54 protein-coding genes (1 of these 54 running past the window's edge) are annotated in these 57,671 nt (G+C 56.6%); 7 read left to right on the top strand and 47 right to left on the bottom strand.

Annotation, left to right across the window (positions count from 1 at the left end; translation table 11 throughout):
- Window positions 1-318 precede the first annotated feature (318 nt).
- From K341_RS0105860 to smc, 8 genes are read right to left on the bottom strand one after another with little or no spacing between them, the layout of a single operon-like run.
- Window positions 319-2,676: an endonuclease MutS2 gene (locus K341_RS0105860; protein ID WP_026762156.1), complete on the bottom strand. Its 2,358-nt coding sequence runs from the start codon at window positions 2,674-2,676 to the stop codon at window positions 319-321.
- Window positions 2,677-2,692: 16 nt separating this feature from the next.
- Window positions 2,693-5,185 carry a U32 family peptidase gene (locus tag K341_RS0105865; protein ID WP_026762157.1) on the bottom strand — a complete coding sequence of 831 codons (2,493 nt, stop codon included), beginning with the start codon at window positions 5,183-5,185 and terminating at the stop codon, window positions 2,693-2,695.
- Window positions 5,186-5,236: 51 nt separating this feature from the next.
- On the bottom strand, window positions 5,237-5,845 hold the full coding sequence (gene scpB / locus K341_RS0105870) for an SMC-Scp complex subunit ScpB (RefSeq protein ID WP_026762158.1): 609 nt from the start codon (window positions 5,843-5,845) through the stop codon (window positions 5,237-5,239).
- Window positions 5,832-6,560: a segregation and condensation protein A gene (locus K341_RS0105875; protein ID WP_026762159.1), complete on the bottom strand. Its 729-nt coding sequence runs from the start codon at window positions 6,558-6,560 to the stop codon at window positions 5,832-5,834. Before K341_RS0105875 ends, scpB begins: the two co-directional genes overlap by 14 nt.
- 8 nt (window positions 6,561-6,568) lie before the next feature.
- A complete protein-coding gene (locus tag K341_RS0105880; RefSeq protein ID WP_026762160.1) occupies window positions 6,569-7,198 on the bottom strand; it encodes a site-2 protease family protein in 630 nt (209 codons plus the stop codon).
- A 12-nt stretch (window positions 7,199-7,210) separates the two neighbouring features.
- Complete coding sequence (locus K341_RS0105885) at window positions 7,211-7,759, bottom strand: NUDIX domain-containing protein (RefSeq protein ID WP_026762161.1); 549 nt, start codon at window positions 7,757-7,759, stop codon at window positions 7,211-7,213.
- A gap of 23 nt (window positions 7,760-7,782) precedes the next feature.
- Complete coding sequence (ftsY, locus tag K341_RS0105890; protein WP_009348839.1) at window positions 7,783-8,721, bottom strand: signal recognition particle-docking protein FtsY; 939 nt, start codon at window positions 8,719-8,721, stop codon at window positions 7,783-7,785.
- Between the two features lie 24 nt (window positions 8,722-8,745).
- Window positions 8,746-12,309 (bottom strand): chromosome segregation protein SMC, encoded by a 3,564-nt coding sequence (gene smc, locus K341_RS0105895; protein WP_026762162.1) that lies wholly within the window; start codon window positions 12,307-12,309, stop codon window positions 8,746-8,748.
- A gap of 140 nt (window positions 12,310-12,449) precedes the next feature.
- On the opposite strand from smc, the gene fba reads away from it, so the two are divergent.
- Window positions 12,450-13,445: a class II fructose-1,6-bisphosphate aldolase gene (gene fba, locus K341_RS0105900; RefSeq protein ID WP_026762163.1), complete on the top strand. Its 996-nt coding sequence runs from the start codon at window positions 12,450-12,452 to the stop codon at window positions 13,443-13,445.
- 144 nt (window positions 13,446-13,589) lie between these two features.
- On the opposite strand, the gene K341_RS0105905 is transcribed toward fba, so the two are convergent.
- The 19 genes from K341_RS0105905 to mnmA all read right to left on the bottom strand — a co-directional run bounded on the left by K341_RS0105905 (window position 13,590) and on the right by mnmA (window position 34,159).
- Window positions 13,590-14,630 (bottom strand): ABC transporter substrate-binding protein, encoded by a 1,041-nt coding sequence (locus tag K341_RS0105905; RefSeq protein WP_026762164.1) that lies wholly within the window; start codon window positions 14,628-14,630, stop codon window positions 13,590-13,592.
- A gap of 64 nt (window positions 14,631-14,694) precedes the next feature.
- On the bottom strand, window positions 14,695-16,350 hold the full coding sequence (locus K341_RS0105910; RefSeq protein WP_009752941.1) for an ABC transporter permease: 1,656 nt from the start codon (window positions 16,348-16,350) through the stop codon (window positions 14,695-14,697).
- Window positions 16,343-17,449 (bottom strand): ABC transporter ATP-binding protein, encoded by a 1,107-nt coding sequence (locus K341_RS0105915; RefSeq protein WP_026762165.1) that lies wholly within the window; start codon window positions 17,447-17,449, stop codon window positions 16,343-16,345. Before K341_RS0105915 ends, K341_RS0105910 begins: the two co-directional genes overlap by 8 nt.
- 326 nt (window positions 17,450-17,775) lie before the next feature.
- Window positions 17,776-18,204 carry an SRA domain-containing endonuclease gene (locus tag K341_RS12290; RefSeq protein ID WP_211221208.1) on the bottom strand — a complete coding sequence of 143 codons (429 nt, stop codon included), beginning with the start codon at window positions 18,202-18,204 and terminating at the stop codon, window positions 17,776-17,778.
- Between the two features lie 175 nt (window positions 18,205-18,379).
- Entirely contained in the window at window positions 18,380-19,753 is a 1,374-nt protein-coding gene (gene rlmD / locus K341_RS0105920) for a 23S rRNA (uracil(1939)-C(5))-methyltransferase RlmD (RefSeq protein ID WP_026762166.1), read from the bottom strand.
- A gap of 16 nt (window positions 19,754-19,769) precedes the next feature.
- A complete protein-coding gene (locus K341_RS0105925) occupies window positions 19,770-20,447 on the bottom strand; it encodes an HAD family hydrolase (RefSeq protein ID WP_026762167.1) in 678 nt (225 codons plus the stop codon).
- A gap of 97 nt (window positions 20,448-20,544) precedes the next feature.
- Entirely contained in the window at window positions 20,545-21,987 is a 1,443-nt protein-coding gene (gatB, locus tag K341_RS0105930) for an Asp-tRNA(Asn)/Glu-tRNA(Gln) amidotransferase subunit GatB (RefSeq protein ID WP_026762168.1), read from the bottom strand.
- Window positions 21,984-23,450: an Asp-tRNA(Asn)/Glu-tRNA(Gln) amidotransferase subunit GatA gene (gatA, locus tag K341_RS0105935; RefSeq protein WP_026762169.1), complete on the bottom strand. Its 1,467-nt coding sequence runs from the start codon at window positions 23,448-23,450 to the stop codon at window positions 21,984-21,986. Before gatA ends, gatB begins: the two co-directional genes overlap by 4 nt.
- Window positions 23,451-23,461: 11 nt before the next feature.
- Window positions 23,462-23,752 (bottom strand): Asp-tRNA(Asn)/Glu-tRNA(Gln) amidotransferase subunit GatC, encoded by a 291-nt coding sequence (gatC, locus tag K341_RS0105940; protein ID WP_026762170.1) that lies wholly within the window; start codon window positions 23,750-23,752, stop codon window positions 23,462-23,464.
- 100 nt (window positions 23,753-23,852) lie between these two features.
- Window positions 23,853-25,400, bottom strand: a complete 1,548-nt coding sequence (locus K341_RS0105945) for an ABC transporter permease/substrate-binding protein (RefSeq protein WP_026762171.1) — start codon at window positions 25,398-25,400, stop codon at window positions 23,853-23,855.
- A gap of 120 nt (window positions 25,401-25,520) precedes the next feature.
- Window positions 25,521-26,474 (bottom strand): alcohol dehydrogenase catalytic domain-containing protein, encoded by a 954-nt coding sequence (locus tag K341_RS0105950; protein ID WP_026762172.1) that lies wholly within the window; start codon window positions 26,472-26,474, stop codon window positions 25,521-25,523.
- Window positions 26,475-26,512: 38 nt separating this feature from the next.
- Window positions 26,513-27,394: an agmatinase gene (speB, locus tag K341_RS0105955; protein WP_026762173.1), complete on the bottom strand. Its 882-nt coding sequence runs from the start codon at window positions 27,392-27,394 to the stop codon at window positions 26,513-26,515.
- The gene (gene speE / locus K341_RS0105960) at window positions 27,381-28,235 is read right to left on the bottom strand and encodes a polyamine aminopropyltransferase (RefSeq protein WP_026762174.1); all 855 of its coding nucleotides are present in this window, start codon (window positions 28,233-28,235) and stop codon (window positions 27,381-27,383) included. Before speE ends, speB begins: the two co-directional genes overlap by 14 nt.
- Window positions 28,236-28,238: 3 nt before the next feature.
- Complete coding sequence (locus tag K341_RS0105965) at window positions 28,239-29,693, bottom strand: aminotransferase class I/II-fold pyridoxal phosphate-dependent enzyme (RefSeq protein WP_026762175.1); 1,455 nt, start codon at window positions 29,691-29,693, stop codon at window positions 28,239-28,241.
- Window positions 29,693-30,634, bottom strand: a complete 942-nt coding sequence (locus K341_RS0105970; RefSeq protein WP_026762176.1) for an ABC transporter substrate-binding protein — start codon at window positions 30,632-30,634, stop codon at window positions 29,693-29,695. Before K341_RS0105970 ends, K341_RS0105965 begins: the two co-directional genes overlap by 1 nt.
- Before the next feature lie 19 nt (window positions 30,635-30,653).
- Window positions 30,654-31,052: a DUF3783 domain-containing protein gene (locus K341_RS0105975; protein ID WP_009658507.1), complete on the bottom strand. Its 399-nt coding sequence runs from the start codon at window positions 31,050-31,052 to the stop codon at window positions 30,654-30,656.
- 12 nt (window positions 31,053-31,064) lie between these two features.
- Window positions 31,065-31,982, bottom strand: a complete 918-nt coding sequence (locus tag K341_RS0105980) for an NYN domain-containing protein (RefSeq protein ID WP_009348861.1) — start codon at window positions 31,980-31,982, stop codon at window positions 31,065-31,067.
- Between the two features lie 9 nt (window positions 31,983-31,991).
- Window positions 31,992-33,041: a hypothetical protein gene (locus K341_RS0105985; RefSeq protein ID WP_026762177.1), complete on the bottom strand. Its 1,050-nt coding sequence runs from the start codon at window positions 33,039-33,041 to the stop codon at window positions 31,992-31,994.
- Window positions 33,042-33,073: 32 nt separating this feature from the next.
- Window positions 33,074-34,159, bottom strand: a complete 1,086-nt coding sequence (mnmA, locus tag K341_RS0105990; RefSeq protein ID WP_009348863.1) for a tRNA 2-thiouridine(34) synthase MnmA — start codon at window positions 34,157-34,159, stop codon at window positions 33,074-33,076.
- A gap of 218 nt (window positions 34,160-34,377) precedes the next feature.
- Between mnmA and speD the strand changes: the two genes are divergently transcribed.
- Complete coding sequence (gene speD, locus K341_RS0105995) at window positions 34,378-34,836, top strand: S-adenosylmethionine decarboxylase (RefSeq protein ID WP_009658518.1); 459 nt, start codon at window positions 34,378-34,380, stop codon at window positions 34,834-34,836.
- A gap of 104 nt (window positions 34,837-34,940) precedes the next feature.
- On the opposite strand, the gene perR is transcribed toward speD, so the two are convergent.
- Window positions 34,941-35,393: a transcriptional regulator PerR gene (gene perR, locus K341_RS0106000; protein WP_009348866.1), complete on the bottom strand. Its 453-nt coding sequence runs from the start codon at window positions 35,391-35,393 to the stop codon at window positions 34,941-34,943.
- 188 nt (window positions 35,394-35,581) lie between these two features.
- Between perR and K341_RS0106005 the strand changes: the two genes are divergently transcribed.
- Together K341_RS0106005 and K341_RS0106010 are read left to right on the top strand one after the other, a co-directional pair.
- On the top strand, window positions 35,582-37,783 hold the full coding sequence (locus K341_RS0106005) for a Tex family protein (RefSeq protein WP_026762179.1): 2,202 nt from the start codon (window positions 35,582-35,584) through the stop codon (window positions 37,781-37,783).
- Window positions 37,780-39,567: a nicotinate-nucleotide--dimethylbenzimidazole phosphoribosyltransferase gene (locus K341_RS0106010; protein ID WP_026762180.1), complete on the top strand. Its 1,788-nt coding sequence runs from the start codon at window positions 37,780-37,782 to the stop codon at window positions 39,565-39,567. Before K341_RS0106005 ends, K341_RS0106010 begins: the two co-directional genes overlap by 4 nt.
- 73 nt (window positions 39,568-39,640) lie before the next feature.
- Here K341_RS0106010 and K341_RS0106015 read toward each other — a convergent pair whose 3' ends face one another.
- Genes K341_RS0106015 through K341_RS0106035 form a run of 5 tightly spaced genes read right to left on the bottom strand, consistent with a single transcriptional unit; the run spans window position 39,641 to window position 43,955 of the window.
- Entirely contained in the window at window positions 39,641-40,549 is a 909-nt protein-coding gene (locus K341_RS0106015) for a hypothetical protein (protein ID WP_026762181.1), read from the bottom strand.
- 19 nt (window positions 40,550-40,568) lie between these two features.
- On the bottom strand, window positions 40,569-41,513 hold the full coding sequence (locus K341_RS0106020; protein WP_009348871.1) for a nitronate monooxygenase: 945 nt from the start codon (window positions 41,511-41,513) through the stop codon (window positions 40,569-40,571).
- Between the two features lie 20 nt (window positions 41,514-41,533).
- The gene (gene ispF, locus K341_RS0106025; RefSeq protein WP_009752950.1) at window positions 41,534-42,010 is read right to left on the bottom strand and encodes a 2-C-methyl-D-erythritol 2,4-cyclodiphosphate synthase; all 477 of its coding nucleotides are present in this window, start codon (window positions 42,008-42,010) and stop codon (window positions 41,534-41,536) included.
- Window positions 42,007-42,777 carry a 2-C-methyl-D-erythritol 4-phosphate cytidylyltransferase gene (gene ispD, locus K341_RS0106030; protein ID WP_009348873.1) on the bottom strand — a complete coding sequence of 257 codons (771 nt, stop codon included), beginning with the start codon at window positions 42,775-42,777 and terminating at the stop codon, window positions 42,007-42,009. Before ispD ends, ispF begins: the two co-directional genes overlap by 4 nt.
- A gap of 23 nt (window positions 42,778-42,800) precedes the next feature.
- Complete coding sequence (locus K341_RS0106035) at window positions 42,801-43,955, bottom strand: PIN/TRAM domain-containing protein (protein ID WP_026762182.1); 1,155 nt, start codon at window positions 43,953-43,955, stop codon at window positions 42,801-42,803.
- Window positions 43,956-44,210: 255 nt separating this feature from the next.
- Between K341_RS0106035 and K341_RS0106040 the strand changes: the two genes are divergently transcribed.
- Genes K341_RS0106040 through K341_RS12295 form a run of 3 tightly spaced genes read left to right on the top strand, consistent with a single transcriptional unit; the run spans window position 44,211 to window position 46,073 of the window.
- The gene (locus K341_RS0106040; RefSeq protein WP_026762183.1) at window positions 44,211-44,831 is read left to right on the top strand and encodes a MotA/TolQ/ExbB proton channel family protein; all 621 of its coding nucleotides are present in this window, start codon (window positions 44,211-44,213) and stop codon (window positions 44,829-44,831) included.
- Window positions 44,831-45,241 carry an ExbD/TolR family protein gene (locus K341_RS0106045; RefSeq protein WP_009348876.1) on the top strand — a complete coding sequence of 137 codons (411 nt, stop codon included), beginning with the start codon at window positions 44,831-44,833 and terminating at the stop codon, window positions 45,239-45,241. Before K341_RS0106040 ends, K341_RS0106045 begins: the two co-directional genes overlap by 1 nt.
- Window positions 45,242-45,245: 4 nt before the next feature.
- Window positions 45,246-46,073: an energy transducer TonB gene (locus tag K341_RS12295; RefSeq protein WP_071604400.1), complete on the top strand. Its 828-nt coding sequence runs from the start codon at window positions 45,246-45,248 to the stop codon at window positions 46,071-46,073.
- 109 nt (window positions 46,074-46,182) lie between these two features.
- On the opposite strand, the gene crcB is transcribed toward K341_RS12295, so the two are convergent.
- The 14 genes in view from crcB to cbiT are tightly spaced (at most 23 nt apart) and all read right to left on the bottom strand, a layout consistent with a single transcriptional unit that may run on beyond the window.
- Entirely contained in the window at window positions 46,183-46,554 is a 372-nt protein-coding gene (gene crcB / locus K341_RS0106055; protein WP_026762185.1) for a fluoride efflux transporter CrcB, read from the bottom strand.
- Window positions 46,555-46,567: 13 nt separating this feature from the next.
- Window positions 46,568-47,179 carry a histidine phosphatase family protein gene (locus K341_RS0106060; RefSeq protein ID WP_026762186.1) on the bottom strand — a complete coding sequence of 204 codons (612 nt, stop codon included), beginning with the start codon at window positions 47,177-47,179 and terminating at the stop codon, window positions 46,568-46,570.
- A 23-nt stretch (window positions 47,180-47,202) separates the two neighbouring features.
- Window positions 47,203-48,081: a GHMP family kinase ATP-binding protein gene (locus K341_RS0106065; RefSeq protein WP_026762187.1), complete on the bottom strand. Its 879-nt coding sequence runs from the start codon at window positions 48,079-48,081 to the stop codon at window positions 47,203-47,205.
- Window positions 48,066-48,872 carry an adenosylcobinamide-GDP ribazoletransferase gene (gene cobS, locus K341_RS0106070; protein ID WP_026762188.1) on the bottom strand — a complete coding sequence of 269 codons (807 nt, stop codon included), beginning with the start codon at window positions 48,870-48,872 and terminating at the stop codon, window positions 48,066-48,068. The genes K341_RS0106065 and cobS overlap by 16 nt, the downstream gene beginning before the upstream one ends.
- 9 nt (window positions 48,873-48,881) lie before the next feature.
- Window positions 48,882-49,838 carry an adenosylcobinamide-phosphate synthase CbiB gene (gene cbiB, locus K341_RS0106075; RefSeq protein ID WP_026762189.1) on the bottom strand — a complete coding sequence of 319 codons (957 nt, stop codon included), beginning with the start codon at window positions 49,836-49,838 and terminating at the stop codon, window positions 48,882-48,884.
- A complete protein-coding gene (locus K341_RS0106080) occupies window positions 49,835-51,376 on the bottom strand; it encodes a cobyric acid synthase (protein WP_026762190.1) in 1,542 nt (513 codons plus the stop codon). Before K341_RS0106080 ends, cbiB begins: the two co-directional genes overlap by 4 nt.
- A gap of 1 nt (window position 51,377) precedes the next feature.
- Window positions 51,378-51,950, bottom strand: coding sequence for a bifunctional adenosylcobinamide kinase/adenosylcobinamide-phosphate guanylyltransferase (gene cobU, locus K341_RS0106085; protein ID WP_026762191.1), 573 nt, complete (start codon window positions 51,948-51,950; stop codon window positions 51,378-51,380).
- A complete protein-coding gene (locus K341_RS0106090) occupies window positions 51,938-53,302 on the bottom strand; it encodes a cobyrinic acid a,c-diamide synthase CobB (protein ID WP_026762192.1) in 1,365 nt (454 codons plus the stop codon). Before K341_RS0106090 ends, cobU begins: the two co-directional genes overlap by 13 nt.
- An 18-nt stretch (window positions 53,303-53,320) precedes the next feature.
- Window positions 53,321-53,956 (bottom strand): precorrin-8X methylmutase, encoded by a 636-nt coding sequence (locus K341_RS0106095; RefSeq protein ID WP_009348887.1) that lies wholly within the window; start codon window positions 53,954-53,956, stop codon window positions 53,321-53,323.
- A gap of 20 nt (window positions 53,957-53,976) precedes the next feature.
- Window positions 53,977-54,759, bottom strand: coding sequence for a precorrin-6A reductase (cobK, locus tag K341_RS0106100; protein ID WP_009439115.1), 783 nt, complete (start codon window positions 54,757-54,759; stop codon window positions 53,977-53,979).
- Complete coding sequence (cobJ, locus tag K341_RS0106105; RefSeq protein ID WP_009348889.1) at window positions 54,756-55,511, bottom strand: precorrin-3B C(17)-methyltransferase; 756 nt, start codon at window positions 55,509-55,511, stop codon at window positions 54,756-54,758. Before cobJ ends, cobK begins: the two co-directional genes overlap by 4 nt.
- Window positions 55,499-56,593 (bottom strand): cobalt-precorrin 5A hydrolase, encoded by a 1,095-nt coding sequence (locus K341_RS0106110; RefSeq protein WP_026762193.1) that lies wholly within the window; start codon window positions 56,591-56,593, stop codon window positions 55,499-55,501. Before K341_RS0106110 ends, cobJ begins: the two co-directional genes overlap by 13 nt.
- Window positions 56,590-57,345, bottom strand: coding sequence for a precorrin-4 C(11)-methyltransferase (gene cobM, locus K341_RS0106115; RefSeq protein WP_026762194.1), 756 nt, complete (start codon window positions 57,343-57,345; stop codon window positions 56,590-56,592). Before cobM ends, K341_RS0106110 begins: the two co-directional genes overlap by 4 nt.
- Window positions 57,346-57,354: 9 nt before the next feature.
- Window positions 57,355-57,671: the 3' portion of a precorrin-6Y C5,15-methyltransferase (decarboxylating) subunit CbiT gene (gene cbiT, locus K341_RS0106120; RefSeq protein WP_026762195.1), read on the bottom strand. Its footprint extends 259 nt past the window's final position; 317 of the gene's 576 nt are visible here — the last part of the coding sequence; its start codon lies beyond the right edge, outside the window; the stop codon is at window positions 57,355-57,357.

Here is a 57,671-nt window from a genome sequence, read left to right on the forward strand (position 1 = left end):
AAACTACGAAAATGTGCATAAAGGGAGTATTTTCATTGGCATAAAGTCAGTGTTTTCAAGGTCTGTGGAACGTTTTTGATGTGCGAAGTTTGAGTACACTAAGTTCAATTACTTTATCCTCACTCAACAAGTCAGAATGAATAATTTTATTGCATATTTCCTGAATTTCCCAGTCATACTCATCCGGAGGCGCTGATGGGAAAAATCTCATTGGATCCCACGAATCAATATTATATTTTACAACTTCATATACTATTTCCATAATAAGAATTCTTTCACTGCACAGATGTCAACAAACCATATACTCAATGCCACTGCTCATTTCAGCTCCGCAACGCTTGCACCACTTCCACCTTCGGAAATATCAGCAAAAGCAACGGATAAAACGGATGGATGACGCTTCAAATAATCCTGTATGCCAAGGCGCAAGGCACCCGTCCCTTTGCCGTGAATGATCAGGATTTTTGAAAGTCCTGCAAAGACCGCATCGTCAATAAATTTGCCAAGGGTGAGTTCCGCTTCGGATACGGTCATGCCGCGCACATCGATCTGCGAGTGTACCCGCGCCGCTTTTTGAGAGATTCCTCCCGTGAAGCCGACTTTTTCGGTGCGGTGTTTTTTCTTTTTTCGTGAAACGAACGTGCATTCATCCGTTTTGACGACGGTACGCAGTGCGCCGATTTGAACGGTGAGCTCCTTCCCCTGGATGGCGAGGACGGTGCCCTCCTGTGCCAGCCGCGTGATATGGACAATATCTCCGGGCTCGATCTCGCCCGCGTGGATCTTTTGCCCGACTTTCGCGGCAGAGGGATGTCGCTGCGGCATATAGGCTTCGGTCAGACGCTCGCGCGCTTCTTGGATCGCCTTGCGGCGCTCTTTCACGCCGTGATCATCAAACTGCTGCTTGAGCTTTTTGATTGTCTCTTCCGCGCTCCGCCTCGCCTCGCGTACAATGCTGTTCGCCTCTTCGCGCGCCTTGTGTAGGAGCTCTCTATGCGCCCGGATAAACTTGTCGCGTTCCGTGCGCAGCTGCTCCTCCATGGCGGATATTTTCTGTGCGCGTGTACGCAGTTCGGTTTGACGGGTCTCGTACACGCGCTTTTCCTGCTCAAGCTCGTTGACGACCGTCTCGAACCGCACGTGATCTTCGTCGATATACCGCTGTGCACGCGCTACGATAGCGTCGGCAAGTCCGAGCCGACGGCTGATCGAAAACGCGTTGCTCGCGCCCGGCGTGCCGATCAAGAGACGATAGGTGGGACGCAGTGTCCCCGTATCAAATTCGACGCTGGCATTCATAACGCCCTGTCTGCCGTAAGCATATGTCTTGAGCGCGGCGTAATGCGTCGTTGCAATCACACTGATGCGGCGCTGTAAAAGATGCTCGATGATACTGCGCGCTAACGCTGCGCCTTCGCCGGGATCCGTCCCCGCGCCCACTTCGTCTAATAGGACGAGATCGGCGCTCTCCGCCTTTTGCAGAATCCGCACGATATTTTTCGTGTGTGCCGAAAACGTAGAGAGACTTTGCTCTATGCTCTGCTCGTCTCCGATATCCGCATAGATGCTTCCGTACACGGGGAGTTCCGCCCCCGACGCGGTTGGGAGAAAGCAGCCGGACTGCGCCATGAGCGCCAAAATACCGAGCGTTTTCATGCTGACGGTTTTCCCGCCGGTATTGGGTCCCGTAATCAACAGCACGGAAAAATCTCGTCCCAGTTCAATATCGATGGGGACGACGCGGTCTTTCGGGAGCAGTGGATGCCGCGCCCTTTGCAGTCGAACGTATCCGGCACGATTGAACGTCGGCGCATAGGCTTCCATATCGCGGGATAGTCCGGCGCGCGCAAAAATGAGATCAATGTCTGCCAATATCGTGCAGTTTTCGGATAAAATATCTGCGGCGCGTGCAATTTCCTGCGATAGCTGCTGCAAAATACGCCGTATTTCCTGCTCTCTCGCGAGTTCCATTTGACGCACGGTGTTATTGAGTTCTACGGTCGCCAGCGGCTCGACAAAGAGCGTTGCGCCGCTTGCGGATCGATCGTGAATGACGCCGGGAAATTGCGCACGGTACTCCTGCTTGACAGGGATAACGTAGCGTTCGGCACGAACGGTGACAATTGCATCTTGAAAGCATTTTTGATATGCCGCGTCGTGCAGAATCGCGGAGAGCCGTTCTTTCACACGGTTTTGTGCGGAAAGCATCTCTCGCGTCACACGCCGAAGTTCCGGACTCGCGTCGTCACGGAAATTTCCGTGCTCGTCAATGGTATTCTGCAAGTGTTTTTCGAGCATCCCTAGGATTTCGATCCGTACGCTTTTCTCTTTCAAAAGAGGAAGTGACAGTTCCGCATCGCGGAAGAAATACTTGACGTTTCTCATGCCCTGCATCGTGCTCATGATCTCGCGCAGCTCTTCAACTTCGAGGATAGAGCCAAGCGTGGCTTTTTGCAGTGTGCGGCGCAGGTCGTAGATGCCGCCAAAGGGCGGCGACTGCATTTGCAGGACACTCACAGCCTCCGCAGTCTCCGCGTGCAGTCGCAGAACCGTATCGAAATCGGGTGCGGGAGTCATCGTGCGGCACAGTTCTTTCCCCCGCATAGAGGACGCGAACGATGCCAGTCGATCTTTAATTTTTTCGTATTCTAAAACCTTGAACGCCTCAGAGTCCATGATCCTACCTCAAAAATTACAAAATACCGCGGGAATAATGCCCGCGTGTGATATTGCCGCCCTCCTGTATACGCAGCATACGCTCCGCTTCCGCGCTGAGCGGGAGCGACATGCGCAGGGCATTTTTGTAAGCGGCAACCGTCTTGCGAAGCTCATCTATTGTCATACCGCGCCCCTCGATTCGAATGCACGAAATGCCGCTGTGCATCAAACGCGCGGCATACGGAAGCAGTGACAGCGTCTTAGCGTTGCATATATGCATACGGCAGAATTGATCAGTCTCTATCGGGAAATCAATACCTTTGCGATCACGCAGGAAATACTTTTCCCTTCGGCAGGGATGTGAACATGTACCGCCGTTTAAGCCCCCGAGAAAGCTGCCGACAGCACAATACTCCGAGATCATGAGCGGCAGTCTGCCGTGCGCCAATACGGTCAGCGGAAGTACACTGCGCCCTGCCATACGCGAAATCTGCTTTGCATTCAGCTCCGGTGAGAGTGTCGCCTCGGAAAATCCATAGGAATGCAGAAACTCCATGGTCATCGTATTATAGGAGATCATAGAGTAATCTGCATGAAGAGGAACTGAAAGATATGATCGCGCCAAATACGCCATGCCAATATGATGCACGTGAAGCGCGTCGGGCGGCTCTGTACGGAACGATGTCAGGAGACGCACGATCTCCGCCTCTTCCGCCGCACGGACAATGCGCGGCGTATTGAAGTCGATGCGAACGCCGCGCTCTTTTGCACAGTTCCACGCCGCTCGATAATCCTCGGCACGCAGGTGAATACCGTCATAGTTTTCTCCGCCGTAGAGAATACCGTCTGCCCCTGCGTCTATAGCCGCCTTTAACGTCTCTATGTCATCCACCGCCGCCATGAGCGGCGCAGGCTTCGGCGCAGGAGCGGGGCTACCGGTCGGCATGTGCCAATCTTTTTTTGGCAGTGAGCCGCGCCTTGCCCGCTCGAAAGATACGATGCGCTGCTGCGCTAACGCGGCGATCGCTTCTCTGCGCACGTTGTTCAGTTCGCTGACGGGCATCATCAGCCCGTCCTCTATATCGTATACCAAGTGCGCTATCGTGAAAGCCGTTGCTCCGAGCCGATTGATCTGCTTTTCTACAGTTTCCTCCGTGAGCGGTCGATTCTTTGCCGGCTCTGCGATATACTCGGTCTCTGCCCGAACGGTATTACCTCTATCGTCCGTAAACGCAAGGCGCAGCGGCTTCCCTATCCGTGCCTCAACGTGCGCGCAGACGGGGATTTTTTTACGCGCATCCTCCTCATAAGAACGGCGGGCTTCATCCATTAGAGCCTTGTCATAGACCTTGAACACGGCGTCGCTCATGTGAACCTTTCCCTTGATTTCAAAGGATACGGTTGCTCCTGCTTGGGCATGGTCGATGCTCTTCCCTCGACTCGTATAGAGCGAGGAAATATCCGCGCCGATATGTTCGCCGTTCGTCCCCCACACATCGACTTGGTCACCGACGGACAGAGGTCTTGTTAATTTGACCGTTAGCATTCCCGTTTTACTTGCATACGCAGTGACTCGACCGATACGCAGCCCGCGATTGTTGGGACGCCGATCACTCATCATATACTTTCCGGGACGTTTCTCCAAATACGCCGTCGTAAAATCACGATTGAACACCTGCGCCAATCGGTCGCGATCCCCCTCGTCAACGGGCGGCTTTTCCATATCAATATGGCTGTCGATTGCTTTACGGTAAGCGCGCACAATCGTCGCGACGTATTCGGGACGCTTCATGCGCCCTTCTATTTTGAGAGAATCAACACCGGCGTCCATCAACTGCGGGATCAAGTCGATCGTATTGAGGTCACGCGGAGACAGCAAAAAATCTCCCGCCGTATCGCCGAGGACATCATGTCCCCGGCGATCCACGAGCGTATATGGAAGCCGGCAGGGCTGCGCGCACCTGCCGCGATTCCCGCTGCGCCCGCCGATCATACTGCTCATCAGGCACTGCCCGGAATAACATACGCAGAGCGCGCCGTGTACAAAACATTCGATTTCTATGCGGCTGTGCGCGCAAATAGAACGAATTTCTTTGAGAGAAAGTTCACGCGAGAGTACAACGCGAGAAAATCCCAGCTCCTCTAACGCCTGCACACCGGAAATATGATGCACAGTCATCTGTGTGCTCGCGTGCAGGGGAAGATTCGGAACGGTAGCCCGCGCGAGTTTTGCCGCGCCAAGATCCTGCAAGAGAACGGCATCCGCACCTGCCTCATAGAGGAACTGCAAATAACTCCTGAGTTTTGGCAACTCGTCGTTATCGATGATCGTATTGACGGCGACATGTACACTGACATTCCTGAGATGAGCATATCGGATCAGTTCCGCGAGCGTATCGTTATCGAAATTAGATGCATAAGCACGCGCGCCAAACATCTTCCCCGCGAGATAAACCGCATTTGCGCCGTTTTCCACAGCAGCAAAAAAAGACTCCTTGCTTCCTGCCGGAGCAAGCAATTCTACCAAGTGTGTCACACTCCAAAAATACGTCGTCCGCATCTATTTGACCGAACAACATCATTCCTCAATGGCATCGCTCTCGTCAATGAAGGCGGATGTCGTCTGCAATTCTTCAAACAGTCGGAGCTGATCGTTATCAAGTGTATCCTTCAACTCATCCGCCGTCGGAAGCGCAGGCAAATCCTCTAACCGCTCCAAACCAAAGGCGCGCAAAAATAGCTCCGTCGTTCCGTAGAGGATTGGGCGTCCGACGACCTGCTTTCGCCCCGTTTCACAGATCAGCTCCAGCTCTAAGAGGCGCGCAATAGAGCGCTCTGCCCGCACACCTCGGATATACTCCACTTCCTGTTTCGTAATGGGCTGTTTGTAGGCGATGATAGAGAGCGTTTCCATCGCGGCAGTGGACAGCGTTGGCCGCACAACGTCCGATAGTTTTTGCACTGCGGAAAATGCCGCCGGATGCGTGACGAGCTGATATCCCCCGGCGGATCTGCGCAAGGAAATACCGCTGCCGCGTTCACGCAGGCTACTCTCCAATGCAGTCAGCAGTTCTTGTACGCTCCACTCAGGCGTTTCGATGATTTCGGCAAGTTTCTGCACGGAGAGCGGCGTCCCTGAGGCAAAGAGAATCGCCTCCAATATCGCTTTTTGGCTAAGAGACTCCAACTGCCGCCTCCTTCATCACAATCTGTATGTCGTCATATAGCCGGTCTTGGTACACAATGACGGTCTGCATTTTCGTCAGTTCCAAGAGTGCTAAAAAAGCCGCCAAGAGCTCTTCGCGTGTGCCCGTAGGAAAGGCGTTCCGCAAGGCGATTCTTCCGCGGTGCTCTGTAAGAAGTTCCAGTATATCCGTCATCTTATCCCGGACACGATATTCTTCCGCGGCGATCACGACGGTCGGTATCGTAATTTCTCGATGCATACGCCGCAGCGTGCAAAAAATCTTCATCAGCACATCTGCCGATAGATTTTCGGGTGCTGACCGCTGCGCGGGAAGAGATGTCGGCGGACGTTCTACATAGCCGTTTTGCCCTTCCACCATCGCATACAGCGTCGGCGTAATCTCCTTGAATCGTCTGTACTCGAGCAGGCGAAGCACGAGCTCCATGCGAGGGTCCTCGTCCGGCGACGTCTCCGCATCGGTTTTGGGAAGCATCATGCGCGACTTAATCCGCAGCAACGTTGCCGCCATCACCAAGAACTCACTGGCAAATTCAATGTCGAATTCATATGCCGCATCAATATATGCAAGGTACTGTTTTGTCAGCTCGGCAATCGGAATATCGTAGAGATCGATCTTATTCTTTTCAATCAAATGCATCAAAAGATCCATAGGACCTTCGAACGTCTCCAATTTTACAAGATAATTTGACGCCATAATCCACACTAAAATACAAGTATGCCCGCAAGCGCTTTATAAATGGCATACACGAATTGGAACATCGGCATGAGAACGACGCCGAGCACAGGCGTCGCAATAAATACAATCATAATGAGGATACTGTACCGCTCCAGCGCCTGATAGCGATAGGCGAGATCCGCCGGCAAGAGGTTCCGCAGAATGTGTGATCCGTCGAGCGGCGGGATCGGCAGGATATTAAACACGGCGAAGTTGACGTTATAGATGAAGATCATCTGTATGATGCTGAAGGTAATCGCCGAGACGTCTATGTTGTGATAGCGAATAAAATACAACATATAAAAAGCGATAAATCCCAGCAGAAGATTCATCGCAGGTCCCGCGAGCGATACGATAATATCGTCCCGCTTTGGATTGCGAAAATTGACCGGATTGATCATCACGGGCTTTGCCCATCCGAACCGTACGAGAAAGAGCATGATCAGTCCAATCGGATCGATATGCGCCCTCGGGTCAATGGTCAAGCGCCCCATTAACCGCGGTGTGAAATCACCTAGGGATACGGCGGCACGCGCGTGCGCGTACTCATGGAACGTCATGGCTATGATAAGTCCCGGAATGCCGAGCAGCATTTCGGTAAAATTAAATCCGAACATAAATATCTCCTATCAATCAGTCCCGAATCGCTCTGCCGCCATCATTAAGGAGATGATGGTCTTGGAGTCGATAATCTCCCCCTTTTTTATCAGTTCGAGCGCACGCGAAAACGGCATTTGCACGACGTTGACAAATTCGTCCGCATCCGTGTGCTGCACGCCGGAGGACAGACCTCGTGCGGCATAGAGATGAATATACTCGTTGGAGAATCCGACCGTGGTCGCAATCGTCGTCAATTTCTCGTAGGTCTTTGCCGTGTATCCGGTCTCTTCCGAGAGCTCCCGGCGCGCGCAGTGCAGCGGATCCTCACCGTCGGCGTCGAGCTTTCCTGCCGGCACCTCGAGCGTCATCGCACTGATCGGGTAGCGGTACTGCCGCACCAAAATAACGTCGCCGTTCGGCAAGATCGGCAGTACGGCAGCAGCCCCCGGATGTATGATCCACTCCCGTACGGCGTCTTTGCCGTTCGGGAGCCGTACGGTATCGCGCCGGACATGCAGCAGTGTGCCGTCAAAGATTTTTTCACAGGCGAGTTTCGTTTCAACAAGATCTTCGTACATAATCATGTTCCCTTTCATCTGCGTTACGATGATACGTCCTCATCTTCCTTTTTCAGGAACAGCGCGCTCACGAAGTCCTCCGCGCGGAACGGACGCAGATCGTCAACTCCTTCTCCGACGCCGATCCACTTTATTGGAATGGAAAGCTGTGATTTGATACCGATGGTTACGCCGCCCTTTGCCGTGCCGTCCAATTTCGTCAGCACAACGCCTGAGACCGGCGCCGCCTTGGTAAACAGCTCCGCCTGACTGATGGCGTTCTGCCCCGTCCCCGCATCGAGTACGAGCAGCGTCTCATGCGGCGCGCCCGGAATCTCGCGCCCGATGACACGGTATATTTTCTCGAGCTCCTGCATAAGGTTGGATTTTGTTTGCAAACGTCCCGCCGTGTCTACGATCACGATGTCGACGCCGCGCGCCTTTGCCGCCTGCATCGCGTCGAATACGACCGCAGCGGGGTCGGAGCCCTCCGCATGTTTGACCACCTGCGCGTTCGTGCGGTTCCCCCAAATCTCCAACTGGTCGATCGCCGCCGCACGGAAGGTGTCCGCAGCAGCCAAAAGAACAGCCTTCCCCTGCCGTCTATAATATGCACTCAATTTGCCGATGGTCGTTGTCTTGCCGACGCCGTTGGTTCCGACTACAAGTAGCACTGTCGGTCCCTGCGCCGCCATCCGGAACGTATCGTCGCCTTCTTCCAGGATGCGTACAATCTCTTTCTCCAGGAACGGAATCAGGTCTTCGGGACTCCGAATCTCTTTCTGTTTAATCCCCTTTCGCACGGCGGCAATCAGCGTTTCCGTCGTCTTTACGCCGACATCCGCCATGAGCAGCGTCTCCTCGAGCTCGTCAATGAGATCGTCGTCAATGTCCGCATAACCGATGATGAGCCGTTCTATATTGTGGGTGAGATTTTCTCGGGTCTTGCTGAGCCCTTTTTTGAGTCGATCAAAAAATCCCATGCCTGCTCCTTTATTTCTAAAAACCTAAGCGGTCGCACTCTCTTCGTAATCCTTCAGCCGGATCGAGAGAACCTTCGACACGCCCGCATCCTCGACCGTGACGCCGTACATACTGTCCGCCGCCCGCATTGTGCCTTTCCGATGTGTCACGATGATGAACTGTGTATTGTGTGCAAATTCTTGTAAGAAATCTCCGAATCGAGAAACATTCGCCTCATCAAGCGGCGCATCAATTTCATCCAAAATAGAGAACGGTGACGGGCGGTACTTCAGGAAGGAGAAGAGGAGCGCAATCACGGTGAGAGCACGTTCGCCCCCGGAGAGAGCCGAGAGATTCTGCCGTTTTTTATGCGGTAGTGTGACGAGAATCTCCACACCACTCGAGAGTATATCGCTTTGATCCGTGAGCCGCAATTCCGCAACGCCGCCGCCAAAGAGCCTCATAAATATCTCGTTGAAATATCCCTGAATTTGCTGAAACGCCTCCCGAAATGTCTGCGTCATATCCGTGTCTATCTTTTGGATGATGCGCTCTATATCTTCCTTCGCCTTTTGAAGGTCGTGAATCTGTGCTTCTTCCTCTTCATAGCGCGCTTTCTTTTCCGCGTATTCCTCGACGGCGTTGGGGTTGACCGCGCCGAGTGCGTTGATGGCGTTCGTCAGCTCATTGAGACGTTCGTTCAGTACGGATTCGTCAATGGGAGAAATTTGCTGCGCTGCAGTTTCCGCCGTCATGCCAAATTCTGAAATCAAATTTTCGCTGCAATCGGCAAGACGCACATTGATGCGATCGAGCTGCTTGTCGTTCTCATGGAGCTTCGCGCGCACCTGCTCCGTGCAGGCGGTCGTACGCTTAATCGCGTCGTCCAGCAGACGCATATCTGCCTCGTATCGCAGACGCCGATCCTTGAGGATCTGCGCATTGTCTCTATGGGCGCGCAGCTTCCCCTCTTCTTCCGAGATGGCGGATTCCAATGCAGCGTTCCGTTGTTCTCCGGCGGATAATTCTTCGCTGAGCTTCGCAATTTGCTCCGTAAAACCGTCCAACATCTCGGTCGCCTCACGGCATTCGAGAGTACGCGTTTTCACATGGTCGGTTCCCGTCCGAATCTCCGCGTCCAGTGCGGCAGATTCTACCTCGAGCGCATGGAGCCCCTGCGCGCAGGATTGCTCCTCGGATGAGAGCGCCGTCATTTTCTGCGCAATCTCTTCCGTCTCTTTGGAAAAACGCCGTGCATGATCGCCGCACTGCGCGAGATGACGCTCGAGTAGCTCTTTTTTGCGCGCGGCTCTCGCACTGCTTTCCTGCGCCACACGTTCTTTGCGTTCTAAATCCTCTACCGCAGCCGTTTGATCCGCGAGACGCGTGCGGTATATATCGCGTTGACTGCGCGCCGCAAGGAGGTCGCGGTTAAGCTCTGCCTCTTCGGCGGACGCGGCGTCCCGGCGTGTGCAGTCGTCATGCAGAAGCCTGTTTCGTTCCTCCAAATCGGATTGTAATGCAATATGCCGTTTTTTTTGCGTGCGCAGCGTCTCTGCCAATGTCTCCGCCTCATGGCGGCGGTTCAGTAAGAAGGACTGACGGTGTCGCTGCCCGCCGCCCGAGATCGCGCCGCCCGGGTTCAGCAGCTCCCCCGTCAGTGTCACCATGCGGATTCGATACCCGTGTTCCTTTGCCGCAGCAAGCGCATCGTCCAGCGTCTCCATCACAAGCGTCCGGGAGAGCAAATGATCCACGGCTCTTTGAAACCGCTCCTCCGCCGAGACCAGCGTATTCGCCCAACCGACGGCACCCCGGACGCGGCAGAGATCAACGTCATACGGACGTTGAACGACGATGGAGGAAAGCGGAAGAAAGGTCACGCGTCCCCCGTTCCACCGCTTGAGGCAGCCGATCGCCGCCTTCGCCGTCTGCGCATCATCCGTGATAATGTTGCGCACACTGCCGCCAAGTGCAATTTCAATCGCGGTCAGATAACGCTCCGGGATGCTGATCAGATCGGCAACGGTGCCAAAAACACCGCTGCGCCAGCCCTCCTTTGCCTGCAGCACCATTTGTACGTCTTTGCCAAATCCCTCATAGCTTTCCTGTAGTTTTCGAACAAAGTCATAGCGTTGCTGCGCACGTTGAATTTCCTCTGCAGTGCGGCGCATCTCTTCCTCGATGCCCTGCGCTTTCGCCCGGTGTTCTTCCACTGCATGAGAAAGGCGTACGCGATCGTCGGCGCATTTATCTCGCTGTTGCTCGAGGTCTTGCAGTGCGGCTTCCATACGGCTCAATTCGCTTTGCGCCTCTATAATCCGGCATTTCTTTTGTGACAGCTCTTCGCTGCGCCGCAAACGCCCCTCATCTCCGCGTTCAGAGTGATCGGCGGCAACGGCAAGCGACTCGCGCAGCCTTACCATGACGCGCTCCACGGCGCGTAGCGATCGGCTGCCGCGTGCCGATTGTTCCTCATACAGCGCACGATGCGTGCGGATGTTCTTTAGTTGTTCCTGCGCCTCTGTGTGCGCCTTCTCCTTTTCCTCCCGTGCGGCAATCTTACCGGAGAGCATATTTTGAATTTGCACAATTTCCTGCTCGGTCGCTTCAATCTTTGCCCGGCTCGACTCGCGCAGCCGCTCCAAATCCTCTTTGCGCCGCACACATTGATCCTGCCGCCCTAGGAGCATAGCGGATTCCTTCTTGAGCGCGTCAAGCGCATTCTGCAGCTCTGTATCACTTTTTTCTATCTCTGCGAGATCGCTGTCGATTTGCTCCATCTCAAGCTCTATATTGCGTTTTTTCCCCTCCGTCTGCGCGCGTTCTCCAATAAGAGACGCCTCTTCATCACGGTCATTATGCAGGAGGCGCATGAGATTTTCCTGCGCGCCGACGAGCTGTTCATGCGTCTGCACGAGCGACGTCAGGCGATATTGACGCCGCTCCGCCTCGAGCTCACGATACGCGCTTGTCTTTTCCGCTTGTGCCGCCAGCGGCTCTAGCTCGGCGCGTTGCGCATACATGATGTCGCTCAAGCGAATGAGATCGGCGTCGTTTTCGCGCAGCTTGCGCAGCGCCTCCTGTTTCCTCGTGCGATACTTCGTAATGCCTGCCGTTTCTTCGAAAAAGACGCGGCGTTCCTCTGGGCGGCTGTCGAGAATATCGTTCAGACGGTTCTGCCCGATGATGCTCATGCCGTCATGTCCGATACCGGTATCGGCAAAGAGACGGTAAATATCCTTGATACGGCAGCGCGCGTCGTTGAGATATACCTCGCTTTCCCCGCTGCGATAAAGACGGCGTTTGACGACAACTTCCTCATAATCAATGGGGAGTGTCTTATCCCGATTGTCAAAGACGAGCACGACTTCCGCGACACTGAGTGCACGCCGCGCGGTGGAACCTGCAAAGATAATATCTTCGGAGCGAAGCCCGCGCAGCATTCGGATATTCTGTTCGCCAAGAACCCAACGAACGGCATCCGTAATATTGCTTTTGCCGCTGCCGTTTGGCCCTACAACCGCCGTAATGCCGCGGTCAAATTCCACGACGATGCGGTCGGCAAAGGACTTGAATCCGTACGCTTCCAAGCGTTTTAACTGCACGCTGCGCCCCTCCTCTACAAATAAGTGCCCCCATTATAGCAGAACGTGAGGGAAATTACAAAAAGCAGTATCTCGGAATGATAAACTATGCTATAATGCAAGTGTCGATTCTGTGTTTTAACTTTTTAGGGGGTAATTACATGCCACTCGTTGGAACAAAAGAAATGTTTAAGAACGCCTATGACGGCGGCTATGCCATCGGCGCTTTCAACGTCAACAACATGGAGATCGTTCAGGGCATTACGGACGCCGCGGGCGAACTCGGTTCCCCTCTGATTTTGCAGGTCTCCGCAGGGGCACGCAAGTACGCACGTCATGAGTATCTTGTTCATCTTGTGCGCGCCGCTCTCGAGATCAACGACATCCCCATCGCACTCCACCTCGATCACGGCGCGGACTTTGACATCTGCAAGTCCTGCATCGACGGCGGTTTTACCTCCGTGATGATTGACGGCTCCCATCTCCCCTATGATGAAAATGTTGCGCTTGCAAAGCGCGTTGCCGAGTATGCTCATGCGCACGGCGTTGTCGTTGAAGCGGAGCTCGGTCAGCTTGCAGGCATCGAGGACGATGTAAATGTCTCCGCAGAAGATGCGTCCTATACAAAACCGGAAGAAGTACAGGATTTCGTAGAAAAGACCGGCGTCGACTCTCTCGCCATAGCGATCGGCACATCGCACGGCGCATTCAAATTCACGCCGGATCAGTGCACGCGCAACGCCGACGGCGTGCTCGTCCCGCCGCCGCTGCGCTTTGACATCTTGGAAGAAATCGAAAAACGCATCCCAGGCTTCCCCATCGTGCTCCACGGTGCTTCCTCCGTCATTCCAAAATATGTGAAAATCATCAACGAGAACGGCGGGCATATGCCGGATGCGGTAGGAATCCCCGAGGATCAGCTCCGCCGCGCAGCAAAATCCTCCGTCTGCAAGATCAACATTGACTCAGATCTGCGTCTTGCCATGACGGCGGGCATTCGCGAACATTTCAAGAAAGAGCCGTCTCACTTCGACCCGCGTCAATACCTTACGGACGGTCGCAGCTACATCAAAGAACTTGTCGAGCACAAGATTAAGGAAGTTCTCGGATCGGACGGCAAAGCCGCCGAGATTCAAGCGCTACTCGACAAAAAATAAATATCTCTGTTCCTTTCCTCCGGTCGGATAGAAGGACTTCATCAAAATCATCAAAAAAGGCTGCTGCATTCATGAGTAATGCGGCAGCCTTTTTATTAAAGAAGACGACCCGAGTAAATACTTCAGTCATCCTCTGAAAAGCTTTTACTGAACGCTCGTAAAGATATCCTTGAACTTGTCGAGCCAAGCCTTCTTATTTTTTTCGACCGTTGCTTCATCGTCGTTGATGATGTTGATCTGTTCCTTCGGGATGAGACCAACGGGCGGATCCACATCGTCGCGAACAGAACGGCGATGGAGCTGTGAGGCAATGATGCTCTGCGCTTCTTTGCTCGTGATGAAGTCGATGAACTTCTTTGCATTCTCCATATGCTTTGCATTTTTGATGATGTAGATGCCATCCGGCTTGGAGATAACGCCTTCCTCCATGTAGACGAGCTTTACGGGTGCACCGTCGGCAACGTATTTTGCGCCGCCCTCTTCAAACGTGCAGCCGACCGCATACTCGCCGTCCGCAACGCCTTTATAGACGGCGGAGGAGCCGGAGAGGAGCTTGCCGTCAAGATTGCGGCAGAACTTCTCGACATAATCCCAGCCCTTGTCAGGATCGCCTTTGCCCATCGCATAGAGCATGTTGACGAGGTGCTCGTAGGACGAGGAGGACTTGGAGGGATCGCTCATCGCGATCTTGCCCTTGAGCGCAGGATTGAGGAGATCCTCATAGCCGTTGACCTTGATGTCGCCGATGAGGTTCGTGTTGACCATGATGACGCTCGGTATGTCGGTGAAGCGCGTCATTGAGCCCTCGACGTTCTTGAACGCCTGCTGCACATGGTCTTCGTTCGCGGACGTGTAGTTCTCGAATAGTCCCGCCTTCGGCTTCATCGTGTTGAGTGAACCGCCCCAGAAGATGTCCCCGAGTGGATTCGCTTTCTCCGACTCAACGCGCTTGAGCAGCTCGCCGGTTCCTGCTGCGATGACTTCAACGTGGATGCCGCTCTGTTTCTCGAACTCCTGCACAAGCGGGTTGATAAACGCGAGCGGATGCGGGCAGTAGACGACGAGCGTTTTATCGCTGTCAGCCGCCGCCTTCTCCTCTTTCTGCGCGCCCCCGCTGCAACCTGCGAGTACGCCGCCGAGGAACACGCCTGCCACCAATCCGGTGAACAGTTTCTTGAACTTCATGGAAATACCTCCTTTATATTTTTCGGAACAATTTGTTCCAAAGAAACGCGAATGTATCAAATCTCTAGAGGGTAACATCCTTGCTGCCGGAGACGCGGAAGAAAATCACCATCGCCGCAATCGTCGTTATTGTGAGGATTGTAGAGAGCGCTGCCGCCGTGCCGTAGCTGGCGCGGATGACCTCAGTGTAGATGGCGACGGACATGGTTTTAGTCGCGCCAGTAAAGAGGATGACCGAGGAACTCAGCTCGTTGATTGCAGTAATCCATGAGAGGATCGCGCCGCTCATCACTCCGGGAAGCATCATGACCGCGGTGACCTTAAAGAAGGTCTTGAGCGGTGATGCGCCAAGGCTGATGGATGCCTCTTCGATGCTCGGACTGATCTGATAGAGGATTGCCGAGCTGGAGCGCAGTGTGTACGGCAGACGCCGAATGACGAGGGAGATGATGATGATGAACGCCGTGCCCGAGAGCAGGATCGGATCGTCGTTGAATGCGAGAAGGAGCGTGATACCGAGTACCGAGCCGGGGATGATGTATGGGAACATGGTCAGCACATCGATGAACTCGGTCAGCGCACTGCGGCGTCGTGTGGTCAGATACGCAACGGTCGCGCCGAGGAATACGATCAGTAGAATCGCCGAGGTACTGTAAAGATAGGTATTCGTAATCGCCGTGCCGAGCGTTTCGAAGATGGTTCGATAGCTGTCCAGCGAATACCCTTCGACAAAGACCGCACCTCTCGTATTGAGGAACGACGTATAGACAACGACAAGCTGCGGTATCATCGACAGCGCAACCAAGAGGTAGATGATCGCGTGCATCACGATGTTGCCCGCGCCGGTCATGGGTTCGGACTGCATGGGACGCAGAGAGCTCATTGTGAAAGACTTGCGATTGACGACAAATTTTTGCAGGAGGAATATGGTCGATGTGATGATGACCATGATCGCCGCCATTGCCGCCGCGAAGTTTGCTTGATCACCGACCTCATTGATGAACTCCGAGTATATCATGACGGGCATGACGTTGAATCCTTCGCCGATGAGCATCGGCGTGCCGAAATCCGCCATGGCGTTCATGAATACCATGAGTGCACCCGCGAGAATCGTCGGTGTGATGAGCGGCACAATAACGGTGAATACTTTCCGAACGCCGCTGCACCCAAGACTCTCTGCCGCCTCTATGAGCGCGGAGTCGATATTTTTCATCGCGCCCGCCGCATAGAGATAGATGAACGGATAGAGCTTCAGCGTAAGGACGAGCAGGATACCTGCAAATCCGTAGATAGATGGGAACTCATAGCCAAACGTATTGTAAAGCCACTGTGTCAGCATCCCGCTGCGCCCGCCGATGAGGATCCACGAGTACGCACCGATGAATGGCGGCGAGAGGAGCGAGATGATGATGCAGATCTCCACAACGTTTTTTCCCTTGATTTTGTATTTCGTCATGAAGTACGCGAGCGTTGTGCCGATGAGGATGGCGAGTACCGTTACGCAGAGCGTCACGGAAAAGCTGTTGATCATCGACTGGTAATAATATTTGCGTTGAAAGAAATGTACAAAATGTTCCAGCGAAAATGCTCCTGTCTCTGCATTCTGGAACGCGGAAACGAAGAGCGAGAAGAGCGGATAGATGAGAAAGAGCGAAAATATAGCGATGGAGAGGACGGTGACGCCCGTCCAAAAATCGAGCCTTATTTTCTGCTTATTCATAGCGAACCACATCCTTCAGGAGGTTGCGGCTGCCGTCCGCTGTGAACACATTTACCTTGGCTGCGTTCGGGCGCAGACGAATCGTCTCTCCGACCTCGAGGATGCGCTCCGCATGTCCTACATCCTGCGAGAACTCGATTGACGGCTGTCCCATGCAGATCATGTCCTCGGGGAACTCCAGCCAGTAATTGACATATTTGCCAAGGAACACCTTGCCCGTGATGCGGCATTCCATGCCGTCCTCCTGCAGGGAGAACTCCTCCGGACGCACGGAGAGAACGACCTCCTGCCCGTCCGATGCGCCTTCGATGCCGTCTACTTGGAACGTGTAGCCGTCCGAGAGGACGATGTTCCTGCCGCCCTCGATGCGCGCACGGAACAGGTTCGAATGTCCAATGAACGTTGAGACAAAGGCATTATATGGGCGCGCGTAGAGCGTCTCCGGATCCGCTGTCTGCTGGATGACGCCCTTGTCCATGACCGCGATGCGATCCGAGATCGAGAGCGCTTCCTCCTGATCATGTGTCACATAGATCGTTGTGATGCCGACTTTCTGCTGTACCTCGCGAATCGCGGAGCGCATCTCCACACGCAGCTTCGCGTCGAGGTTCGAGAGCGGTTCGTCCATGAGCAGCACGCTCGGATGAATGACGATGGCGCGCGCAAGCGCAACGCGCTGCTGCTGACCACCGGAAAGCCGCTCGGGCAGGCGATCCTGATACTCTGTGATCTTCACCGCGTCAAGGATGTCGTCGACGAGACGTTTCATCTCATCTTTCGCCGTCTTGCGGAGTTTCAGACCGTATTCCACATTCTCACGCACCGTGAGATGCGGAAAGATCGCATAACTCTGGAATACCATGCCGATGTTGCGTTTATGCGCGGGCAAATCGTTGATCGTCTCCCCATTGAATTGGATCACGCCGCCCTCGATGGAGTTGAACCCCGCGATCATCCGCAGGAGCGTCGTCTTGCCGCAGCCCGACGGTCCCAAAAGTGTGAAAAACTCACCGTTTTTTATCTCCTGCGAGAGCCCCGGAATAATCGTAACATCTCCGTAACGCTTCACCACATCTTTGATCTGTATCGCTACACTCACTCTGTATCCCACCTTCTATCAAGTTGTCCCGTACATCGTCAAGAATTTTCCGTGAATCACGACAAATATCGCCATAAAAGAATCCATCGTCTTTTATGAAGTTTCCGACTTCTTATATTTTACAGAATTAAATATAGCGATACAATCCTTAATTCTGTAAAAATATCTGAATTTCTGAACTAAGGTATTATTTTAAAATAAAATTAAAAACTGTATTGAATAATTTTTATCAGTTTTTCCCATCCTTCCTCCTGATAAAATTCATGCTAGATAATTTGACTTTTGTTATTATTAATAAAAATATTCTATTATGCCTCATATACTTTTTAATGATCACTATCCACTTTTTTTAATGGAAACATCCATACCTTACGTGGATGTTCATCTTCTCCATTTTGAATTTCTTGATATGGCTTATTCGAAAGCTTTACTATCCCTTGATAGGTATACTTTGTAGGCTCAAAAACTTCAAATAGATGGATCTCAACACCATTATGATCTGATTCAAGTAAAGTCTTATTTTGATTTCCATCTATTGTCTGATCACCATTTTTCCCCATACCCGTATAATGGAGCTCATTTCCATACCATTTATCAGCGTACATTTTCGTATGATCTGATATGATAACAAGTGTACCTGTTGCTTTAGACCGACGCATTCCTCCCATATTTCCACAACGAAATGTACGATATAATTCTTCATTTGTTACAACATCTCCAACAGAAAATATTGGCTTAACTTTTTGAGATTCCACTGCTTATTTCCTTTCTCCTATTATTTTTGATTTTCTTATCAACATTCTTGAATATGAACAAAACTAATACATTCATTATAACAGAAAAATATCCTCTCTTTAATATTAAAAATAAGAGCATCAGTGTATTGATTCCAAATACATGGATTTATATATGGCAAGACTTTGTATGACTTCACCGCCCCGTCTGCGTCATCCATGCCACGCACTCGACATGCGATGTCTGCGGAAATAAATCAACAGGCTGAATCTCCTGCGCTTCGTAGCCGAGGTCTTTCATGATAGCGAGGTCGCGTGCGAGGGTTGCGGGGTTGCAGGAGACGTAGACGATGCGGCGGGGCTTCATATTAGCGAAGGTTTTCAGGACGGTCGGCGTACAGCCCGCGCGCGGGGGATCGACGACAACGACATCGGGGCGTACGCCCTGCCGATAGAGCGACGGCATGACGGCGGTCGCGTCACCGACGATAAACTCGGCGTTTTTGATGCCGTTGTCGCACGCATTTTTCCGTGCGTCGAGGATGGCGGGACGGACGATCTCGATGCCGTAGACGTTCCGCGCCCTCTGTGCGAGGAAGAGTGTGATCGTCCCCGTGCCGCAGTAGGCGTCGATGACGGTCTCCGTGCCGTGGAGGTCGGCGTATTGCAGCGCCTGCTCATAGAGGACTGCCGCCTGTGCGGTATTGACTTGGAAGAAGGAGCGCGGCGAGATGTGAAAGCTAAGCTTTCCAAGTGTGTCTTTGATGGTCGGCTTCCCCCATAGCAGTATGGTTTCCCGCCCCATGACGACGTTATTGCGGTAGGTCTGAATGTTCTGCTGTATACTGACAAGCTGCGGCAGACGTTCACGCATCATGCGGATCAATTCTTTTTTGCGCGGCAGCTCCTTCGCTACGGTCACAATGACCGCCATGAGTTCATCCCCCTGCCCGACACGCCCGACGATGTGACGCAAAATGCCGCGGTGTGTGTCCTCGTTGTAAATGGGAATCCGGAGTTTCGTTACGATGTCACGCACGGCGTTTGCGAGCGCGTTATTCCCCGCCCGCTGGATATGGCAGTCCTCGCTGTCGATGATCCGATGACTTCCCTGCGCGAAGCATCCGACGACAATTTGCCCCTGATGAATGCCGACGGGGAACTGCATTTTGTTGCGATAGTTCCACGGCGATGCTGCGCCCAATGTTTCTTTGACCGGGACATGCGGCAGTTTTCCGATATGCGTCATAGCGTCCACGACTTGGAGACGCTTTGCCGTAAGCTGTGCTTCGTAGGAAAGGTGCTGGAACTGACAGCCGCCGCAGTCTCTGTAGATCTCGCAACACGGGCGTACGCGGTCGACGCTCGCGGCGCGAATATCCATGATACGCGCGCGCGCGTAGGTCTTTTTTACTTCTTCGATACGCGCGGAAACCTGCTCGCCCGGCAGTGCGTTCGGCACGAATACGGTGAAGTTATCGTACCTGCCGACGCCTTCACCCGAGGTGCCGAGACGTTCTATCCGGATGTCGTAATTCTTTCCCTGCTGTACGGGTATTGCCGTCTTCATTCTGCCTCTCTCTGTATCATACTATATCCTGCGCGCAAAACGTCAGTTTTTGAAAGAGTTCGCGCGGATGCGATAAAAGAATCTGCGCGCCGTGCGCCGTGAGTTCCTGCTGCGGGCGAAAGCCCCATAGAACGCCGACCGCGAGCGCCCCCGCGTTGTGCGCGGTATCCATGTCGACGGCAGTGTCGCCAAAATACGCTGTGGATGCAGGCGATACGCCCATTCGACGGGCGATGTGCAAGACCTTCTGCGGATCGGGCTTGCGCGGCAGACCGCGCCGGTCGCCGATGACTTCTTGGAATATATTTTTAGGAAATAGGGCTTCTACGATGGCATCCGCCGCGCTCTGATGCTTATTCGTGCAGATTGCCATGGGGATATTCCTGCGCCGAAGTTCCTCCAGCATCTCCGGGATGCCGTCATAGAGCTGCGTCCGGTGCAGCAGACGCTCCGCGTAGCAGTCTTTGTAGCGCGCCATTGCTTCATCCACGAACGCCGCATCCCGGCTCCGCTCCTCGGGCAATATGCGCTCAATCAGTTTGCGAGAGCCATCACCGACGAAATAGCGATATGCGCCCACGTCATGCGTTCGAAATCCATAGGATGCGAGCATGGCGTTCGCGGCGTCCGCGAGATCCGCCAGCGAGTCGACCAGTGTTCCGTCCAAATCAAATACGGCGGCTTGACAGTGCATGACCGTGCCCCTCCTTCCGCAAGTGCAATCAGCCCTTTCCATACGGGGAGGGCTGATTTTTATGTCCGCTCACAACGAGATATTTGTTTTCGAAAAATCAGGCGTCCAGTTTTTTGGCGAGCAGTTCGTTCACCATCTGCGGGTTTGCCTTGCCCTTGGACTGTTTCATGACCTGCCCGACCAGCGCGCCGATGGCCTTCTTGTTGCCGCCCTTGTAGTCCTCGACCGCCTTTGTATTCGCGGCGATGACGTTCTCGACGATCTCCTCGATCTCCTTGGTATCGGTGATCTGGACGAGCCCCTTATCCTTGACGATTTTCTCCGGTGCGTCGGGCGATGTCCACATTTCCTTGAACACGGTTTTGCCGATCTTCGAGGAAATCGTTCCCTTCGATATGAGTAATATCATCTCGCCAAGGCGTTTGGCATCGACGGGAGACTGCTCGATCGTCAGCCCCTCGGCGTTGAGGTTTTTCGAGAGATCACCCATCAGCCAGTTCGCCGCGAGCTTCGCATCCGCCCCCGTTGCCGTAATGGCATCGTAATACTCCGCCATGGCGCGCGAGCTCGTGATGACGCCCGCGTCGTAGGCGGAAAGCCCCGCCTCGTCCATCAGACGAGCGCGGCGTGCATCGGGCAGTTCCGGCAGCGCGGCGCGGATCGCCTCGATCTCAGCGGCGCTCGTGACGATCGGCGGCAGATCGGGTTCCGGCATATAGCGGTAGTCGTGCGCCTCTTCCTTGCTGCGCATAGAGAGCGTGATGCCGCGTTCGGGATCCCATGTGCGCGTCTCCTGAACGATGTGTCCGCCGTCCTCAAGCACCTCGGTCTGCCGTTCTACTTCGTAGTTGATGGCGTCTTCGAGCGCCTTAAAGGAGTTGATGTTCTTCATCTCCGTGCGCGTGCCGAGCACATCGGAGCCGACCGGACGCAGCGACACGTTGATGTCCGCGCGGAGATTGCCCTCCTCCATGCGGCAGTTGGAGACGTCGATGTACTCCATGATCGCCTTGATCTTCTCCATGTAGGCGCGCGCTTCCTCCGCCGAGGACATATCCGGTTCCGAGACGATCTCGAGCAGCGGCACGCCCGTGCGGTTGTAGTCCACGTTCGACGTTGCGGAGTCCTTGATCGTCGTGCCGGAGTGCACGAGTTTCCCCGCGTCCTCCTCCATGTGGATGCGCGTCAGGCGAATCCGTTTCTTCCCCGCCGCCGTATCGATGTCAACCCAGCCGTGCTCGGCGATGGGCAGATCGTATTGGGAGGTCTGAAAATTCTTCGGCAAATCGGGATAGTAATAATTCTTTCGGTCAAATTTGCTGTACTCGTTGATCGTGCAGTTCGTCGCAAGCCCCGCCTTGATCGCGAACTCTACGACGCGGCGGTTGACGACCGGCAGGACGCCCGGCAGACCGAGACAGACGGGACAGACATGCGTGTTCTGCGCGGCGCCGAAGGTTGTGGCGCAGCCGCAGAAAATCTTCGTGTTGGTCTTGAGCTCGCAGTGAATCTCAAGACCGATGACAGTTTCGAATTTCATGCGTTCCCTCCAATCGGCGCTAGTTTCGTATGATAGTCGTGCGCCTGTTCATAGGCAAATGCCGCACGCAAAATCGTCTCTTCCGCAAGAGGTTTCCCTATGATTTGCAGTCCGATCGGAAGTCCCGCCGCACTGAATCCGCACGGCACAGAAATGCCCGGCAGTCCCGCAAGGTTGACCGGTACGGTAGAGATGTCCTGCAAATACATTTGCAGCGGGTTTTCTATCTCTCCGATGCGATACGCGGTCGTCGGCGCCGTCGGCGTCATAATCACGTCGACGTCCTCAAAGGCGCGTGTAAAGTCCTCGCGAATCAGTGTCCGCACCTTGAGCGCCTTCAGATAATAGGCGTCGTAGTAGCCCGCCGAGAGCGCATAGTTGCCGATGAGGATGCGGCGGCGCACCTCATCGCCGAATTTCTCCGTGCGCGTGCGCGTCATCATATCGACGAGGTCTTCCCCGTCCACGCGCGCGCCGTAGCTCACGCCGTCATAGCGTTCGAGATTGGTCGCCGCCTCCGCGGGCGCGATGAGATAGTAGGTCGACACCGCGTAGTCCGTATGCGGCAGGGAGATTTCCCGCACCTCGGCGCCCATGGATTCGAAATCGTGAATCGCCTTGCGGACGGCAGTCTCAACCTCTGCGTCCATGCCGGGGATGAAATATTCCTTTGGCAGTCCGATCTTCAGTCCCTTGACATCCTGCGTCAATGCTTTCGTATAGTCGGGCACGAGGCTTTTGCTTGCCGTCGAATCCATCACGTCGTGTCCCGCGATGATGTTCAGCAGATGTGCGGCATCCGTGACGTCGCGAGTCACGGGACCGATCTGATCGAGAGAAGATGCGTATGCGATAAGCCCGTAGCGGGAGACGCGCCCGTAGGTTGGCTTGAGTCCGACGATGCCGCAGAACGAGGCGGGCTGACGGATGGAGCCGCCCGTATCGGAGCCGAGCGCCCAAATCGCCGTTCCCGCCGCAACCGCCGCAGCACTGCCGCCGGACGAGCCACCGGGCACGCGTTCCGTATCCCACGGATTGTGCGTCGGTCGGTACGCGGAGTTCTCCGTCGATCCGCCCATCGCAAACTCGTCCATATTTGCCTTGCCGAGGACAACAGCCGCGGCATCGTGCAGTTTTGTCACAACCGTCGCATCGTAGGGCGGAACAAAGTTTTCGAGAATCTTCGAGGCGGCGGTCGTCCGCACGCCCTTCGTGCAGATATTATCTTTCACCGCGCCGGGAATCCCCGCGAGGAACGGAATCTCTTCCTTCGCCGCAATTTTCGCATCAACGGCGTCCGCCTGCGTGCGCGCCGCTTCGCGTATCTCGAGGAGATACGCGCCCACCTGCGGCTCTGCGGCATCCATACGTGCAAAGACGTCCTCCGTGAGTTCGCGCGCGCTGATCTCGCGGCGCGAGAGCATATCGTGCAGGACATGCGCCGGTTTTTCATAGAGATGCAAAAGAGTCCCTCCTATCCTTCCAGTACCTTCGGCACCTTGAAGTACCCGTCCTCCCGGAGCGGCGCATTGGAGAGCGCGGCTTCGTTCGGGAGAGACGGACGTACCTCGTCGGCACGAAACACATTCTCGATCGGCAGCGCGTACGTCGTCGGCCGGACGCCCTCCGTATCGACACCGGAAAGATTATCCACATAGGTCAGGAAGTCCCCGAGACGCGCGAGCGCATCCGCCCTTTCGTCCGCAGGAATGGCGAGACGCGAGAGACGCGCGGTCGTCTCCAGATCCTTTTCCGTCACATTCATAGCTTCACCGTCTTTCATTGCAATATCCTAGATATTATAACAAATTGGCGCGCGCCTATCAAATCGAAATCCGCGCCGAGTCGATATTCCCGGCAGAAAATCACCGCAGGAGTCCCTTGCTGCGGAGATGCTCTTCCGCCACCGCACGCGGTTCGCGCCCCGCGCTCTCAACGGCATAATTCATCCGCGCCATTTCGGCATCCGTGATCGTATCCGTCAGCTTTTCAAGCGTATCCGCCAGCTCCGGATGTGCGGTCAAAACTTCCTCGCGGACGACATTGCCGCAGCGGTAGGATGGGAAAAAACCGCGGTCGTCTTGAAGAACGACGGCATCCGATGCGGGGAGCTGTCCGTCCGTCGTGAAAATCGTCATAACGTCTATTTGACCGCTTTCGAGCGCCCTATATTTAAGCCCGATATCGAGATCCATCGTCCGCGCAAAGCTGAGCCCATAGGCGCGGCAAAGCCCCGCATATCCGTCCTCGCGTTCGAAGAAATCGTACTCCGCCCCAAAGGTCAGCGCCGGCGCAGCATTTACTAAATCGGAATACGTTCGCAGTCCATATTGCTTCGCGATGTCCCGGCGCACCGCAATGCCAAACGTATCGTTGAATCCATACATGCCGATCCACCGCATATGATAACGCTCACGATATGCCGCCGTGAGTGACGGAAAGAATCGCTCGTCATACGCCCGTTTTTCCTTCAGCACCATGTTCCACCCCGTGCCCGTATACTCCGGATAGAGGTCAAAATCACCGCTTTCCATAGCGGGCTGAATATTCGACGTTCCGCCGCCGACGCCCGGCGTCAGACGAACCGAAAGATTCGTGTCCTGCTCGATGAGGAGCTTCAGCATCTCTCCCATGACGAGCTGCTCCGTCATGGGTTTTGTCGCGATGCGGATAACATCTTTTGTTCCAAACATCCCGTAGAGCACCCCGCCGGCAAGACCGATGAACACAAGAAGTCCGGCGGCGATACCGAGAGATTTACCCGACCTGCGCCGATGCAGATCTTTTTTCGCGCCCTGCTCCAATGCGCCGAGGATGGCGTCGAGCACCAGCGCAAGCGCGGCGATGAGGAGACTGCCCGCGATCGTCAGCGCGGGGTTGTTCGTCGTAATGCCGCGATAGATCGCAACGCCGAGCCCGCCCGCACCGATGAACGAGGCGATTCCCGCAAGCGCGACGGTCATCGTCACCATATTGCGAATGCCCGACATGATAATCGGCAGTGCAAGCGGCAGTTCGACGCGCGCGAGCACATAGATCGGCGTCCCGCCCATGCCGACCGCCGCTTCGACGAGCGAGCGGTCGACCTGCGCGAGCCCCGTATGTGTCGCGCGCACCATCGGCAGGAGCGCATAAACGGTCAGCGCGATGATCGCCGCCGTATTGCCCACGCCGAAAAACGGGATCAAAAAGCCCAGCATCGAAATGGACGGGATCGTATAGAGGAAATTCACCACGCCGAGCGTCGGCTGTACCGCCCGTTCGTAGCGGCTGATCAAAATCCCCGCCGCGCCGCCGACAACAAGCGCAATCCCAATCGCGGACGCAGAAATCCAAAGATGTTCCAGTGTCAGCTGCAAAAAAAATTGACCGCGCTCCGCAAATATCGAAACGACCGCCTGTAACAAGTCCATCGTTCACCTCTTTTCAAATTGTAATAAAACAAATTCTATAAGACTATATCATCACTCCCGTGTTTTTTCAACAGAAAATGCCCTTGCGCATAGTTCAAAACATACGCAAGGGCAGAACATTCAAATGACGATGACAACCTTTCCGAATCCAGTTCTGCTTTCCAAATAACGATGTGCATCAATGATTTCCGAAAGTGAAAATATTTTTTCGGGGCGAATACGGACGCGATACCGGTCGATATAATCAATCAGATCATTGAGGCGTCCCTCACGCACATTGCCCGAATAGAACGAGGTTAGATAGCTGTCCTCTGCCAAATCGATAATGGGGTCGAACTGTTCCAAGTACCATTTCCCGCCGAGCTGACCCGTACTGCACAGAATGCCGAATCGGCAGAAGTGTTTCATGCTGTCCTTTATCACTGCGGGATCGATGAGTTCCAAAATCCGGTCATAGGATCGCTCCGTCTCAAGGCGTCCGTCCCGATCTATCACAATATCGATATAGCCCTCGGCAAGAAGTGATGACCGCATATCCGCACGCCGCGTTGTCCCGTCGATACGCATATCCGGATATTTCCCTCGCAAAAGGCGCAGCGCCGCCACACCAACGCCGCTTGCACCGCCATGAACGAGGACGCTGTGCTCCGCCGAAATGCGAAGGTTCTCCAGTGAACAAAATGCCGTATAGTACGTCTCCGGAATCGCCGCCAGTTCTGCCCACGGCAGGTCAGTGTCCACCGGATAAATCTGTGCATTCGGAATCAGGACGTACTCCGCATAACTTCCGTCAAATGCCCGCCCCATCTCTCCCATAATGGAAACGACGCGCCGCCCGACGGGAAGTCGCTCCGGCTCCGTCGTCTCCTCGACCGTGCCGACGCACTCGATACCAAGGATGCGCGGGATTTTTACCGAAGGAGACAGTCCCTGCCGCGTGAATATTTCCGAATGATTGATGCCGAATCCGCGCACCTTGACGAGAGACCGTCCCTCTTTGATTGTGGGACGTGGAACATCCGTATAAACGAGCTGCTGCGCCCCGCCCGCCTCATAAACGACAACCGCCTTCATAGCGAATGTACCTCTCTTTTCACCGGTACTTAAATATATCATACGATCTGCGGGCGAATAAAATCCTCCTCGAACGCGAGCAGCATCTCACGCAGGAGCTTCAGCGCCGTCGCCGTAGATGCGCCGCTTGCATCGAGCGGCGGGGACAGCTCCACCATATCGCAGGCGACAATCCGACATCCGTGAATGACGGAGAGCGCCGCCTTCATCAGCTCGATAAAGGTCACGCCGCCCGCCTCGGGTGTTCCCGTCCCGGGGAATACCGACGGATCGAGCACGTCGAGGTCAATCGTGAGGTATACGGGACGCCCTTTCACCGCAGCGACGGCATCGGAAAGCCCCGCAAAGGTAAAGGGACGCAGGTTCGTGTGTCCCGCGCGCGCCCACTCCCATTCGGCACGCTCGCCGCTGCGAATGCCGAACTGATGGATGCGCCCGTCCCCCAAAATATCCCAGACGCGCCGGATAACAGTCGCATGTGACAGACGGTTGCCGAGATATTCGTCGCGCAGATCGGTATGCGCGTCAAAATGAATCACGGCGAGGTCGGAATATTTTTCGGCAGCCGCCTCAATCGCAGGCAGGCTCACAAGATGTTCCCCTCCGATGAGAAACGGGAGCTTCCCGTCCCTCAGGACTTCCGTGGCAAAATCTCGAATCATCCCGAGCGCACACGCCGTATCCCCGAAGGGCAGCTCCAAATCGCCGCCGTCAAACACGCGCGCATCCTCAAGGTCAAGATCCTGATACGGACTGTACGTCTCCAGTCCATAGGATTCAGCGCGCATTGTCCGCGATGCAAAGCGCGTGCCGGGACGGTACGAGGTCGTCGAGTCGAACGGCGCGCCAAAGAGGACAATGTGCCCCTCTTCATATGCGGCGTCACATCCTAGGAACGTCTCTATATTACGATTCCACATCTTCGAGCATCTCCTCCACATAGTTGGGCAGCGCAAAGGAAGCCGCGTGCAGCTGCGTGTTATAATAGCGCGTCTTGATGCCGAGGGCTCTCCAGCGTGCAAAATCCGCATCCTCAACGGGATGATATTTCTTTGACGCAAAGCCGAAGAGCCAATGCCCCGACGGGTAGGTCGGTATATGTGCCTGGTATACGCGGCTGATCGAAAACGACGTTACAATGCGCCGGTGCATACGCTGCATTGCATAGGCATCCTGCTCGTAAAAAGGGCTTTCATGCTGATTGACCATGATGCCGTCGTCTTTCAGCGCCTTGAAGCAGTTGCCGTAAAATTCCTTTGTAAAAAGCCCTTCTCCTGGGCCGAAGGGATCCGTCGAGTCCACAATAATGAGATCGTAGGCGCTCACGGGCTTGCGTACAAATCGCAGACCGTCCTCATAGTGGAGACTGACGCGCGGATCGTCAAGCCCCGCCGCGGTAAACGGCAAATATTTTTTACAGATGTCAACAACCTGCTCGTCGATCTCCACGAGATCGATATGACGGACAGAGGAATAGCGGAGCAATTCACGCACCGTCCCGCCGTCACCGCCCCCGATGACGAGGATATTTTCCGCATCGGGACGCACGCACATGGGCACATGCGCAATCATCTCATGATAGATAAACTCGTCCTTTTCGGTCAGCATCATATAGCCGTCGAGCGTCAAAAAACGCCCGAACTCGGGTGATTCAAACACATCGATGCGCTGGAACTCGCTCTGTCCGCTGTAGAGCTGGCGATCCACACGAATCGAGAGCCGCACGTCCGGCGTATGCTGTTCGGTATACCAAAATTCCATCGTTCACCTCTCCGTCATGACGTTGAGACACCGTATGCTCATATCCTCCGGGCCTGTTATCTGACAGCCCTTTTTCTTTGCATAGCGGATATAGGTCAGAATCTCCTCCGTGATCTGCTCGCCCGGCGCGAGGATCGGGATGCCCGGCGGATAGCACATGACGAACTCCGTGCAGATGCGCCCTGCCGTCTCCTCGATGGGCAGGGATTCTTTCTCGGCATAGAACGCGTCCTGCGGGCCGCATACGACAACGGGATCCATGTACTCCATGCGCAGCGTCTTTGCAGGATCTTTGCGGTAGTTGCGCCGAATCTCGGCAAGCGCCGCGACAAGCCGCTCAATATCCTTCGGACGGTCGCCGACGGACACATAGGCGAGCAGGTTTGCAATATCGCCGAACTCCGTTTGAATATCGTAGTCGTCACGCAGTATATCATAGACCTCGATGCCCGCAAGACCGGTTGGGCGCGTAAAAATGGATAGCTTCGTCGTGTCAAAATCAAATACCGCGCCGCCGTCCACGAGTTCTCGCCCATAGGCGTAGTAATCGCCGATAGCATTGATTTCATCCCGCGCATAGGCAACGAGATCGATGATCTTATCGATCACCTCGCGCCCGCGCAGCGCGAGGTTTCTGCGGCTGATGTCAAGACTTGCGAGCAACAAATAGGACGCGCTCGTCGTCTGCGTGATGTTGATGATCTGATGCACATAGCCGAGCGGCATCCGATCGGAGCAGAGCAGGATCGAGCTCTGTGTCAGCGAGCCGCCTGATTTATGCATACTGATTGCCGCCATATCCGCGCCCGCATCCATCGCCGCCACGGGCAGGCGATCGCTGAAATAGAGATGTGTGCCGTGCGCCTCATCCGCAAGCACCTTCATCCCGTGCGCGTGCGCCAGCTCCGTAATCGCGCGCAGATCGGAGCAGATACCGTAGTAGGTCGGATTGTTGACAAAGACCGCCTTTGCATCAGGATGGCGTGCAATCGCCGCCGCAACATCCTCTAGGCACATCCCGAGCGCAATGCCGAGGGTATCGTCAATGCCCGGGTTGACATAGATGGGGATCGCGCCGCACAGAATAAGTGCATTGATCGCGCTGCGATGGACGTTGCGCGGCATGATAATCTTATCCCCGCGCCCGACCGCAGACAGCACCATCGCCTGAACGGAGCCCGTTGTGCCGCTGACCATAAAAAATGCGTGCGCAGCGCGAAACGCCTCTGCCGCAAGGGTCTCCGCATCCTTGATCACCGAGACGGGATGACAGAGGTTGTCCAGCATCTTCATGGAGTTCACATCGACATCCAGACAGGCTGCGCCGAGGAATGCCGAGAGCTCCGGATTCCCCCTGCCGCGCTTATGCCCCGGCACGTCAAACGGAACCAAGCGCGCGCGCTTCATACGCTCAAGAGCCTCTTGGATGGGCGCGTTTTCCTGTGAGAGATACGGCATTATTTCCCCTCCGAAAGGAGATCGACAACGAGGTCGTTATAGCTATAGTCTCTGGCGAGGTCTTTCCCTTTCACCCAACCGGCCGCCTCTTCGACGTCTTTTTCCGTCGGAAGCCCTGCCGAACGATAGGGATTGAGCTTTAACGCATCGCGCGCGGGAGCGGGAAAGCCGCTCTTTTCCATCACGAGGTCGATATACTCTTCGCGTGGCGTGTTGTTCAGATACTCCACCGCTTTATCATAAGCGCGGTACATCGCCCGGATAGAGGACTTTTTCCCCTGAATCGATTGGTCTGTAAAGATCATAACGCCCGGATTGATGCCGAGATCGCCCGATCCCGTGATATAGCGCCCGCCCGACGCCACGGCAACGCTCGCCATCGGTTCCGGCAGCAGCGCCGCGTCAAGATTGCCGCTTTGCAGCATCTCAAGACGCACGGGAATCTGCGGGATCACGACCTTTGAGACATCTTGTTCACTCATCTTATGCGACGCAAGAATTTCATCCGTCACATACTCAATGATGGTATTGCGCGAGATTGCAATCTCCTTGCCGCACATACCGTCAACTGATGAAATATCCGTATGACCACCCGCGATAAGGTTGTAGCTGCCGTCTGTGTAGGACGTCGCGTGTACGGCAAAGCCGCCGGAACGCGCAAAGATGACGGCGAGCAGATCGGAGACCGCACCGTCGAGATTACCGCTCTGGAGCGCCGCATCACGCTCCATCGCACTCTTAAAGGGCATGAGTTCAACCTCAATGCCCTCTTCCTTGAAGTATCCTTGCTGTTCCGCAATAATGAACGGGATTGAATCCGTATCCGGCATGAGTCCAACGGTGAGCTTTGGCAAAGTCTCCGCCTGTTGCTCCTTTTCCGCAGCGCAGCCGAGTGTCAAAAACAGCCCCAAAGCGGCGATCACCGCAAGAATCTTCTTCATTTCATCCCGTCCTTTACCACTAGTCCCGCGATTCATCCTTCAGCGCTGCGCCGTGTTCGTGCGACATATGCTCGCACAAATAGCGCAGCGTCCACAGCGTATTGTACGGCGTAATCGAGGATTTATAGGAAATGCGCGGCACCCCCGCCTCCGCAAGTGCGGTGAGTACCTTTGTCAATCGCTTTCCACGGATATGCTCAAGCAGCATCACCTCATGGGGGAAATCAAAATGCGCCTCGTCCGCCGGTAGTGCCGGACGATAGCCCTTGAGCCCCAGCAGATAGCCGACCTTCTCGCGCCACGCATCGGGAGGAAGAATCTGCACGCGAATCCCGAGCGCCCGCAGCGCCGTCTGTGCCGCAGGCAAATGCTCCGGCGGGAATTGATACAGGAGGACACGCTCCTCTTTCTTCGCCATCTCAATGCTCCGTTATTTTACAGAAAGACCGCGCATCAGGAGGTATGTGACGAGCTCGTCAAGAGAAACCTCCTCCTCGATCATTTTCTGTTCGAGCGAGGTGCGCAGCGTCTTCGGCAACCGAACTGTAAGGAATCCGTTTACCGCGGACGCCTGTGCCGCCGGTTCGGGCGCCGTACTCACAAGCATTGCCGGAGACTGCATAGAGGGGTGAGCCGCGGCTTTCTTCTTCGTTTTGGCTGCCGATTTTTGCATCTCTTTTGCGGCTTCTTTCACAGGTTTTACTTCCACTGCAGGCGGCTCCGGCTTCTTCTTTCCGGTATTCGCAGGAGCCGGCTGTTTCTTTGTTTCCTGCTTTACAGCGGCTTTATCCACAGCGGGCTTCTGCCCGGTCTTGCTCCCCTTTTCATCCGATTTCTTCTTTGCCATTGTATCCGCCTCCGTCGCTTTTTCTTCTGTATTCTTCTTCGTCGTACGCCCCTTAATCTTTCGTTCCGGCGGATAGACGAAGAACTCATTATACGCATTTCGCAGGTCTTCGCTCGCCTGCTTCGTCCCGACACCGATGATGTAGGATGGATCCTGCGCATTCAGCGACTCCGCAATCCGCACGAAGTCCGAATCCGTTGTGATGATAAAGTATTTTCGCACGCCCTCTTGATAGAGAATCTGCGCAGAATCATAGAGCGCCGAATCCAGCGAATTTTTACCGAAAAATGTCCGGCTGATCTGCCGAAAGGTGAAGTCCGGATACTGCATGAGGCGATCCCATCGCTTTTGCTCCGGATGCGCCTCCCAATCGGAGACGACGATCATGCGGCAGGGCTGATAACGCTGCGCTTTGTCTATCGTATATTGAAGCATTTCGATGGGTGCATTCTCTATATCGTAAAGGATCGCAACCGTATCGTTACTCGAATCAAGCGTCATAGATCTCCCTCACTCCATTTTGTCTCCGGACGATCGCTTCGCACGCTGCACGAGGAAGGACTCCTCGACCTCCAGCACCTCCGCCTGACGCAGGCTGCTCTCTGCGCTGCGGATCGTCGCCGCATTCTTATCCGTCATCCATGCCGCATAGCCCTCCGCATATGCGATGTGCAGATCGCATATCTTCAGACGGAGCTGCTGGAGACTCTGCATACTACGGGGTACGGACACCGCAGAAAGCTCTTCCTTCCGCTGCTTCCAGTCGACGAGAATATCCTGCTCCATGATCCTGCGTGCCATATCCCGTGTCGCTTGATTGCCGAGCGTTCCAACGGCAAGCGAACTGTAAAGTCTGAGCTGCGCCAAGCGTACACTCTGATCATGTCGAGCAATGATCGCTCCGGTTGCAGTAAGATAGTCCTCCACGTGCGCGCGACGTGCCTTCCCTAAGAACACCGCGTATTCATACAGATTCGTAATACCCGTTACCTGCCAGTCGCCCTCGTCCGAGGGGGCAAGCGCGACTTGAAAGGTGAAATCTGCATCCGCCTCGCCCTGATGGGCAAGGATCTCCGCGACAGCCGTCCTATTTTCCTCATTGACGTTCAGCGCAGTAATCTCACGGAAACTCAGATCGCGCAGCCCGATACGCGATAGTATATTCTCAGACTCCGCACCGTCGGCAGTCTGATCTACCGCAGGAAACTCCCCGGTCGTCAGTCGCGCCTCTATGGCATCATACAACATCTTGGTAAAGGCCGGTTTGAGCATTTTAGTGAAATCATCCAGTCCCGCAGGCGTTTCTTGCCCCTGTCCGAAATCCACCGCAATCGTACCTGCCATGAAATCATCATAGCCCCGGTCAAGAACCTCATCCAAACGCACATAGCGCAGGAAGCGATTTTCATCATGCCGGTCAAGCGCCTGCACGATTGCTCCCATGGCATATTCCGGCGTCTTGGTATGAATGCGAAAATACCAAAAGAGCCCCGCAAATAATACCGCAACACCAAGCAGTACGAAGCAGGAAATCTTGATCTTTACACTGCGGCTCATCATTTGAATCCCCTCTCTCCCCATGGATGAATGTATCACGCAAGCACAGCATCAATGACGCCGCCCCCCAGCACAACGTCTCCCTCGTAGAACACAATGGACTGCCCCGGCGTCACCGCACGCTGCGGTTCTGTAAAGCGAACTCGTAGTCTGTTCCCGTCAAGAGGCATTATCCGTGCCTCTGCCTCACGCTTCCCGTATCGAATCTTCGCGTGTGCCATACGCACCTCGTCAAGCGACTCCCACATCGTCCAACTCAGATCCGATGCCGTAAGTTCCCGCGCAAAAACCTCCTCCGCCGTCCCCACGACAACATGATTGTGCACGGCATCAAGCGCCGTCACATAGAGCGGCTGAGGAGCCGCGATGCCTAAGCCCCGTCGTTGACCGATCGTATAAAATGAAATCCCGTCGTGATGCCCCAGCACATTCCCCGCACGGTCGACAATATCCCCGGGCACGGATCGCCCCGGGCGCTTTTCCTTCATATAGGACTTATAATCGTCACGCGGAACAAAGCAGATTTCTTGACTCTCCGGCTTATGCGCAACGGGCAGACGGTATTCCTCCGCCATGCGGCGCGTCGTCCCCTTGTCAAAGTCGCCAAGCGGCAGAAGCACATGCGCTAACGTCTCCTGATTGAGATGATAGAGCACATAGGACTGATCCTTATCTACATCTTTCCCCTTGCGCAGACGATACATCCCTCCGTCAAAATCAATACGTGCATAATGTCCCGTCGCAACATGGGACGCGCCCAGCTCCGCCGACTTATGCAGCAGCCCTTCAAATTTAATATACCGATTGCACGCAATACACGGATTTGGTGTGCGTCCGAGCAGATACTCATCCAAAAAATAGTCGATCACCGACGTTTGGAACGGCATCGTAAAGTCCATCACATAATGCCGAATCCCCAGAACATCCGCCACGCGTCGCGCATCATCCACACTGCTGAGCGAACAGCAGCTGCGGTCGTTTTCCGGATCCACATCGCGGTTCTCATTGGAAAGACGCATCGTAACCCCGACGACATCATAGCCCTGTGCAAGGAGCAGCGCCGCCGCAAGAGAACTATCCACACCGCCGCTCATCGCGACGACAACACGCTCTTTCCCCATTATCCGCTCCACTGATATGATATCCTCCTAATTTTTCGTTTAGTATATCATTCGCCATGGGAAAATACAAGATATGGTATTTGTTTCGAAAGGATCTACGAAGATGTCGCTTCATAGATACGACGACATTAGGACAATTCAGCTAGATTCCTTGACGGACATGTCACTTTCATCTATAATGAGAACAGATGATGTGCTGGGTAAGGAGACTGAGGCGAATGACCATTCAATCAAGATTATTGACGGTAGACTTTTATAATTGTAAAGGAGACAAATGCGGCAATGAGGCATTACTCCGCGAAAAAGTCTCGGAAGCACTCGCACAGATGAATCTCGTCCCACTCCAAATGATCAGCGATGTGCAGATGGGCGGACATATATCGCTCATGGCACTCCTGCCGGACGGTCACATCGCGCTCCATGTACACCCGGATCTGCGCCATGTCTCTCTCGACATCTACCTTTGTGCGGAGAACGCTGCACTCGAGCCAATTGCAAACAGTATGCGCCGGGCGTTCCAGCCCGACAAAACAAAGAGCACTCATCTGCGTCGCGGGGACTTCCGCGCGCCTTCAGAAATCCGTCCCAAAACCACGACGCGCGTCGCCCCATTTCGCAGGATTAAGAGTACTGGCGCTAAGGTCATCCGCATCCTCGCGCGGCGTACGCGCAGATAAGTAAGATACGAACAAAGCACTCGCAGTCGGGTGCTTTTCTTTTGGTGTTTTCTACCCGCAAAAGAAAACCTGCCGAACACGGCAGGCATCATGCGGATATATATTCAGTTCTGATTGATTTTTTTCTTCTGGCACTCGGGACAATACCCAAAGAAATACATCTGCTGCGCGACGACGCGATAACCCGTCACTGACGCAACGTTCTTGTCGAGTGCAGGCAACGATGTGATGGGCACGTCCGCGACCTTGTCGCAGGCAATGCAGCGCACATGTGGATGTGGTGAGATGTCTGCATCGTAACGGAATGCCTCCTCACCTACGTTCAGCTCACGTACAATGCCGATCTCGCAGAACGCATCGAGCGACTTATAGACCGTTGCAAGACTCATTGTCGGGTAATTCGGGCGCAGCTCCTTGTAGAGCGTCTCCGCGGTTGGATGCTCTTTGGTCGCTGCGAGCGCCGCATAGACGGCGAGGCGCTGCGGTGTCACTTTCTTTTTATTTTGACGGAGAATGTCCGTGACTTCACTCATGGTCAGCATCGAATCTGCATGCATAATCGTTCCTACTTTTCAATCATACCAAAACTAAAATCATTATTACTTATGTATTATAATACTCTATCCTAAAATTCCTGTCAATAGTCCTATGTCATATTCGTCCTATAAAATGAGTGTTCCTTTTGTTTGCCGCAAAAATCATGCTATAATGTAGGACATTGACGAATGAAGAAAGGTTTGATTTCATGCGTATTTCCGACATTCCTGCCGTCATCGCAAAAGAGCTTTCCGTCCGTCCGCAGCAAATCGATGCGGTCATCACGCTCCTAGACGACGGGAACACGATCCCCTTCATTGCCCGCTACCGCAAGGAAGCAACAGGATCACTCGATGATGAAACGCTGCGCAGTGTCGAGACACGGCTGAGCTATCTGCGCGGTCTCGTCAAACGACAGGAGGAAGTCCTCGCGCGCATCGAGGAGCAGGGCAAACTCACGGACGAGCTGCGCGCCGCCGTTGAAGCGGCGGAAAAACTGCAAACGCTGGAGGATCTCTATCGCCCCTACAAGCAAAAGAAGCGTACGCGGGCGTCGGTCGCACGGGCGCGCGGACTGGAACCGCTCGCAGACGCCATGCTCGTGCAGAAGGAAACAACCGGGACGCCCGAGGAGTACGCCGCCGCCTTTGTAAATCCCGCGCAGGAGGTACGGGCGCCGGCAGACGCACTCGCGGGTGCGCGCGATATTCTCGCCGAGACCATCATGGACGACGCATCGCTGCGCTCGCAGATGCGTGAATATTTTTGGAAAAATGCCGTCCTTGAGACGGCGCTGGACGCGGCGTCGGAGGACGCGCAGACATTCCAAATGTACGACAAGTACAGCGAACCCGTGCGCACGCTGCCGTCGCACCGCATCCTCGCCATCAACCGCGGTGAGAAGAAAAGCTGTCTCACCGTACGCGTCAATATCGAACACGAGAAAAATATCGAAACGATTGCTCGCCGTATCCTCCGGCAGCCTTCTATCTTTACCGCGGAGCTGCGCGCCGCCGTCGAGGACGGGTATAAACGCCTGCTCCTCCCCGCGCTGGAGCGCGAGCTGCGCGCGCGTCTCACCGAAGAGGCGGAGGAAAAGGCAATCAAAATCTTTGGTCAAAACCTGAAACAATTGCTCCTCCAACCGCCGCTCGCAGGACATGTCGTCATGGGGCTCGATCCCGGCTACCGCACGGGCTGCAAGGTCGCCGTCGTCGACGCGACAGGGCATGTCCGCGCAAGCGGCGTCGTGCAGGTCACGCAGAGCGATGCCGCCCGCCGCGCCGCCGCACAGCAGCTTCTCAGTCTCATCAAGGAGCACGGCGTCACGCTCATCTCCATCGGCAACGGCACGGCTTCCTACGAGACGGAGCAGTTCACCGCAGCCCTCATCCGCGACAACAACCTCGCGAACGTCCACTACCTCATCACGAACGAAGCGGGCGCATCCGTCTACTCCGCATCGGCGCTCGCAAAAGAGGAGCTGCCGGACTACGACGTGACGATTCGCGGCGCCGTCTCCATCGCGCGCCGCGTGCAGGATCCCTTGGCGGAGCTGGTCAAAATCGATCCGCAGGCGATCGGCGTCGGTCAGTATCAGCACGACGTCAGTCAAAAGGAACTCAAAGAGACGCTCGACGCCACCGTCGAGGATGCCGTCAACCACGTCGGCGTCGATCTCAACACGGCGTCCCCCGCCCTGCTCGGGCGCATCGCGGGCATCAATGCCGCCATCGCAAAGAACATCGTCGCATACCGCAACGAGCACGGCAAATTCACGAACCGCAGCACCCTGCACAAGGTCTCTCGTCTCGGCGACGCGGCGTTTACCCAGTGTGCAGGCTTTCTGCGCATCCGCGCGGGCGAAACGCCGCTCGACGATACGTCCGTACACCCCGAGTCCTATAACCTCGCGCGCGCCCTGCTCAGGGAGCTGTGCGCCGCGGAAGGCGATCTCACCGACCGTGCCGCACTCCCTGCCCTCGCGCTCAAAATTGCGCAAACGGACGCCGCTGCCCTTGCAAAGAAGCTCGGCGCAGGCGTTCCGACGGTCACGGACATCCTCAAGGCGCTCGCCCGTCCGGGACGCGACCCGCGCGAAGATCTGCCCGCACCGCTCACACGGCAAAACATCGTGAAGCTCTCCGACCTCGCCGTCGGCACCATCCTGCGCGGAACCGTACGCAACATCACGGATTTCGGCGCATTCATCGACATCGGACTGAAACAGGCGGGGCTGCTCCACATCTCCGAAATGAGCGGACGCCGCGTGCGGCATCCGCTTGACGTCCTTTCGGTCGGCGACGTGCTCGACGTCATGATCATCAGCATTGACGAAACGCGCGGACGCATCGGACTTTCGCTCAAACAACTGCAAATGCAACGTGAAAAGGAAAAGAAACGCGCATGACACTCTTAGAACGTACCGTTCGGGACATCAAGGTTCCCGATCCGACGATTTCCGAAGGGATCAAAGAATCCCTCCTCACCCATCACCGCATCGATTTTGGACGTCTCACGGACGCCCTCGTCCGCTATATCCGCATCACGGGCGAGCGGCATCCCGCACCGCCGCAGACGAGTGTCGTCATCTCCTGCGCCGATCACGGCGTTGCCGCGGAGAGCGTCAGCGCCTATCCGCCCGAGACGACGCTCAACATGATGTGCAACTACCTCGTCGCACACGGCGGCGCCGCGAACGCGGTGGCGAATTATGCAAATGCAAATCTCATCGTCGCCGATCTGGGCGTCAATGCCGATACCGCTCATATCCCGGGTCTCGTGCACCGCAGCATCGCGCGCGGCACGCAGAACATGACACAGGGCGCAGCAATGACGCGTGCGCAGGCAATCAAAGCCGTCGAGGCGGGCATAGAGCTTGCGGGCATCTGCGCCGACCGCGGCGATCGCTGCATCCTCCCGGGCGAAATGGGCATCTCCAACACAACCTCGAGCGCCGCTATCGTCGCCGCGATTCTAGGGCTCTCTCCCGAGGAGGTCACGGGACGCGGCGCGAACATCTCGGACGCGCGTCTTGCGCATAAGATCGAGATCGTCCGTCGTGCGCTCGCGGTCAATACGCCCGATCCTGCGGACGGGCTCGACGTCCTCAGGAAAGTCGGCGGATTTGAACTCGGATGCATTGCGGGCATCATCCTCGGCGCCGCCGCCCGCCGTATGCTCGTCATCCTTGACGGTGCAAACACGACCTCCGCCGCACTCGTCGCCCACGTACTTTGCCCCGACTGCGCATATTACCTGCTCGCCTCGCACGGCTCGCTGACCGAGCTGTCTCAGCCGCACGCGCTGCGCCGGCTCGGACTCACGCCCATGCTGCGGCTCGACATCCGCCTGAGCGAGGCGGCGGGATCGTCCATCGCACTTGACCATCTCCGACAAATGCTGTGCGTGTGGGATGCGCTCGACGGCAAAACCGCAGGTGCGGACGGCATTCACCCCGCCGTGCTCGAATCGGACGCGAACGCCGACGAGAGCGACAATATACGGCTCAAAATTCTCTCGCCGGACGGGGCGGCAATAGACGCCTGTCAATATCGTTTGGACAACCTCGCAAAGCCCATTCACAGCCTCGGCTATCTCGAACGGATCGCTGTCGTTCTCGCAGGTGCAATGAGAACCCCGCAGCCACCCGTCGATACAAAGGCTGTGCTCATCCTCGCCGTCCGCGACACCGCGCTGCCTGCGCCGCAGAGTACCGCGCTTGTGGCGATGTGCTCATATGCCGGCATCCCCATATATGTCCTGCCGCTCCCGGATGAAATAACGGAGAGCGCACTCATCCGTCTGCATCGGAGCATCGAGCGCATTGCCAAAGATGCCCCCATCCTCTTGATCGGCATGGAAGAGGACGGTTCCCCCGACCTGCGCATCGCATCGACGATCATGACAGCCGCCGCCAACGCGCGCAGTCTCATCATCCCCGCCGACGAGCCGACCGAAGACCGCGCCTGCCGGGTCTGCGAACCGTATCGCACCGTCGCCCCCTATATCCTCCATATCTTTTCCGATATGATCAAACTTGATGCCAATCCTCCCATCGGCACCGCGGGATCGCTCGCGTTCGGCATCATACGCGCCGCCCTGCACATACTGAACGATATGAAAACCTTCACCGAAGCGAATGTCGCCGTCGCCATCGACGGCGCGGGCGCGGGCAGACAGGTACGTGATTAATAAAATAGAAAAGGCTATTGTATAAACACATGATTTTGCATCTGTACAATAGCCTTTTTGAATGGTGAAACTGTTATACTTCCACTTCAAGCTGTCCGCGGCGAAAGACTTTGCCGATGGTGCCGAATTGGAAGGTGGCGGTTTCTTTGACGGTGAATCTGCCGTAGACGGTGCCGGGGCGGTAATTGGAGTTGAACGCTTCGCGCATTCCACCCGCGATGTGCATCTCCTCGCCGTAGACGAGGAAGGGATTCGGCACGACGGCGAAGAGGTTGTTGCCGAGCGGCATTCCCCAGTAGTCGGCGTCGCGCGGCAGCGTGACCGCGACGAAGCGCGGCTCGAGCTCGGGACGGCTGAGACGAAGCTGCATGTTCGTGCACTTCATGCCCTGCACTTCATATTGTTTGATGAAGTCGTCCTGTGCTTTTTTCTTTTGGAACATAGTTCCCTGCACGTCGTAGAGTGCGTTGTAGCCGGCGATGTAGTCCGCCGTGCGCTCTGCGGGTGTTTTTTCACGCAGTTCGCGCGGCGGTGTCTGCGGGAGCGCGGCGGCATCAGCGGTCTTTTTCCGTACGGCTTCGTTCTGCTTTGCGCGGTCGCTCTGCACGGGTTCTTTCCCGCCCGTAGCGCGGGCATAGCTGCCGGCGGCGCGCGCCATGGCGTTCGTTAGGCTGTCCTGCACGCTCTCCGCGGTCTTTTCGGGCGGCGGCTCCGCGCCGTAGGCACGGGCGAGGTCGCGCTTTAGTTCCTCATCGAGGAGGTCGCTGACGGAGGAAAGGACGCCCGTGTCGGCATCTTTGGAGACAGGGGGCGCGAACGCCGGTTTTTGCGCGGTAAATTTAGCGCAGACTTCTCCGCTCTCGAGCGATTCGATCCGCCGGATGAGCTCGTCCATGCGGCTTTGCTGACGCAGTACCAGTTTTTCGAGCAGGATCACGCGCCGCGCGAGTTCCTGCATCGGTGTGAGTTCGTCCGTCCCCATGCTCCGCCCCTATATGCCGTTAGAGTTCGATCTTCTGCGCGTTTGCGAGGGTTTCCTTTGCCTCGCGGACGATGCGCTCGATAATGGTCTGCACCGGCTCGATCTCGCGCAGGAGGGTAAGCGTCTCGCCCGCCTGTACCATGCCGTTGACGACGTCGCCGTCGACGGCGGCAAGCTTGTTCGTGCCGGTGGCGCGGTCGAGCAGTTCCTGTTTCGTCGCTTTGCCGGAGAATTCGAGCGCGACGAAGTCCTCGGAGAATTTATTCTTCACGCCGCGCACAGAGCCACCGATGGTGCTCCCGGTGACGATGGTGTCGGTGTCGACGGATGCGATCAGTTTTTCCTTGACGTTCGGATGCACGACGCACTCCTCGGCGATGAGGAAGCGCGTGCCCATCTGCACACCCGCCGCGCCCATGAGGAGGGCTGCCGCGAGTCCGCGTCCGTCGCCGAAGCCGCCCGCCATGACGACGGGGAGCGAAACCTCGGGGATGACCTGCTCCATGAGCGGCATGGTCGAGAGGACGCCGATGTGTCCGCCCGCCTCCATGCCCTCGACGACGATGGCGTCGGCGCCCTTCTCCTCGACACGCTTTGCGAGCTTGACGCTCGGGACGACAGGGATGACCTTCACGCCCGCGGCGTGGAATTTTTCAAAATACGGGACGGGGTTGCCTGCGCCGAGTGTGACGAATGCGGGTTTTTCCTCGCAGATGACGTCGACGATCTCGTCCTTGTTCGGCGCCATGAGCATGACGTTGACGCCGAACGGGCGATCCGTGAGACTGCGGCAGCGGCGAATCTCATCGCGCGTGTACTCGGTGGTACGTCCGCCCGTCGAGATGATGCCTGCGCCGCCCGCGTTCGAGACGGCAGAGGCGAGATTTGCCTCTGAGATCCATGCCATGCCGCCCTGCAAAATGGGAACCTCGATGCCGAGCAGTTCCTTTAACCGATTTGCCATATGTATACCTCCATATTTCCTTATACACGCTCAACGCCTGCGATGGCGTAAGCGGACATCCCTTCTCCTGCGCCCGTAAAGCCGAGCCGTTCCTCCGTGGTCGCCTTGACGTTGACGTCCTCGACAGCGATGCCGAGACGCTGTGCGATATTGCCGCGCATCTCGTCGATGTACGGGCGCAGCTTCGGCGCCTGTGCGACGACGGTGGCGTCGACGTTGCCGATGGCAAAGCCCGCGCCGCGCACGATCCGCGCGACCTCTGCGAGCAATACGCCGCTGTCGGCACCCGCATAGCGCGCGTCCGTGTCGGGGAAATGCAGCCCGATGTCGCCGAGCGCCGCTGCGCCGAGGAGTGCGTCGGAGACGGCGTGCAGCAGCACGTCGGCATCCGAATGACCGAGCAGTCCCTTATTGTGCGGGATGTCAACCCCGCCGATGACGAGACGCCGCCCCTCAACGAGTTGATGTACATCGTAGCCGATGCCGAATCGTGTCATTCTTCCTCCCCTTTCCGACAGCGGACGACGCCGCCGAGCAGCCGTTTTGCCTCGTGGACAGCCGTTTTCATCAGCTCGCCCGCGCCCATGTCGTTACGCAGGATCGCCTCGGCGACCACCATGTCCTCGGGCGTTGTGACCTTGATGTTGCTGTACTCCCCTCTGACGATGCGCACGGGAACGCCGAGACGCTCGACGAGGCTCGCGTCGTCCGTGCCGAGGAAGCCGTCCTCGTCCGCCTTGCGGTTCGCCTCCATCAGGATGTCCTTGCGGAATCCCTGTGGTGTCTGCACCTGCCAAAGGGAGCTGCGCGGCGGCGTCGCGGCGACGGTGCCGTCCTCCGCGGCGATCTTGATCGTGTTCTTCTCGGGGACGGCGATGATCGCCGCGCCCTCGGCGCGCACGACGCGGATCAGCTCTTCGATGGTATCGCGGCGGATGAGCGGACGCGCGGCGTCGTGTACGAGCACGATGTCCGCCTCCTCCGAGACGAGCGCAAGCCCGTTGCGGATGGAGTACTGCCGCTCCGTGCCGCCCTCGACGACGCGCCACGGGGCAAGCCCCTTGACACGCCCGAGGAGGCTCGTCACCGGCTCGACCTCATCCGCGCCGACAGCGACGATGAGCTCGCCGACGTCCGGCACTTTGGAAAACGTGAGCAGTGTGCGCAGCAGCATCGGCTTGCCAGCGAGCGTTAAAAAGACTTTGTTCAGCCCCACCTGCATCCGATGCGCCTGCCCTGCCGCAGGAAAAACCACACTAACCATGTCTCTTCCTTCCCGCGCTAGCGTCAGCGCGTCACCTTGGCGAAGATCATGCGTCCCGCCGCTGTCTGGAGCGCAGACGTGACCTCGACCGAGACGATTTCGTTCATGCAGCGGAATCCGCCGTCCACAACGATCATCGTGCCGTCGTCGAGATATGCGAGCCCCTGCCCGTGCTCTTTGCCCGGGCGTACAATCTGAACGGTCATCACATCTCCCGGTATGGCGACCGGCTTTACGGCGTTGGACAGCGCGTTGATGTTGAGCACGGGGACGCCGCGGAGCTGTGCGACCTTGTTGAGGTTAAAGTCGTTCGTGATGATCTTGCCGCCGACTTCCTGCGCGAGCTGGAGGAGTTTTGAATCCACCTCGGCGATGTCCTCAAAGTCAACCTCGGTGATCTCCACCTTCATACGAGATTCCTTACGAATTTTTTGCAGGATGTCGAGTCCGCGGCGTCCGCGGACGCGTTTCAGCGAGTCCGCCGAGTCCGCGATGTGCTGGAGCTCTTCGAGGACAAAGACGGGGATGAGGAGCGTGCCCTCAAGAAAGCCCGTCTCGCAGATGTCCGCGATGCGTCCGTCGATGATGACGCTCGTATCGAGCACCTTGTACCCGCGCTCCGTGCCGCCCTCCCGCTGCGGCATCTGTGCGGGCGCGGGCGTGCGTGCCTCGCGGCTGCGCGCCATCTCGCGCAGAAACCGTGGGAAGAAATCAAAAACCTCCGCGATCTCCGGACGTTTTTTCACCATGATGTGAACGCCGAGATAGCCGAGCACGATGCTGAACACGATGGGGATGTAATCGCCGACGATAGGGATCGTAGAAAACGAGTCGCCCAAAAGACGGGCAATGATGAGTCCGATGATCAGCCCTATCGCCCCGGCAATCACGTCGCGGATCGGCATCTTGCCAAGCTGCCCCTCGACCCAGACGGAAAACCGCCGGAGACGGGTCGTGAAGAACGGGGCGAGCGGATAGCCGACGATGCCGCCGAGCACGGTGCCGACGAGGATGCAGACGAGCCCCGCGAGCGAGAGCCCGAACACCCCGAGCTCCATCCGCCACAGCGGCGCCGACAGGTAGTCGTTTGCCGTCGGAACAAGCAGCTCAAAGAGCGTCCCGCCGATGATTGCCGTGATGAGAACGATGAAAAACCGCAATACGCGTTCGAGTAACAAAAATTCACCTCCTTTCCTCCAATAGAAATGAACAATTGACGTTCTCAGTATAATAAAAAAGTTGCATGTTGTCAAAAGACACATTTACAACAAAAAAGGAAAATTGTATCAAGTTATTCATTTTCTATTGACATCTCTGTCTTAGTCTCTATAATGATAATCGTATTCATGATACTATTGAGGTAGTATCTATCAATATGGGGCGAATCCGACCCAAGTATGGACGATCTATGTTATATGGAGGAGTAAAATCATATGGAAGGTTTTTCTAGTGCAATGCATCTCTTTAAGAGCGGCGGTCTCGTTATGTATCCGCTGCTCCTGCTCTCCCTGATTACTTTTGCAATTGCGGTGGAGCGTTTTTACTACTACCGCATCAACCGCAAGGGATCACGCGTATTTTTCCATGGTGTCTATCATGCTGCCGTGCAGAAGGATTTTGATACCATAGAAAAGCTCTGTAAGGAGTTCCCATCCGCCATCAGCCGCGTCATCGAGAGCGGTCTCATGAACGCAGGGACGGAGACGACAATGAAGGGAGCGTTCTCCGATCGTATGTCGATGGAGGCGATCAACTTTCGCCGTTATCTCGACTATCTGAGTGCAATTGTAACCATCGCTCCGCTGCTCGGACTGCTCGGCACGGTCACGGGCATGATCCAGACGTTCAGCGTGCTCGACGAGGGCGGCGGTGCAGGCGCGATCACAGGCGGCGTCGGCGAGGCACTCGTTGCAACGGCATCCGGTCTTTGCGTTGCTATTATTGCATTCTGTGTCTATACCTATTTTAGCCATCAGCTTGACGCCATTGTTACGGATACGGAGCGTCTGTGCTCCACAGTCGTTACTGCAAAGAAAGAAAGCTGGGAAACATAATGAATTTTGGCAATCATCGGCTGAAAAAGAAGCCGGAATTTATGATTATTCCGATGATCGATATTATCTTCTTCCTGCTTGTCTTCTTCATGATGAACAGTTTGCAGACGGTCGCGCAGAAAGCGCTTGCCGTACAGCTTCCTCAAGCTCAGTCGGCATCTGCGCCCGCACAGCTCCCAATCATCATGACACTCGATGAAGAAGGTCATATCACTATTGACAACAACCCCGTGAGCATCACGGAGTCAGCGGCAATCATGAAGAGCCGTATGCAGGCAAATCCGGATGCTGCAGTCGTTTTGCAGGCGGACAAACGTACGGCACACGGGCAGGTCGTCGCAGTCATGGATATGCTTAAAGGAGCGGGGGTAAAGCGGCTCTCGATTGCCGCAGAACAAAAGAAGGGATAGAGATATGGATCGAAATCTCTCATGGAGAAAGGCCTATATCGTCTCCGTTCTGCTGCATCTCGTGCTGTTTGCCCTCCTGGCAATCGGACTAACGGTTGTTGTTAAACAACAGGAACAGCAGGTTTACGTCGTCGACCTTGCAACATCTGATTTTAGCGAAGGTGGCGGCGGCAGTGCGGGCGGAGGCGGTGAAAGTGGTGGTGGAAACGAGTCGCTGTTCCCCGAGCCATTAAAGGCTGAAGAGGTTGCCAAACGTGTTGAAGCGGTGCAACAGACTGTTCCCACACCGGTCACAACAACCGATACGCCCCAAACGACACCAACACCGGACGCAGTCACGCTGCCTACGCCGGGATCGTCATCAACTACATCCGAATCGTCTGAAACCGGCTCCAATACCGGTAGTAATACCACCGGCGGCAGTAATAATGGCGGCAGCAACGGTGGCGGCGGCGGTGGAAGTAACGGCGGCGGCGGTGGCGGCGGCAGCAACGCTGGTGGTGGAGGCGGAAATGATGGCGGCGGTGGCGGCGGCAGCAACGGCGGCGGTGTCCAAAAGGCGCCCTTCGATTATGAGGGGTTCCGCCGCGCAGTCGATGCAAATAAGCAATATCCCTATATGGCAATTAAACGTCGTTTGGAAGGTCGCCCCATTGTTACAGTGACAGTGTCTGCTTCCGGATCGATTGCGGGAGTCTCATTATCGAGTCCGTCCGGTCATAGTATGCTGGATGAGGCTGCTGTAAATGCAGTTTATGCCGTTGGATCCTATCCAAATCCCACGAATGACACAGTTACTTTTAATGTTCCCATATCTTTCACGTTGAACTAACAGTCACTATGACATATCTTTATACAAAAAGGTCACAGAAGTCTATTCTGTGACCTTTTTGTATAGAGAAAATCCCCGCAATCATTTGCCGGGATGCACATCATCAATGTTACTCCCATGCCTGCACCATATACCGCGCCGTTAAGAGTACACCTATGCCGAGCATAACACTAGCGCACAGATAGAGGAGCGCGAAGGGAATTTTCCCCTCATCCATCAAGGAAACGGTCTCAAGAGAAAATGTGGAAAATGTTGTAAATCCGCCGCAAATTCCCGTCTGCAGGAAGAGCACAAGACGCGGGTCGATTCCGCTGTTCCTGCCCGCGAGCGCTACAATCACACCGATAGCAAAACAGCCGACGATGTTGACGCAGAACGTGCCGAGCGGAAATCCGCCCGCGAGCCGCGGAATCGCCTGCCCGAGAAGATAGCGCAACACGGCGCCGATTGCACCGCCGAGCCCGACGGCAAGAACATTCATCGCACGACACCTCTCACACGGACAGATGCGCCGTGTCGTTCATCAGCGTTATCGCGGCGAAGCCGTCGTCCTCGAAGCGGATGCGGTTGACCGCAGTATTGAACTGTGAGACGTGCCAGATCGCGCGCACGGGCATGGAGAGAATATCCGCGAACAGAATGCGGATGGACGCCCCGTGCGAGATGAGCACAATGCGCCTGCCCTTATTCTGCGCGGCGATCTCGCGGACACGCCCTGCGACGCGGCGGCGGAACTCTTGGAAGTTCTCGATCCCCGGAATATCGATGGATTCAGGGTCTCTGTAGAACTGCTTCATGAGATCGGGCGTTTCCTCATTGATTTCGCTGAAATAGCGTCCTTCCCATGTGCCGAAGTTCAGTTCCCGGAGCGCCGCGTCCTTCTCTACGGGAAGCCCAAAACGCGCGGCGAGGGGCTGTGCCGTTTCCACGGCGCGAATGAGATCGCTCGCATAGATTTTATCGATGTCGTCGAGCGCTATATTTTTCCCCAGCAGTTCCGCCTGCTCATGCCCCGCTGCGGAAAGAGGAACATCCGAATGCCCTTGGAACCGCCCCGTGATATTCCACTCCGTCTCCCCGTGCCGAATGATGATGATTTCCGTCATTTCTCTCGCCCCTTCATCCTACTCTAGGCTCTGATCTCGCAGATGACACCGCCCGAGATCAGCCGCACCGTCTGCATATACCTGTACCGTCCCGCAAACTCCTGCGCGATCTGCTCCGTCCGCCGCGCGATGTCCCCGGCGGGCAGTGCCGATTCCCACAGCACGCCGACAACGGTGCCGCTGTGTGCGACGTTGACGCCGAGCGCGCCTTTCCCCTTGGCAAGGGCGATAAATTCGTCCAGCCCCTCTTTCGGCAGATGCTCTTGATTGAGCCGCGCACTCGCCGTCGCCACCTGTCCGAGCAAAATTTCCTGCCGATAGTCCGCCGTATGAAACGCGCTGTCCACGGTGTCAAGCAGGCGGCGATACTCGTCATCTTGACTGCCGCCGGCGCTCTTGCTTTGATAATACGAAATCGTATCCACTTCGCCGCCCACATCGAAAATGGAGATGCCGATGAGCGGCACGTTTCGGTACTGCCCAAAGAGTGCGCCCGTCGTATGACTGACATGCGACAGTCCCTCAAAGGCGATGCCGTCGCTCGGCTCGATGGCGATGGCGATGTCCATGAGCTCCCGCGCCGTCAGCTCCCGTCCAAAAGCACGCGCCGCCGCGTATGCGCACGCGGTGATGTCCGCACTGGAGGATGCCATGCCCTTGCCCTGCGGGACAGGAGACTCGAGCCGAATCCCCCACGGCAAGGCGTCTTTCCCAACGAGGGCAAGCGCACGTGTGACCGCTTCCTGCGCCTTTGTCCCAAGTCCCTGCATCCCGGTGAACGCGTCGGACACGGTCGCCGTCGCATAGACGCTGATGGGGGCAGTCACGAGGAACGGAGTCCCTGCAATAGAACCTTCGATGAGTTCGCCGCAGGATGCGGGCGCTTTTACAATGATTTCCATAACAACTCCAATACTGAGCACATCGTCTGCATCGAGGCGGCAATGAGCGCTTGCTGCGTCGATACGACGGAAAAAACAAATAAAACTACGGTCTCCGTCAGCACGGTTGTCGCGCCGTAGACATCCCCCGTCACGCCGCCGAGCTGCCCGGTGATGAACCGGCAGAATAAGAGCGCGAACAGGACGCCCGCGAAGAGCGCGAGCCACGCCCCCATGCCGAATGGCAGGACGAGCAGTATAGTCGTCACGGCGGCAATGAGGAGCGTCTGCCGATCTGCCATATCCGCAAAGATTTTCCCCAGCCCATCCTTGCGCGCATAGGGGAAACAAGCGATGGAAATCACCATGGCAAGCCGCCCGATGATCGGCATGACGAAAAGCGCGGGAATCAGCAGCAAAGGGAACATATCGGCGAGCAGTGCGTACTGGATGAACATCATCGCGGCGATGGTCACGACGCCGAACGAGCCGACGCGGCTGTCTTTCATGATCTCGAGCTTGCGCTCCCGTTCGCGCCCCGAAAACACGCCGTCCGCCGTATCCATCAGACCGTCCGCGTGCAGTCCGCCCGTCAGGATGAGCGGGAGGAGCATCAGCAGGACGCTCGTCAGCGTATGCGTGCCGATCGTATATAGGAGCACATACGCGGCAAGCGCATAGCAGAGCCCGAGTACCAGTCCGACGAGCGGGAAAAAACGTGTACTGCGCCCAAAATCCTCAGCCGTCCACTCCGTCTGGCACACCAGGCGAATCCGTGTGAGAAATTGAAGCCCGATCAAAAAGGAATGCATAGAAAGCCTCTACATGTAAAGAGAAATCATATAATAAAAGCACAGATACAATATCGCAGCCGTCCCCATCAGGCGAATCGCGCCGAGGATGTGTTTTGGGCGAATATCAACGTGCGCATCACCCATGTAGGCGCGAAAGTGCCGCTCGCCGAAGTAGTAATTCACGCCGCCGAGACGGATGTGCAGCGCGCCCGCAACGGGCGCCTCGGCATAGCCGCCGTTTGGACTTGGATGCCCCGACGCGTCGCGTGCCATGATATACATCGCGTTGCGCCCATCATAGCCGAGCAGGAATGCCGCCATGACAAAGAGCATCCCCGTGATGCGCGCAGGGACGAAACTCAGCACGTCGTCCACGCGCGCCGCCATGCGTCCAAAATAGAGGTAGCGTTCGTTCTTGTAGCCGATCATGGAGTCCATCGTATTTGCCGCACGATAGAGCACCGCGAGCGGCGCGCCTCCAATCGCAAAGAAAAAGAGAGGCGCGATCACGCCGTCCACCGTATTCTCCGCAATCGTTTCGATCGCCGCGCGCGCCACATCCGCTTCGTCGAGCCGATCCGTATCGCGCCCGACGATCCATCCGACGCGTTCGCGCGCGCCCGGAAGATTTCCTGCGGCAAGCAGGGCATAGATGTCGCGCCCCGCCTTTGCCAGCATGTGCGGCGAAATCGTAAAGTAAAGCAGAACCGCGCTCACAGCATCGACGCCCCACGATACGGGGAGCCGCTGCGCTGCGAGAAGCAGCCCCTCGGCAACGGCATAGGAAAAACAGAGAATGAGCGCCGTGAGTACGGCGCCCATTGCCAGTCGTCGTTCATTCCCGCCCTGCTCCGGATAGAGCAAACGCTCCAGCCACGCAATCAGACGCCCGAGCAGTGCGACGGGATGCCACCGCGTCTGCGGATCTCCAAAGATCATATCGAGACCGAACGCACACATCGCGACCAATGCCGCACTCATCATGCGTCCGCCCCCATGCCGACAATCGCGCGCAGCTTCTCCATATCAAGGCTTTTGCGCACGGTCTCGGCGAGACGGTCATAGGCGCGCTCCTTCTCTGCGCGGTAGCGGTACTGCACAGGAAGGGACGCAAGTCCGCGCCGCGTACGCAGACGATTGATGATGCCGCGCCGCAGCTCGTCGTCGTCGAAGATGCCGTGAATATACGTCCCCGCAACGAGTCCATCCGCCGAGAGAGCGCCGTCGACGGCATCCGCAGGCGCGCCGCCCGCCGCAACAATCCGGAACGGACGGTGCACCTCCTCGGTAAAGACGGTCTCGCCCATGTGGATCTCATATCCGGGCAGATCGCGCCCCGCAAGGCGCTCGCCAAGGAAGGGAAAATCCTCGCACTGCGCCGTGACCTGACGCAGACGCTTATGCGCCGCAAATGTCGTCTCGCTCGGAAGGTAGCCGAATCCCGCAATCTCATCGTGCTCCGACTCCGTATGCAGCGGGTCGCGCACCTTGCGCCCGAGCATCTGATAGCCGCCGCAGATGCCAAAGAGCGGCGTCCCGGCGGCGGCTGCACGGCGAATCGCCTCTTCCAATCCGCATTGACGAATATAGAGGAGATCCTCCGTCGTATTCTTCGAACCGGGGAGAAGAATGAGGTCGGGACTGCCCAGCTCCGCGGGCGTACTCACATAGTAGAGTGCGACATCCGGCTCGTCTGCGAGCGCGTCAAAATCGGTAAAATTCGACAGCTTCGGCGTACGAATCACGGCGATACGAATCTTTTCAGCATCCCCCGCGTCGGCATGGGTGCTCTTCTCGTCAAGCGATACCGAGTCCTCTTCGTCAATGCCGAGCTGTTCAATGTGCGGAACGACGCCGAGGACGGGTTTGCCCGTCTTTTTCTCCAGGAACTCCAGCGCGGGCGTCAGGAGCGTGACATCCCCGCGGAATTTATTGATCACAAGCCCCTTGACAAGCATGCGTTCCTCCTCGTCGAGCAGTTCGAGTGTCCCGACGAGGGAAGCAAGCGCGCCGCCGCGGTCGATGTCCGCAATGAGGAGCACGGGTGCGTTCAGATGTTTTGCCACGCGCATATTGACAATATCGTTCGCCTTGAGATTGATCTCGGCGGGACTGCCCGCGCCCTCGATCACGATCAGCTCGTACTCATCCTGCAATCGTTTGAGAGCTTCTTCCACCGCGCCCCACGCCTTCAACGAGTATCCCGTATGATACTCGCGCGCACTCATATTGCCGACCGGCTCACCCATGATGACGACCTGCGACTGCGCGTTGCCCGTGGGTTTCAGGAGGACGGGGTTCATGTCGATCATCGGCGCGAGCCCTGCCGCCTCTGCCTGCGCGACCTGCGCGCGTCCCATCTCGCGCCCGTCGAGTGTGACATAGGAGTTCAGCGCCATATTCTGCGCCTTAAACGGCACAATGCGCCGTCCCTCCTGCAGGAAGATACGGCAGAGAGCCGTCGTCAGAATGCTCTTGCCCACATGAGAACTCGTTCCCATCAGCATGATCGTCTTTGCCATACTAAATATCCTCCGCCAATTTCTTGATGTCCACGGGAATGCCGCAGGTCACGAGATATACCATATCCGCGGATGCGGCGAGCCGCTGATTCGCCAGCCCCGCCATATCCCGGTAAAGGCGCGCGAGCTTGTTCTCCGGCACAATGCCTGTCCCCACCTCGTTCGTGACAAAGACGGTCACGGCGTCGACGGACTGTGCGGCGTGAATCAGATCGTCCATCCGTGCGCGCACATGCGCGGCAAACGAATCCGCCTGCTGCTCCTCCTCCGAATACTGCAAAATATCATTGCTGAGAAACATTGTAATGCAGTCAAAGAGAATGACGCCGTGCCGCTCCCCCGCCTCTCGCAGAGCCTCGGGCGCCTCATAAGGCGCCTCATAGGTCATCCAGTCGGCGGGGCGGCGGGAGCGATGGAGACGCACGCGCTGCTGCATCTCGTCGTCATAGATTTGCGACGTTGCGATATAGGCAACGGACGTGCCATGCTCCCGCGCAGCGTGTGCCGCATAACGCTCCGCAAACGCGGACTTGCCCGAGCGCGCGCCGCCCGTGACGAGGATTATTTGTCCCATGTACGGCACGCCTCCACGAACGACGCGGCAACCGCGGGACAGCCCGCAAAATGCAGGTGGAGGTAACTGCCGAGCGTCCTTTGAACAATGCGCCCCGCAGGATACTGCGCCCCGTTGCGCATCTTGGTAAAGATAAAGGGACGCGCGGTCTCCCCGACGTCCGCTTCCTCCACGGAAAAATGGAACTCGTGCCCGTGCAGAGGAAGCCCTGCCGCACCAAATACGGTATCCATCGCCTGCACGGCGTCCACATAGCCGACCATCTGAAGTTTCTCAGTCATACGCGCCGTCCCGGGAAACACGCCCGCCATTTGATGCGACGTTCCGGCGAAATCCACAAGGTGCGACATCAGATACATATAGCCGCCGCACTCGGCATAGATCGGCATTCCCCGCTCCGCCGCTGTGCGAATCGACGCGCGCATAGACGTGTTTGCCGCGAGCTGCGCGGCAAACATCTCCGGGAATCCACCGCCGATGATCAGTCCGTCTACGTCCGGAATCTCGGCGTCATGCAGGGGGCTAAATGGGACGAGCTGCGCCCCGCAGCCCTCGAGCTCGGCAAGACTCGCGGCGTAATAAAAGGAAAACGCATCGTCGCGCGCAATCCCGATGCGGCAAGAGGTTTTCACATCCCGGTGCGTTCCCGGCACATAGTCGAGCGGCGGCGCACTGCGCGCCAGTTCCAAGATGCGCGCGATGTCAAGTCTCGCCTCAACCTGTGCACCGATGGCGCGCACCGTCTCCGCCGCCTCGTTCTCCTCCACGGGCGTTAGCCCGAGATGTCGCTCAGGGAGCGCGAGCGCGGCATTGCGGCGGAGCGCGCCAAAGACGGGCATATCGATGCCCGCCATTGCCGTTCGAATCATCTCTTCATGCGTCTCACTGCCAAGGCGATTGATGAGAACGCCCGCAAGACGGACGTCCTCGTCATACACACGAAAGCCGAGCGCGGTTGCCGCGGCAGATGCTCCTACCGACTTTGCATCAATCACGAGCAATACGGGAGCGTCGAGAGCCTTTGCAATCGACGCCGTAGAGCTGATGCCTTTGCGCCCGCCGTCGTAGAGCCCCATGACGCCCTCGATAACCGCAACGTCCGCGCCCGCACATTCACGCGCAAATATCTCCGTGAGCCGAGATTCGGGAACGAGCCATGTATCGAGATTGTGCCCCGCACGACCGCTCGCCATACGGTGATAGCCGAGATCGATGTAGTCGGGTCCCACCTTGAACGACTGCACGGTCAGCCCCTTGGCGTGCAGCGCCGCGAGGAGCCCCGTGACGAGCGTCGTCTTGCCGCCGCCCGATTGCGTTGCCGCAACGACGATGCGCGGGATATTCCACTCCATAAGCGCTCCTCTCACCGATCAGGGACGCGTATTGTCGATCAGATACATCATCGCATTGACCGCCGCCGCCGCAATGGGGCTGCCGCCCTTCGTTCCCTCTACCGTGATATAGGGAACGATGCCGTTCGCCGCAAGCTCCGCCTTCGACTCCGCCGCACCGACAAAGCCGACAGGGATGCCGACGATGCAGGCGGGACGAATCCCCTCTTCGCGCACCATGCGAAGCACTTCAAAGAGCGCCGTCGGCGCGTTGCCGATGGCAACAATGCTGCCGTTCAAATCCTTACCGAATTGACGCATCGCGATCATCGAGCGTGTGATGCCCTCCTGCTTCGCGCGGACGGCGACGTCCGGATCGGCAACGAGGCAGTGTACCTCTCCGCCAAAGGACGCGAGCTTCTTCTTATTGATGCCCGTGCGCACCATTTCAACGTCCGTATAGATGTGCGCCCCCTTGCGCAGTGCGTCCATCGCAACCGCGATCGCCTCCGGATGCACGCGGATGATCGGCGCATAGCCGACGTCGCCGGACGCGTGGATGAGACGCGAATACACCTTCGTCGCCGCCTCGTCGAGCCCCAGCTCCGCAAGATGCGGTGCGATCAGTTCCATACTGCGGTTCTCAATAGCCATCGGCTCTTTGATAAAATCCATTGTGATTCTCCTATTCTTTCTTACGATTCGCACTTGGAATCGACAAATTTCAACACTTCCTCAAATGTATGCGCCAGATGCGGATAGTCCAGTACGGGGCGGTCGATGACGACCACGGGCAGACCGAGATCCTCCGCCGCTTGGAATTTCTCATCCGTACCGCCGACCATACCGCTGTTCTTAGTCACGATCACGTCGGCATCGTATTTTTCATACATACTGCGGTTCATTTCCCGCGAAAAAGGCCCCTGCATCGCGATGATCTGCGCGGGCGTCAGCCCGAGTTTTTCGCAGAGCTCCACGACCTCCGCCGTCGGCAGGACGCGCGCGATCAAGGTGCAGTCCTTCAGCGCCGGCGCCTTGACGAACCGCTCGAGATTACGGCTGCCCGTCGTTAAAAACACCGTTTTCCCAAGACGGGCGCACGTCTCGCACGCCTCCTCATAACCGTGCACGAGATGCACGTTCTCGTAGGAAATATCGGTCACGTCGCGCTCATAGCGGATGTACGGAAGCCCCGCCGCCGCACATGCCGTCATCGCGTTGCGCGACACATTGACAGCATAGGGATGCGTCGCATCGACAAAGATGCGAATGTCATGTTCCTTGAAAAAATCCAATAAGCCCTGCTCGTCAAGCGGCGTGTCGTTGATGATGAGCTTTCCGCCGCCCTCGGTGCGCTGTGCGGCAAGAAGCTGCTCGCCATAGGAACTGACGACGGACGCCGCTACATCATGCCCTGCGGCGCAGAGACGGCGCACGAGTTCGCGCCCGTCCTGCGTTCCCGATGCTACAAAAATCACAGTCCAGGCTCCCTCTTTTGATAGCCGCGCGGCGTAATCATCCAGTCGCCGACGGAGCGCGTCTTAGAGTTGCCGATGATGACGAGCGAGAACATATTGATGTCCTCATTCGTGAAATGACCAAGCGTCGAGATGAGCACCGCCTCATTGTCGCGGCTCGCGCCCGTCACGACGCCGACAGGCGTCTCCGGCGAACGATAGCGCAGGAAGATGTCCTGCACGGCGTTGATCTGACCGACGCGCTTGTGGCTGCGCGGATTGTAGAGCGCTGCGACAAAGTCGCCCTTTGCCGCAAGCTCCGCACGCTCCTGAATGATCTCCCACGGCGTCAGGAGGTCGGAAAGGCTGATGACGACAAAGTCGTGCATGATGGGCGCGCCCAGCAGCGCCGCCGCCGCACTCATCGCCGAGACGCCGGGAACGATCCCACCGAACTCGGGGCGCTCCGCCTCGTCGATCTTGACCAGCAGCTCGAGCACGAGCCCCGCCATACCGTAAATTCCGGCGTCGCCACTCGAGATGACGACGACCGTTTCCCCATCCATCGCTTCCTTGAGCGCTGCGCGGCAGCGGTCGATTTCCTGCGTCATGCCCGTGTCGAGGACTCTCTTATCCTTGATAATATCCTCGATCAGCTCCACATAGCGCTTGTACCCGACGACCACCGTCGCCTCCTCAATTGTGCGCCGTGCGCGGTACGTCATATCGTCCAGACTGCCGGGGCCGATGCCCACAACGCTTATTTTTCCCATAAGAGTGCCACCGTCACTTTCCCTAATACCGTTCTGCCGAGCGCCATGCGCCCGCCGCTTTTTCCTGCCGCACAGAGCGCCGCCGCCTCGGAGACATTCCCGACGCCGATCGTCTGCTTGACAAAATTAGACTCTTTTAGTCCATATTGTTCCACCATCTGCGCGAGTTCTTCGCGCGCGTAAAAGATAATCTCGCGGTTCAGTGTGCGAGCCGCCGCGAGGAGTCCCGGCTCGTCACATTTGACCTCGGTACTTGCGAGCACTGAGATCGCCGAGACGTCACGTCCGATCTGCGCGCACGCTTCGGTCAGCGCACGCATAATCTCCTCCTCCGGCACACCCGCGCGGCATCCGACGCCCGCAATCAGGCGGCGCGGCACGAGATAGAGCGTCCGCATAGGCATCTCCGACGCGTCCGGAACACGCTCCGCCGCAGTGACAACCACGCGGTACTGTGCCTCCTCCGGAGGCGGAAGAATCCCCTCAAACGGTGCAGCCGAAATCCCCTCGCCGCACAGTCCTGCCTCATAAAATTCATGCTGCGCTACCGCCCTATCGAGGAAGTAATCGAGCCATTTCCCCTCCAGCAGTGCACTGTTCAGCACCTGTATCGCCGCCTTTGGCTCGGGGCGCAGTGCGAGCCGTGCCGCAATCGCATCGGGGGCGCGTACGCCTGTCACGTCCGTCGCCGTCGTGATGACGGGATCGGCGCCGATTACTGCGCAGAGCCGCTGCGTATACTCGTTTGCCCCGCCGACATGCCCCGATAACAGGCTGATGCCGTGCCGCCCCTGCTCGTCAAAGACGAGAACGGCGGGGTCGTACAGCTTGCTGTTGATATAGGGCGCGATCATGCGGACGACAATTCCCGTCGCCATTACACAGACAAGCGTGTCATAGCGTCCGAACGCGTCCTGCATGACATCTGCAAGCCGAACGAAATACCGTACCTTGCGCTCGGCAGGTACCTGCTCCCGCATCCGCTCAGGGAAAAACAGCGTCCCTTTGCCGCCTTCAGCATCGTGGAGACGCAGTGCCAAGCGTACACCGCCCTGCGTCAGCGCAAAGAGCGCGGTTCTCATTTCTTTGCGTCCCGGAACATGTGCGAGAAACCGGAGTCATAGAGCCGTGAAAGCTCATATTCCGTATTGAGACAGTCGCCGACAACGATCATCGCCGTGCGGTCGATCTCCTCTTCCGCCACCTGCTTGGCAATCGTCTCAAGCGTACCGCGCAGAATCTTCTGCTCCGGCCACGTTGCGCGCTGAACAATGGCAATCGGCGTCGTGATCTCGTAGCCGCCTGCCGTGAGTTCCGCGACGACCTCTTCGATCATAGAGATCGAAAGGAAAATGCACATCGTCGCATGATGTGCCGCGAGACTGCGCAGCTTCTCACGCTCCGGCACGGGGGTACGCCCCTCGTTGCGCGTAATGATAACGGTTTGCGAGATACCGGGCAGCGTATACTCCTGGCGCAGCGCCGCCGCCGTGCCAAGGAAAGAGCTGACGCCCGGCGTGACGTCGTATTCGAATCCGCGCTTTTTCCACGCGTCCATCTGTTCCTGTATCGCACCGTAGATCGCAGGGTCTCCCGTATGGAGACGCACCGTCATTTTCCCCTCGGATTCCGCACGGGCAATGACCTCCACGACGTCGTCGAGGGTCATATGCGCCGAGTTATGAATCTCCGTGCCCTTTTTGCAGTAATTGAGCAGGGCAGGATTGACCAGCGAGCCCGCATAGATCACCACATCCGCCTCAGCAAGATAGCGCGCGCCCTTGACCGTGATCAGCTCCGGATCTCCGGGCCCCGCTCCAACAATATGAATCATCTGCTCTCCTCACTTTCTCTCTGCCGTAATGATATAGATGGGATTGAGCGCCTTTGCCATATCGTAGGGACCAACACGCTCCAATCGATTGATCTGCACCTGTACTGCCTCATAAGAATAGTCGTCCTTATGCGCGTGGAAATAATCGAGACACGCTGCAACCGTCTGCATCGTGATCGCATTCGCGACGATGCGCCCCTGCGGACGCAGGCGTGTGCCGATGATGTCGAGAATGTCCGCAAGTTTCCGCCCGCTCCCGCCGATAATCGCAGCGTCGAGCGCCGGCAGATCCGCGAGCGCATCGGGCGCCGTCCCCTCCACAATAG

The sequence above is a fragment of the Centipeda artemidis DSM 19719 genome (genome assembly GCF_000426665.1).
In the GTDB taxonomy this organism is placed as follows: Bacteria; Bacillota; Negativicutes; order Selenomonadales; family Selenomonadaceae; genus Centipeda; species Centipeda artemidis.

Excerpts from the sequence above, each read along its gene's own strand:
- K341_RS0106110 (WP_026762193.1), bottom strand. The coding sequence starts at position 56,593 with ATGAGAACCGCGCTCTTTGCGCTGACGCAGGGCGGTGTACGCTTGGCA.
- mnmA (WP_009348863.1), bottom strand. The coding sequence starts at position 34,159 with ATGGGGAAAGAGCGTGTTGTCGTCGCGATGAGCGGCGGTGTGGATAGT.
- K341_RS0106065 (WP_026762187.1), bottom strand. The coding sequence starts at position 48,081 with ATGGAAATCATTGTAAAAGCGCCCGCATCCTGCGGCGAACTCATCGAA.
- K341_RS0106080 (WP_026762190.1), bottom strand. The coding sequence starts at position 51,376 with ATGGCAAAGACGATCATGCTGATGGGAACGAGTTCTCATGTGGGCAAG.
- perR (WP_009348866.1), bottom strand. The coding sequence starts at position 35,393 with ATGCATGCAGATTCGATGCTGACCATGAGTGAAGTCACGGACATTCTC.
- K341_RS0105860 (WP_026762156.1), bottom strand. The coding sequence starts at position 2,676 with ATGGACTCTGAGGCGTTCAAGGTTTTAGAATACGAAAAAATTAAAGAT.
- K341_RS0105965 (WP_026762175.1), bottom strand. The coding sequence starts at position 29,693 with ATGCCGTATCTCTCACAGGAAAACGCGCCCATCCAAGAGGCTCTTGAG.
- K341_RS0105950 (WP_026762172.1), bottom strand. The coding sequence starts at position 26,474 with ATGAAGGCGGTTGTCGTTTATGAGGCGGGCGGGGCGCAGCAGCTCGTT.
- K341_RS0105970 (WP_026762176.1), bottom strand. The coding sequence starts at position 30,634 with ATGAAGAAGATTCTTGCGGTGATCGCCGCTTTGGGGCTGTTTTTGACA.
- K341_RS0106045 (WP_009348876.1), top strand. The coding sequence starts at position 44,831 with ATGAATTTTGGCAATCATCGGCTGAAAAAGAAGCCGGAATTTATGATT.
- ispD (WP_009348873.1), bottom strand. The coding sequence starts at position 42,777 with ATGGTTAGTGTGGTTTTTCCTGCGGCAGGGCAGGCGCATCGGATGCAG.
- gatC (WP_026762170.1), bottom strand. The coding sequence starts at position 23,752 with ATGAATGTGACGGAAAAGGATCTGGAGACGACCGCGCGTCTCTCGCGT.
- ftsY (WP_009348839.1), bottom strand. The coding sequence starts at position 8,721 with ATGGGATTTTTTGATCGACTCAAAAAAGGGCTCAGCAAGACCCGAGAA.
- cobS (WP_026762188.1), bottom strand. The coding sequence starts at position 48,872 with ATGCATTCCTTTTTGATCGGGCTTCAATTTCTCACACGGATTCGCCTG.
- speB (WP_026762173.1), bottom strand. The coding sequence starts at position 27,394 with ATGTGGAATCGTAATATAGAGACGTTCCTAGGATGTGACGCCGCATAT.
- fba (WP_026762163.1), top strand. The coding sequence starts at position 12,450 with ATGCCACTCGTTGGAACAAAAGAAATGTTTAAGAACGCCTATGACGGC.
- K341_RS0105985 (WP_026762177.1), bottom strand. The coding sequence starts at position 33,041 with ATGATGAGCCGCAGTGTAAAGATCAAGATTTCCTGCTTCGTACTGCTT.
- K341_RS12295 (WP_071604400.1), top strand. The coding sequence starts at position 45,246 with ATGGATCGAAATCTCTCATGGAGAAAGGCCTATATCGTCTCCGTTCTG.
- rlmD (WP_026762166.1), bottom strand. The coding sequence starts at position 19,753 with ATGAAGACGGCAATACCCGTACAGCAGGGAAAGAATTACGACATCCGG.
- K341_RS0105975 (WP_009658507.1), bottom strand. The coding sequence starts at position 31,052 with ATGGCGAAGAAAGAGGAGCGTGTCCTCCTGTATCAATTCCCGCCGGAG.
- ispF (WP_009752950.1), bottom strand. The coding sequence starts at position 42,010 with ATGACACGATTCGGCATCGGCTACGATGTACATCAACTCGTTGAGGGG.
- cobM (WP_026762194.1), bottom strand. The coding sequence starts at position 57,345 with ATGATTCATATTGTTGGAGCGGGGCCCGGAGATCCGGAGCTGATCACG.
- K341_RS0105910 (WP_009752941.1), bottom strand. The coding sequence starts at position 16,350 with ATGAATAAGCAGAAAATAAGGCTCGATTTTTGGACGGGCGTCACCGTC.
- K341_RS0106095 (WP_009348887.1), bottom strand. The coding sequence starts at position 53,956 with ATGGATTTTATCAAAGAGCCGATGGCTATTGAGAACCGCAGTATGGAA.
- cobU (WP_026762191.1), bottom strand. The coding sequence starts at position 51,950 with ATGGGACAAATAATCCTCGTCACGGGCGGCGCGCGCTCGGGCAAGTCC.
- crcB (WP_026762185.1), bottom strand. The coding sequence starts at position 46,554 with ATGAATGTTCTTGCCGTCGGGCTCGGCGGTGCAATCGGCGCCGTGTTG.
- K341_RS0105905 (WP_026762164.1), bottom strand. The coding sequence starts at position 14,630 with ATGAAGTTCAAGAAACTGTTCACCGGATTGGTGGCAGGCGTGTTCCTC.
- K341_RS0106040 (WP_026762183.1), top strand. The coding sequence starts at position 44,211 with ATGGAAGGTTTTTCTAGTGCAATGCATCTCTTTAAGAGCGGCGGTCTC.
- K341_RS0106090 (WP_026762192.1), bottom strand. The coding sequence starts at position 53,302 with ATGGAGTGGAATATCCCGCGCATCGTCGTTGCGGCAACGCAATCGGGC.
- K341_RS0106015 (WP_026762181.1), bottom strand. The coding sequence starts at position 40,549 with ATGGGGACGGACGAACTCACACCGATGCAGGAACTCGCGCGGCGCGTG.
- K341_RS0106005 (WP_026762179.1), top strand. The coding sequence starts at position 35,582 with ATGCGTATTTCCGACATTCCTGCCGTCATCGCAAAAGAGCTTTCCGTC.
- K341_RS0106060 (WP_026762186.1), bottom strand. The coding sequence starts at position 47,179 with ATGACGGAAATCATCATCATTCGGCACGGGGAGACGGAGTGGAATATC.
- K341_RS0105880 (WP_026762160.1), bottom strand. The coding sequence starts at position 7,198 with ATGTTCGGATTTAATTTTACCGAAATGCTGCTCGGCATTCCGGGACTT.
- K341_RS0105980 (WP_009348861.1), bottom strand. The coding sequence starts at position 31,982 with ATGACGCTTGATTCGAGTAACGATACGGTTGCGATCCTTTACGATATA.
- K341_RS0105945 (WP_026762171.1), bottom strand. The coding sequence starts at position 25,400 with ATGGACTTGTTACAGGCGGTCGTTTCGATATTTGCGGAGCGCGGTCAA.
- speD (WP_009658518.1), top strand. The coding sequence starts at position 34,378 with ATGACCATTCAATCAAGATTATTGACGGTAGACTTTTATAATTGTAAA.
- K341_RS0105925 (WP_026762167.1), bottom strand. The coding sequence starts at position 20,447 with ATGCACTGTCAAGCCGCCGTATTTGATTTGGACGGAACACTGGTCGAC.
- speE (WP_026762174.1), bottom strand. The coding sequence starts at position 28,235 with ATGGAATTTTGGTATACCGAACAGCATACGCCGGACGTGCGGCTCTCG.
- gatB (WP_026762168.1), bottom strand. The coding sequence starts at position 21,987 with ATGAAATTCGAAACTGTCATCGGTCTTGAGATTCACTGCGAGCTCAAG.
- K341_RS0106010 (WP_026762180.1), top strand. The coding sequence starts at position 37,780 with ATGACACTCTTAGAACGTACCGTTCGGGACATCAAGGTTCCCGATCCG.
- K341_RS0105885 (WP_026762161.1), bottom strand. The coding sequence starts at position 7,759 with ATGTACGAAGATCTTGTTGAAACGAAACTCGCCTGTGAAAAAATCTTT.
- cobJ (WP_009348889.1), bottom strand. The coding sequence starts at position 55,511 with ATGGGAAAAATAAGCGTTGTGGGCATCGGCCCCGGCAGTCTGGACGAT.
- K341_RS0106020 (WP_009348871.1), bottom strand. The coding sequence starts at position 41,513 with ATGGCAAATCGGTTAAAGGAACTGCTCGGCATCGAGGTTCCCATTTTG.
- cbiB (WP_026762189.1), bottom strand. The coding sequence starts at position 49,838 with ATGATGAGTGCGGCATTGGTCGCGATGTGTGCGTTCGGTCTCGATATG.
- K341_RS0105875 (WP_026762159.1), bottom strand. The coding sequence starts at position 6,560 with ATGGCGTCAAATTATCTTGTAAAATTGGAGACGTTCGAAGGTCCTATG.